Source organism: Ralstonia sp. 22111, from assembly GCF_052045895.1.
Classification (GTDB): domain Bacteria; phylum Pseudomonadota; class Gammaproteobacteria; order Burkholderiales; family Burkholderiaceae; genus Ralstonia; species Ralstonia wenshanensis.
Genome location: NZ_JBQEPR010000012.1, coordinates 115,026 through 155,414 on the forward strand (window position 1 = coordinate 115,026; position 40,389 = coordinate 155,414).

The 40,389-nt window shown below is 62.2% G+C and carries 38 protein-coding genes, 2 tRNA genes and 3 rRNA genes (1 of these 43 cut by a window edge); 32 read left to right on the forward strand and 11 right to left on the reverse strand.

The window, feature by feature from the left end; translation table 11 throughout:
• On the reverse strand, nucleotides 1-1,562 hold the 5' portion of the coding sequence (locus ACTJK4_RS23385; RefSeq protein WP_433868089.1) for an FAD-dependent oxidoreductase. Its footprint begins 118 nt before the window's first position; 1,562 of the gene's 1,680 nt are visible here — the first part of the coding sequence; the start codon lies at nucleotides 1,560-1,562; its stop codon lies off the left edge, out of view.
• A gap of 2 nt (nucleotides 1,563-1,564) precedes the next feature.
• Nucleotides 1,565-2,524 carry an MBL fold metallo-hydrolase gene (locus tag ACTJK4_RS23390; RefSeq protein WP_433868088.1) on the reverse strand — a complete coding sequence of 320 codons (960 nt, stop codon included), beginning with the start codon at nucleotides 2,522-2,524 and terminating at the stop codon, nucleotides 1,565-1,567.
• 275 nt (nucleotides 2,525-2,799) lie between these two features.
• On the opposite strand from ACTJK4_RS23390, the gene ACTJK4_RS23395 reads away from it, so the two are divergent.
• The 4 genes from ACTJK4_RS23395 to ACTJK4_RS23410 all read left to right on the forward strand — a co-directional run bounded on the left by ACTJK4_RS23395 (nucleotide 2,800) and on the right by ACTJK4_RS23410 (nucleotide 7,437).
• Nucleotides 2,800-3,684 carry an IclR family transcriptional regulator gene (locus tag ACTJK4_RS23395; RefSeq protein WP_322018970.1) on the forward strand — a complete coding sequence of 295 codons (885 nt, stop codon included), beginning with the start codon at nucleotides 2,800-2,802 and terminating at the stop codon, nucleotides 3,682-3,684.
• Between the two features lie 114 nt (nucleotides 3,685-3,798).
• A complete protein-coding gene (locus ACTJK4_RS23400; protein ID WP_232039300.1) occupies nucleotides 3,799-4,851 on the forward strand; it encodes a branched-chain amino acid ABC transporter permease in 1,053 nt (350 codons plus the stop codon).
• Nucleotides 4,852-4,855: 4 nt separating this feature from the next.
• The gene (locus tag ACTJK4_RS23405; protein ID WP_433868087.1) at nucleotides 4,856-6,682 is read left to right on the forward strand and encodes a branched-chain amino acid ABC transporter ATP-binding protein/permease; all 1,827 of its coding nucleotides are present in this window, start codon (nucleotides 4,856-4,858) and stop codon (nucleotides 6,680-6,682) included.
• Nucleotides 6,683-6,693: 11 nt separating this feature from the next.
• A complete protein-coding gene (locus ACTJK4_RS23410) occupies nucleotides 6,694-7,437 on the forward strand; it encodes an ABC transporter ATP-binding protein (RefSeq protein WP_316871930.1) in 744 nt (247 codons plus the stop codon).
• 18 nt (nucleotides 7,438-7,455) lie between these two features.
• On the opposite strand, the gene ACTJK4_RS23415 is transcribed toward ACTJK4_RS23410, so the two are convergent.
• Together ACTJK4_RS23415 and ACTJK4_RS23420 are read right to left on the reverse strand one after the other, a co-directional pair.
• Nucleotides 7,456-7,797, reverse strand: coding sequence for a hypothetical protein (locus ACTJK4_RS23415; protein WP_440476329.1), 342 nt, complete (start codon nucleotides 7,795-7,797; stop codon nucleotides 7,456-7,458).
• Between the two features lie 104 nt (nucleotides 7,798-7,901).
• Complete coding sequence (locus ACTJK4_RS23420) at nucleotides 7,902-8,411, reverse strand: GNAT family N-acetyltransferase (RefSeq protein ID WP_260804172.1); 510 nt, start codon at nucleotides 8,409-8,411, stop codon at nucleotides 7,902-7,904.
• Nucleotides 8,412-8,575: 164 nt separating this feature from the next.
• Between ACTJK4_RS23420 and ACTJK4_RS23425 the strand changes: the two genes are divergently transcribed.
• Together ACTJK4_RS23425 and ACTJK4_RS23430 are read left to right on the forward strand one after the other, a co-directional pair.
• The gene (locus ACTJK4_RS23425; protein WP_260804171.1) at nucleotides 8,576-9,448 is read left to right on the forward strand and encodes a D-amino-acid transaminase; all 873 of its coding nucleotides are present in this window, start codon (nucleotides 8,576-8,578) and stop codon (nucleotides 9,446-9,448) included.
• A 65-nt stretch (nucleotides 9,449-9,513) separates the two neighbouring features.
• Nucleotides 9,514-10,068 carry a surface-adhesin E family protein gene (locus tag ACTJK4_RS23430; protein ID WP_260804170.1) on the forward strand — a complete coding sequence of 185 codons (555 nt, stop codon included), beginning with the start codon at nucleotides 9,514-9,516 and terminating at the stop codon, nucleotides 10,066-10,068.
• Between the two features lie 48 nt (nucleotides 10,069-10,116).
• On the opposite strand, the gene ACTJK4_RS23435 is transcribed toward ACTJK4_RS23430, so the two are convergent.
• The 3 genes from ACTJK4_RS23435 to ACTJK4_RS23445 all read right to left on the reverse strand — a co-directional run bounded on the left by ACTJK4_RS23435 (nucleotide 10,117) and on the right by ACTJK4_RS23445 (nucleotide 12,474).
• Complete coding sequence (locus tag ACTJK4_RS23435; RefSeq protein ID WP_232039307.1) at nucleotides 10,117-10,425, reverse strand: hypothetical protein; 309 nt, start codon at nucleotides 10,423-10,425, stop codon at nucleotides 10,117-10,119.
• A gap of 96 nt (nucleotides 10,426-10,521) precedes the next feature.
• Complete coding sequence (locus ACTJK4_RS23440; RefSeq protein ID WP_260804169.1) at nucleotides 10,522-11,472, reverse strand: alpha/beta fold hydrolase; 951 nt, start codon at nucleotides 11,470-11,472, stop codon at nucleotides 10,522-10,524.
• Between the two features lie 81 nt (nucleotides 11,473-11,553).
• A complete protein-coding gene (locus ACTJK4_RS23445; protein ID WP_260804168.1) occupies nucleotides 11,554-12,474 on the reverse strand; it encodes a LysR family transcriptional regulator in 921 nt (306 codons plus the stop codon).
• Between the two features lie 106 nt (nucleotides 12,475-12,580).
• Here ACTJK4_RS23445 and ACTJK4_RS23450 point away from each other — a divergent pair, with 106 nt between their 5' ends.
• The 3 genes from ACTJK4_RS23450 (at nucleotide 12,581) to ACTJK4_RS23460 (ending at nucleotide 14,340) form a co-directional block, all read left to right on the forward strand.
• Entirely contained in the window at nucleotides 12,581-12,832 is a 252-nt protein-coding gene (locus ACTJK4_RS23450; protein ID WP_232039310.1) for a DUF2798 domain-containing protein, read from the forward strand.
• Between the two features lie 420 nt (nucleotides 12,833-13,252).
• Nucleotides 13,253-13,720 (forward strand): GNAT family N-acetyltransferase, encoded by a 468-nt coding sequence (locus ACTJK4_RS23455; protein WP_322018974.1) that lies wholly within the window; start codon nucleotides 13,253-13,255, stop codon nucleotides 13,718-13,720.
• A gap of 143 nt (nucleotides 13,721-13,863) precedes the next feature.
• Nucleotides 13,864-14,340 (forward strand): nuclear transport factor 2 family protein, encoded by a 477-nt coding sequence (locus ACTJK4_RS23460; RefSeq protein ID WP_232039312.1) that lies wholly within the window; start codon nucleotides 13,864-13,866, stop codon nucleotides 14,338-14,340.
• Between the two features lie 48 nt (nucleotides 14,341-14,388).
• Here ACTJK4_RS23460 and ACTJK4_RS23465 read toward each other — a convergent pair whose 3' ends face one another.
• Complete coding sequence (locus tag ACTJK4_RS23465) at nucleotides 14,389-14,727, reverse strand: AraC family transcriptional regulator (RefSeq protein WP_322018975.1); 339 nt, start codon at nucleotides 14,725-14,727, stop codon at nucleotides 14,389-14,391.
• Between the two features lie 152 nt (nucleotides 14,728-14,879).
• Between ACTJK4_RS23465 and ACTJK4_RS23470 the strand changes: the two genes are divergently transcribed.
• From ACTJK4_RS23470 to ACTJK4_RS23540, 15 genes are all read left to right on the forward strand, one after another.
• Complete coding sequence (locus ACTJK4_RS23470; protein WP_260804165.1) at nucleotides 14,880-15,446, forward strand: TetR/AcrR family transcriptional regulator; 567 nt, start codon at nucleotides 14,880-14,882, stop codon at nucleotides 15,444-15,446.
• Nucleotides 15,447-15,628: 182 nt separating this feature from the next.
• Nucleotides 15,629-15,934, forward strand: a complete 306-nt coding sequence (locus tag ACTJK4_RS23475) for a recombinase-like helix-turn-helix domain-containing protein (RefSeq protein ID WP_260804164.1) — start codon at nucleotides 15,629-15,631, stop codon at nucleotides 15,932-15,934.
• Nucleotides 15,935-16,013: 79 nt separating this feature from the next.
• Nucleotides 16,014-17,081, forward strand: coding sequence for an aromatic ring-hydroxylating oxygenase subunit alpha (locus ACTJK4_RS23480; RefSeq protein WP_024979224.1), 1,068 nt, complete (start codon nucleotides 16,014-16,016; stop codon nucleotides 17,079-17,081).
• Nucleotides 17,074-17,847: an SDR family oxidoreductase gene (locus ACTJK4_RS23485; RefSeq protein ID WP_433868086.1), complete on the forward strand. Its 774-nt coding sequence runs from the start codon at nucleotides 17,074-17,076 to the stop codon at nucleotides 17,845-17,847. The genes ACTJK4_RS23480 and ACTJK4_RS23485 overlap by 8 nt, the downstream gene beginning before the upstream one ends.
• 32 nt (nucleotides 17,848-17,879) lie before the next feature.
• Complete coding sequence (locus ACTJK4_RS23490) at nucleotides 17,880-18,416, forward strand: cupin domain-containing protein (RefSeq protein WP_316871923.1); 537 nt, start codon at nucleotides 17,880-17,882, stop codon at nucleotides 18,414-18,416.
• 4 nt (nucleotides 18,417-18,420) lie between these two features.
• Nucleotides 18,421-19,323: an alpha/beta fold hydrolase gene (locus tag ACTJK4_RS23495; protein WP_433868085.1), complete on the forward strand. Its 903-nt coding sequence runs from the start codon at nucleotides 18,421-18,423 to the stop codon at nucleotides 19,321-19,323.
• A gap of 12 nt (nucleotides 19,324-19,335) precedes the next feature.
• On the forward strand, nucleotides 19,336-20,163 hold the full coding sequence (locus ACTJK4_RS23500) for an IclR family transcriptional regulator (protein ID WP_260804160.1): 828 nt from the start codon (nucleotides 19,336-19,338) through the stop codon (nucleotides 20,161-20,163).
• Nucleotides 20,164-20,165: 2 nt separating this feature from the next.
• On the forward strand, nucleotides 20,166-20,969 hold the full coding sequence (locus tag ACTJK4_RS23505) for an SDR family oxidoreductase (protein WP_260804159.1): 804 nt from the start codon (nucleotides 20,166-20,168) through the stop codon (nucleotides 20,967-20,969).
• Entirely contained in the window at nucleotides 20,962-22,689 is a 1,728-nt protein-coding gene (locus ACTJK4_RS23510) for a thiamine pyrophosphate-binding protein (RefSeq protein ID WP_232039320.1), read from the forward strand. Before ACTJK4_RS23505 ends, ACTJK4_RS23510 begins: the two co-directional genes overlap by 8 nt.
• Nucleotides 22,690-22,721: 32 nt before the next feature.
• Nucleotides 22,722-23,525, forward strand: coding sequence for an aspartate dehydrogenase (locus tag ACTJK4_RS23515; RefSeq protein WP_232040251.1), 804 nt, complete (start codon nucleotides 22,722-22,724; stop codon nucleotides 23,523-23,525).
• Nucleotides 23,526-23,541: 16 nt separating this feature from the next.
• Nucleotides 23,542-25,044, forward strand: a complete 1,503-nt coding sequence (locus ACTJK4_RS23520; RefSeq protein WP_433868084.1) for an aldehyde dehydrogenase — start codon at nucleotides 23,542-23,544, stop codon at nucleotides 25,042-25,044.
• Between the two features lie 39 nt (nucleotides 25,045-25,083).
• Nucleotides 25,084-26,046: a VOC family protein gene (locus tag ACTJK4_RS23525; RefSeq protein ID WP_433868083.1), complete on the forward strand. Its 963-nt coding sequence runs from the start codon at nucleotides 25,084-25,086 to the stop codon at nucleotides 26,044-26,046.
• 21 nt (nucleotides 26,047-26,067) lie between these two features.
• Nucleotides 26,068-27,018 (forward strand): PDR/VanB family oxidoreductase, encoded by a 951-nt coding sequence (locus ACTJK4_RS23530; protein WP_433868082.1) that lies wholly within the window; start codon nucleotides 26,068-26,070, stop codon nucleotides 27,016-27,018.
• Between the two features lie 175 nt (nucleotides 27,019-27,193).
• On the forward strand, nucleotides 27,194-28,294 hold the full coding sequence (locus ACTJK4_RS23535; RefSeq protein WP_414562409.1) for a porin: 1,101 nt from the start codon (nucleotides 27,194-27,196) through the stop codon (nucleotides 28,292-28,294).
• Nucleotides 28,295-28,365: 71 nt separating this feature from the next.
• Nucleotides 28,366-29,769, forward strand: a complete 1,404-nt coding sequence (locus tag ACTJK4_RS23540; RefSeq protein WP_433868081.1) for an MFS transporter — start codon at nucleotides 28,366-28,368, stop codon at nucleotides 29,767-29,769.
• 66 nt (nucleotides 29,770-29,835) lie between these two features.
• On the opposite strand, the gene ACTJK4_RS23545 is transcribed toward ACTJK4_RS23540, so the two are convergent.
• Nucleotides 29,836-30,714: a 2-hydroxy-3-oxopropionate reductase gene (locus ACTJK4_RS23545; RefSeq protein ID WP_316871915.1), complete on the reverse strand. Its 879-nt coding sequence runs from the start codon at nucleotides 30,712-30,714 to the stop codon at nucleotides 29,836-29,838.
• Between the two features lie 301 nt (nucleotides 30,715-31,015).
• Here ACTJK4_RS23545 and ACTJK4_RS23550 point away from each other — a divergent pair, with 301 nt between their 5' ends.
• A complete protein-coding gene (locus tag ACTJK4_RS23550; protein ID WP_260804153.1) occupies nucleotides 31,016-31,147 on the forward strand; it encodes a hypothetical protein in 132 nt (43 codons plus the stop codon).
• On the opposite strand, the gene ACTJK4_RS23555 is transcribed toward ACTJK4_RS23550, so the two are convergent.
• Together ACTJK4_RS23555 and ACTJK4_RS23560 are read right to left on the reverse strand one after the other, a co-directional pair.
• A complete protein-coding gene (locus ACTJK4_RS23555; RefSeq protein WP_260804151.1) occupies nucleotides 31,148-31,666 on the reverse strand; it encodes a cupin domain-containing protein in 519 nt (172 codons plus the stop codon).
• Nucleotides 31,667-31,683: 17 nt separating this feature from the next.
• Complete coding sequence (locus ACTJK4_RS23560; RefSeq protein ID WP_316871914.1) at nucleotides 31,684-32,889, reverse strand: sterol desaturase family protein; 1,206 nt, start codon at nucleotides 32,887-32,889, stop codon at nucleotides 31,684-31,686.
• A 298-nt stretch (nucleotides 32,890-33,187) separates the two neighbouring features.
• Here ACTJK4_RS23560 and ACTJK4_RS23565 point away from each other — a divergent pair, with 298 nt between their 5' ends.
• From ACTJK4_RS23565 to rrf, 7 genes are all read left to right on the forward strand, one after another.
• A complete protein-coding gene (locus ACTJK4_RS23565) occupies nucleotides 33,188-33,760 on the forward strand; it encodes a DUF4337 domain-containing protein (RefSeq protein ID WP_316871913.1) in 573 nt (190 codons plus the stop codon).
• A 108-nt stretch (nucleotides 33,761-33,868) separates the two neighbouring features.
• A complete protein-coding gene (locus ACTJK4_RS23570) occupies nucleotides 33,869-34,588 on the forward strand; it encodes a hypothetical protein (RefSeq protein ID WP_316871912.1) in 720 nt (239 codons plus the stop codon).
• Between the two features lie 632 nt (nucleotides 34,589-35,220).
• A 16S ribosomal RNA gene (locus ACTJK4_RS23575) occupies nucleotides 35,221-36,760 on the forward strand.
• A gap of 60 nt (nucleotides 36,761-36,820) precedes the next feature.
• Nucleotides 36,821-36,897: transfer RNA gene (locus ACTJK4_RS23580), tRNA-Ile, on the forward strand.
• A gap of 36 nt (nucleotides 36,898-36,933) precedes the next feature.
• Nucleotides 36,934-37,009, forward strand: a tRNA-Ala gene (locus ACTJK4_RS23585).
• A 265-nt stretch (nucleotides 37,010-37,274) separates the two neighbouring features.
• Nucleotides 37,275-40,153: ribosomal RNA gene (locus ACTJK4_RS23590) — 23S ribosomal RNA — on the forward strand.
• A gap of 117 nt (nucleotides 40,154-40,270) precedes the next feature.
• Nucleotides 40,271-40,383: ribosomal RNA gene (gene rrf / locus ACTJK4_RS23595) — 5S ribosomal RNA — on the forward strand.
• Together the 16S, 23S and 5S rRNA genes with 2 tRNA genes alongside form the textbook arrangement of a ribosomal RNA operon.
• The last annotated feature ends 6 nt before the right edge of the window (nucleotides 40,384-40,389 follow it).

The window sequence follows — 40,389 nt, forward strand, 5'->3', positions numbered from 1 at the left end:
TCGGGGCGGATCAAGTAAATCGTGCCGGGGCGTGCGTCATAGCGTTGCGCGACCAGCCCGTCGATGTCTTCCAGCGCGGCCACGTTGGCAGAGGCCGTGCCCATGCCGCCAACCGGGAAGACGGCCAGCGTAGGCAGCGGCAGCGCATCGACGTGTTCTCCCGCCTCGCAGAAACGTAGCGCCATGAAGCCGCCGTGCAGATGACTGAGCAGCCAATCGGCACCGCCATCGGCATTGCGCACTGGCGCGTCAAGTGCGACCGCACCGGGCACGAGTGCGCAGGCGAAGGGCGCGTCATCCTTTGTCTGCAATGGAGAACCTTCAAGCACCGTCGGCATCGAGAGCCGCCCGCTGTTGACCAGCGTTCGCGCAAACGGATAGTGCTTCGCTAGGCGCAGCGTGGCATCGCGAAAGAGCCGGCTGACCGCGCTCTTGGGCGTGATGAAGTCGGTTGAGCGGGTGGAGTGGCGGATATTGTCGTCGGCGGCGAACTCGCGCTCGCTCGCGTACGTGTCGAGCAGTGTGTCCGGCGCATCGCCGGCCAGCACCATGCGCAATTTCCACGCGAGGTTCTCGGCATCCTGCAAGCCGCTGTTGGCACCGCGCGCGCCGAATGGCGACACACGATGCGCCGCATCGCCGACAAAGAGCACGCGGCCGTGGCGGAACCGATCCATGCGTTCGCACGAAAACGTATAGACGCTGACCCATTCCAGCTCAAAGTCGACGCCTTCCCCCAGCAATGCGCGCACGCGTGGGATGACGCGCTCGGGTTGCTTCTCGGCTACGGGGTCGGCGTCCCAGCCGAGCTGGAAGTCGATGCGCCAGACGTTGTCGGGCTGATGGTGCAGCAGCACCGATTGATTTGGGTGGAACGGCGGATCAAACCAGAACCAGCGCTCGCTGGGGAAGGGCGCATCCATGCGCACGTCGGCGATCAGGAAGCGGTCTTTGAACGTCTGGCCGCGGGCTTCGAGGCCCATCATGTGGCGTACCGGGCTGCGCGAGCCATCGGCGGCGACCACGTATTGCGCCCGATGCTCGTACGTGCCGTCGGGTGTCTCGATGGTGAGCGTTACGCCGTCGGCATCCTGCGTGAGGCCCGTCACCTTGTTCTTCCAGCGCAGCTCGATGTTCGGCAAGGCTTGCGCGCGTTGAACAAGAAAGCCTTCCACGTAGTACTGCTGCAGATTGATGAACGCTGGCCGGCGGTGGCCGGTTTCTGGCAGCAGGTCAAAGCTGTAGAGCAGTTCGTTCTTCAGGTAGACCTTGCCGACGTTCCAGCTCACGCCCTTGTCGACCATGCAGTCGCCGCAGCCGAGCCGATCGAAAATCTCCAATGACCGCTTGGAGAAGCAGATCGCGCGCGAGCCGGTGGACAGCGTGCAATCGTCGTCGACGACGACCACGGCCACACCTTGCTGCGCCAGATCGATGGCCGTGGCCAACCCCACCGGCCCGGCGCCTACGATGACGACGGGGCGGGCCGCCGGTGCCGCGCCGGGCTCCTGCTCGGCGCACGGCGCATACGGGAAGACGCGGTTCTGGAAGTCGGGATTCATGTTCAGCCTTGCAGGGCAGCCCACATTTCCTTGTCGCGCTCGGCTGTCCAGATGCGCGGGTGCTTGATGCCGCAGGCCTCATCAAAGGCACGCGTCACGTCAAACGGCAGGCAGTGCTCATAGATGAAGACGTTGCCGAACTTCGGGTCCATGGCTGCGCGGGTGTGCGCCATGGCGGCCTTCAGGTCCATCTTTTGCGCGACGGCTTCCTTGCCACGTTGCAGCAGCGTGGACACGAAATCCCGCGTATAGGCGAGACCCTTGTCGACTTCGGCTGGATTGAGCAACGCGGGGCCGCGGCCGGGCACGAGCTTGTCGGCGCCGAGCGCGCGCAGTGCATCCAGCGTGGCGGGCCATTCTTCGAGTTGGGCGTCACCGCAGTAGCAGGCAGCGTCGTATTCGACGAGGTCGCCGGAGAACAGCACCTTCTGCGACGGAATCCACACCACCGTGTCGCCCTTCGTGTGGCCGGGCCCGAGGTGCAGGATCTTCACTTCCAACTTGCCCAGGAACAGTGTCAGCTCGCGCTCGAACACCAGCGTCGGCCACGTCAGCCCGGGCACGGTTTCAACGCCCGCGAACAGGCGCGGAAAGCGTTCGATTTCGGATTTCATATCCGCTTCACCGCGCTCGACGATCATTTCGTACGTGCCGCGGCTGGCAATGATGTTCTGCGCGCCTTCGGCAAAGTAGGCTGACGCGCCGAGCACGCGTACGGCGTGATAGTGCGACAGCACCACGTGCTTGATCGGTTTGTCGGTGATGGCGCGGATGCGAGCGATCAGGTCTTGCGCCATCGCGGGCGTGGCGGTGGTGTCGACGATCAACACCGAGTCGTCGCCGATGATGACGCCAGAGTTGGGGTCGCCCTCGGCGGTGTAGGCGTAAGCGTTGGGGGAGAGCTGGGTGAAGGTGACTTGTTTGGCCTCGAGGTCGGCTTGCGAGGCGAAGGCTTTGGCCATTCTGTCACTCCTGGTGTAGTTGATTACGGTTGGGGGAATTGGTTTTCAACGTGCAGGGCCCGGAAAATCTGGGTTGGGGTGACTGATACCAAGCCATGCCGAACGCTGGCAATCATAGACCGCAGGGTCGGGAGACGCGCCTAGGGTATACGTGAATTATGATTAGAAGCATGATTTATACAATGCATAAAAATCAAAACTGGCCGTGAAAGCAAAGCTGCGTGCTACGCTCGCAGCACTTTGTCGGCCCAGCCGCAGCCAACGCGCCCCGAGACATGGAGACCACGGAAGTCGAAGACGACCTGCCACCCGATGGCGATGCAGAAGACGCGCGCGCAAGCCGTGACCGCTCGGGCATCCAATCCATCGAAGTCGGCTCTCAATTACTGGTGGCGTTGACGCGTGCCATGCGGGCGATGGCGCTCGGCGATCTGGCACGCGCGGCGGGGATGCATCCATCCAAGGCGCATCGTTATCTGGTGAGCCTGCAGCGCGTGGGGGCCGTGTCGCAGGATCCGCTGACCGGCCGCTACGAACTCGGGCCCTTTGCACTTCGCCTGGGCCTGGCCAGCCTCAATCGCTCCGATGCCATCGTCCGCACGCGGCCTTTGCTGGCCGGCCTGCGAGACCAGACCGGCCACACCATCGGCATTGCCGTGTGGAGCGATCGTGGCCCGACCGTCGTGCATTGGGAGAAGGCTGGCGGCGCGCCTGGCGTGAACCTGCGCATTGGCGACGTGTTGCCGATGCTCAATTCCGCTACCGGCCGCCTGTTCGGCGCGTATCAGCCGATGGAACAGACGCTGCCGCTCGTAGAACGGGAACTGCACGAGCGTGCTGGCGACGACTTGCCCGGGCTGCCGCGTTCGCTTACCGAGTACTACCGTCTGTGCGAAGACGTCCGGACTGAAGGCGCATCATGGGTCACGGGCAGCCTGCTGCCGGGCGTCAACGCGCTGTCGCTGCCGGTGTTTGGTGCGCGCGGGCAGCTTGTGCTGGTGTTGATTGCGCTGAATCTGCAACCCCTGTTTCACGCGCAGCGCGGTGGTGAGCTGGAGCACACGCTGCGCACGTTCGTGATGCGCCTGTCTGCCATGCTGCAGGCGCCCGCGGTCAGCCCCGCCAAGGCCAGCAACCGGCGGAGCAGGGCGACGCGTTAGGGTTGTCGCCAATTTCATCCTGTCGTAAGAAATTTACTATCTCGTAACTCGTGGCGCCCCCTTGCCCGGTCCACATCCGGCGCGAACTCCACGACTACAAGAACGAGGAGCTTCATGGACTTGTCGATTGCCGCCATCCTGGCGCAAGACGGCGTGACATCGGGCGCGATCTACGCGCTGCTGGCGCTGGCGCTCGTGCTGGTGTTTTCCGTCACGCGCGTGATCTTCATCCCGCAGGGCGAATTCGTGGCGTATGGCGCGCTCACGCTGGCGGCCATCCAGGCCAACAAGGCGCCCCTGTCGGCCAGCATGCTGGTTGCGCTGGGTGTGCTGACGTTCCTCGTCGAGATGGGCCGCACGCTGCTGCAACCCGAACTGCGTCTGCATGCGCTGCGCACAGGCGCCATCTATGCGGTCAAATACCTGGTCTTTCCGATTGCGGTGTACATCGCCGCCAGCATGCTTGCACCGATGACGTTGCCCATGCCTGTGCAGGTTGCGTTGACACTGCTGATCGTCATTCCAATGGGCCCCATGATCTACCGCCTGGCCTACGAGCCATTGGCCGAAGCCAGCACGCTGGTGCTGCTGATCGTTTCGGTGGGCGTGCACTTTGCGATGGTGGGCCTCGGCCTCGTGATGTTCGGCGCGGAAGGTTCGCGCACGGATCCGTTCTCCGATGCGCGCTTTGATCTGGGTGCGCTCACCGTGTCGGGCCAGAGCCTCTGGGTGGTGGCTGTATCGGTGCTGATGATTGTGGCGCTGTACTTCTACTTTGGCCGCACGGTGTCGGGCAAGGCGCTGCGGGCGACGGCGGTAAACCGGCTGGGTGCGCGGCTCGTCGGCATTGGCACCACACAGGCGGGGCGATTGGCTTTCACGCTTGCGGCGGCGCTTGGCGCGCTGTGCGGCATCCTGATTGCACCGCTCACCACGGTCTACTACGAGTCCGGTTTCCTGATCGGCCTGAAGGGGTTTGTGGGCGCGATCGTGGGTGGGCTCGTGAGCTATCCGGTGGCGGCGCTGGGCGCGCTGCTGGTGGGGCTGTTGGAGTCGTATTCGTCGTTCTGGGCGTCGGCGTTCAAGGAGGTGATCGTATTTACGCTCATCATTCCCGTGCTGCTGTGGCGATCGCTCACCACCAAGCATGTCGAGGAAGAGGAATAAGCCGATGAACACGCTGACCAAATCTTCCGAAGGCCCTGCGCAGCGCAACTGGCTTTCGCGCAATCGCGTGCTGACCGCCTTCTTTGTGGTTGTGCTTGCGTTGATTCCGATCGTGCCCACGCCCGAATTCTGGATCACGCTGCTGAATTACATCGGGCTCTACAGCCTTGTAGCGCTGGGGCTGGTGCTGCTGACAGGGGTGGGCGGCCTGACATCGTTCGGGCAGGCGGCGTTCGTTGGTCTGGGTGCGTACAGCACAGCGTATCTGACGACGCAGTATGGTGTGTCGCCGTGGATCGGCTTGCTGGCCGGGATCGTCATCACCGTGGTCAGCGCCTATGTGATCGGCCTGATCACGATGCGCATGTCGGGCCACTACCTGCCTCTGGCGACGATTGCGTGGGGCCTCTCGTTGTTCTTCCTGTTCGGCAACCTGGAATTCCTGGGCAAGTACGACGGGCTGAACGGCATTCCGGTGCTGAACGTGCTCGGCAAATCGTTGCAGACCGGGCGCGAGATGTTCTATCTGATCTGGGCCGTCGTCGTGGTGGCAGTGCTGGCGGTGCAGAACCTGCTGAATTCGCGCCCGGGCCGGGCTATCCGCGCGCTCAAGGGTGGCGGCACGATGGCCGAAGCCATGGGCGTGAACACGGCGTGGATGAAGGTGGTGATCTTCGTGTTTGCGGCGGTGCTGGCGTGCATTTCGGGCTTCCTCTATGCGCATCTGCAGCGCGCGGTGAACCCGACGCCGTTCGGTCTGAACTACGGTATCGAATACCTGTTCATGGCGGTGGTCGGTGGCGTGGGCCACGTGTGGGGCGCGGTGCTTGGCGCGGGCTTGCTGACCATCCTGAAAGACAGCCTGCAAAGCATTCTGCCGAAGCTGCTGGGCTCCAACGGCAACTTCGAGATCATTGTGTTCGGCGTGCTGCTTGTGCTGTTGCTGCAGTACGCGCGTGACGGCGTATGGCCGTTCATCCGCAAGCTGTTTCCATCGGCGCCGACGGCCCGTGCACCCGACGACGCACCGGCGCTGAAGCAGCGCGAGAAGCCGCATGCCGGCGAGCTGATCCTCGACGTACGCTCTGCACGCAAGGAGTTTGGCGGCCTGGTTGCCGTGAACGACGTCAGCTTCCAGGTGAAAGCCGGCGAGATCGTCGGCCTGATCGGCCCCAATGGCGCGGGCAAGTCGACCACCTTCAACCTCGTGACAGGCGTGCTGCCGGTCACGCGTGGTGAGGTGCTCTACCGCGGCGAGCACATCAGCGGCATGCCTTCGCGCGAGATCGTCAAACGCGGCATCGGCCGTACCTTCCAGCATGTGCAATTGCTCTCGGGCATGACCGTGCTGGAAAACGTAGCGCTTGGCGCCCACCTGCGGGGCGACTTCGCGGCGCAGGGCGGCGTGCTCGCCAGCGTGGTGCGCATGAACCAGGCCGAAGAGCAAAAGCTCCTGTTTGAAGCGCGCCGCCAACTGGAACGCGTCGGCTTGGCCGATTGCATGTATCAGGAAGCCGGCAGCCTGGCGCTGGGCCAGCAACGCATTCTGGAAATCGCCCGTGCACTGTGCTGCGATCCGGCGCTGCTGCTGCTGGATGAGCCGGCCGCCGGCCTGCGCTACAAGGAAAAGCAGGCGCTGGCTGCGCTGCTCACCAAGCTGAAAGCCGAAGGCATGAGCGTGCTGCTGGTTGAGCACGACATGGACTTCGTCATGAATCTCACCGATCGGCTGGTCGTTATGGAATTCGGCACCAAGATTGCCGAAGGGCTGCCGCAGGAAGTGCAGCAGAACCCCGCCGTGCTGGATGCCTATCTGGGCGGCGTGGAATAAGGAGAGCGCGCATGTCTGTCATCTTGGAAGTGAAGGACCTGCACGTCCGCTATGGCAAGGTGGAGGCGCTGCATGGCGCCAACCTGAAGGTGGGAGCGGGCCAGATCGTGACGGTTATCGGCCCGAACGGCGCGGGCAAATCGACGATGCTGGGCGCCATCATGGGCGCACTACCGACCTCCGGTTCGGCCAGCGGCGTGGTCTCGTATCTCGGCCACAACCTGACCGGTCTGCCGGTCGAAAAGCGCGTGGCACGCGGTATGTGCCTCGTCCCGGAAAAGCGCGAGCTGTTTGCCACCATGAGCGTGGAAGACAACCTCGTGCTCGGCGCGTACCGCCGCAAGCGTGCGGGCGAGCGCAACTACCTCGATCAGATGGAGATGGTGTACGACCTGTTCCCGCGCCTGAAAGAGCGGCGCGCGCAGGAGGCCGGCACCCTCTCTGGGGGCGAGCGCCAGATGCTGGCCGTGGGTCGCGCATTGATGGCCAAGCCCCAGTTGCTGATGTTGGATGAGCCGAGCCTCGGCCTCGCGCCGCTCATCGTCAAAGAGATCTTCCACATCATCAGCGACCTGCGCAAAACCGGCGTGGCAACGCTGCTGATCGAGCAGAACGCACGCGCTGCGTTGCAGGTGGCCGACTACGGTTATGTGCTGGAAACGGGCGACATGACGCTCGAAGGCCCGGCGCAGGAACTGGCCGTCAACCCGCGCGTGATCGAGACCTACCTGGGCCTGGCGAAGAAGGCCGCCTGAGCGCGGCCGTGCGCAGGATCAATCGTCGTCGTCATGACGATGGTGCTTGCGCCATTCACGCTCGCGCCAGCGTTGTTCGCGCCATTGGCGTTCCTGCCATTCGCGGCCGCGGCCATCGTCGTAGTAGCCAGGCGCAACGATAACCGGCTGCGGCGCGACATAGACCGGTGGCGGCGCGTAGTAGGCCGGCGGCGGGGGCGGTGCGTACACCGGCGCTGGAGCATAGACCGGCGCGGGCTCGACATAGACCGGCGCAACAGGCGCGCCGATTCCGATGTCGACATTGACGCGGGCCAGAGCCGCCTGTGACGACAGCGCGGCAGCGGCTGCCAGCACGTACAGCGCGAAGTTCTTATGCATGTAGGAATTCCTCAAGACGTCGCACTGTAGTGGAACGGGGCGCGCGCAGTCTTACAGAAGATATACGGATGTTGCAAATTGTAACGGAGGGACGCGAGGGGCGCTCATGGCAGTGCGCGTTCCATCAATTCAGCGTCTTCACCGTAGATGGCGCGCAGGGCTGCCCACGCGGCGCTGTCCATGTCAGCAGGCCGATAACCCAGGCGGCGCCAGAAGCCATCCGCGCCTTGCACCGCTACCAGCCGGGATTGGCCCAGACCTTGAGCCCGGGCGCTGGCGCATGCCATCGTGTAAAGCCGCTCGCCCAAACGCTGGCCACGGCCCTCCGGTGCGATAGCCATGTCATGCACGAACCAGAGAACATCCGTTGCATCGGTGTCGGGCAGCGGCACGTGCAATTTGGGCGGTGCCCATGCGTGCCACGCATGCGAGAGCAGGTACCCGACCACTTCAGACCCACGCAGTGCGACGAGGCACAGGGCCGGACTGCGCGCCCAGCGGCTGGCAAGCGCATGGCCCGGTTCCAGAAACGCGTCGCCGTAGCACGCCTGCTGCACGGCCAGGATGCCGGGCAGGTCGTCTGCAACGATCGGGCGGATGGTGAGTTGGGACACTGGCGCGCGACTGCTGAAAAACGGCAGAGTTTAACGGAGGGGTTCCGTGCATCATGCTGTTTTCGCATAACGTGGGCACACATCGGTATTCGCGGCATGGCGCACGTATCCTGTAGATTCGTTGGCAGGGCAGTCCCGCCCGCACCTGAATTCCTTCTCCCAGCATGTCCCGAATCATCTTCCTGAACGGCCAATACGTGCCGGCCGCCGAAGCCACCGTCTCTGTCATGGATCGCGGCTTCACCTTTGCCGATGGCATCTATGAGGTGACCGCCGTGGCGCGCGGCAAGCTCGTCGACAACGACGCGCACCTCGCCCGCCTGACGCGCTCGCTGTCCGAGATCGGCATCGAGAACCCATACACCGCGGCCGAATGGACGCGTGTGTGCGAAGAGCTGGTGGCGCGCAACGGCCTGGAAGAGGGCGTGGTCTACATGCAGGTCACGCGCGGCGTGGCCGAGCGCGATTTCGGCATCCCCGCAGATATCACGCCGACGGCCGTGGCGTTCACGCAGGTCAAATCCATCGTCAACAGCCCGCTGGCGAAGAAGGGCGCAACCGTGGTGACGGTGCCCGACCTGCGCTGGAAGCGTTGCGACATCAAGAGCGTTGGCCTGTTGCCGCAGGTCATGGCCAAGCAGATCGCTGCCCGCGCCGGTGCGCACGAAGCCTGGATGACCGACGGCGACCGCGTGACCGAGGGCGCGTCGTCGACCGCGTTCATCATCACCGCAGATCAGCGGTTAATTACGCGGCCGCTGTCGAACGCCGTGCTGCCGGGCATCACGCGCGTGTCGATCCTGGCGCTGGCGCGCGAACATGGCCTGACGCTGGAGGAACGCACCTTTACCGTGGCAGAAGCCCAGCAAGCCGCCGAAGCGTTCTATACGAGCGCGTCGACGTTCGTGATGCCGGTGGTGTTCATCGATGGCGTGCAGATCGGCAACGGCCAGCCTGGCCCGCTCACGCAGGCACTGCGCACGCTGTATCTGCGCTTTGCCGGCGTGGACGTTGCCGAGCCCGTTGGCCAGATGTGATGTAAGCGGTTGCGCCATCGCGGTAGAATCGCCCGCTGAGTTTTTGTAGCAAGGCGAGATATCCCATGAAAACAGGAGGCTGGCGCTGGCAAAGCGCCATCGCGGCGACCGCTCTGGTGGCCGCGCAGTGGGCAGCGATGCCCGTATCCGCACAAACCGTGTCTGCGTCGGCGGCAGTGCCGACAGCGTCCGCGCAAGCCGTGACGGGCGGTGCCGCACCCGCGCCTGAATCGGCCAGCACCGATTCCCGCTGGCGCCGGTTCGAGAGCATCAATGGCATCGTGTCGTATATCGACCGGCAGTCGGTCAAGCCGCAGCCCAGCGCCGAAGCGGATGCCGATTCGCATACCGTGCACTTCCGACTGCTGCGCAACGTGCTGCCCGACTTCACGATCAAAACGGCAGATGGGCAGCCGATCCGCTCTTCGGTCAAGCAGGTGGTGCTCGATTGCGCGCGACATAGCTACACGGTGATTGCGCAAACGCTCTATCGCGCGCGCAATGCCAGTGGCAAGCCGCTTTACCAGATCCACTACGGCGACGAGGCACAAAGCCGCTCGCTGCGCGAAGGCAGCGTGTTCGAATGGATTGCCGGCCGCTTTTGCGGGGCGGGCCGCTAACGCTGTGGTCCGCAAGGGCGGTGTCAATGCCGCCCGCCACGTTCCCGTTCAGATGGGCGCAGCTTCCCGGCTGTCGCTTCCGTCCTCGCTTTCTTCACGGCCCCGCGCGTAGGGCTGTCGCTCCTGCTCAAGCTCCGGATATCGACGTGACGCGAAGCCCATGGCGGCTTCGTACGAGCCAAACTGGTTGGATTCGGCGGCCACACCGTCGTTGACCAAAATTGCGTACCACTTCCCGTAGAGCGGGCCGTACACCACGACCTTGCTTTTCATTGTCTTGTCCCTGTTTCTTGTATCGATGGCCGGCAACGCGGTTTGCGCGAAGCGGCGGCTCGAGCCGTCCGGGCGCCAGGTCATGGCGCGCCGTCAGCGTGGTGGCGGACGATGATTACAGTGTGTTACACGCGCGTCAACGTTTGCGTTGGGCGCAATCCTCTAGTGGCGCTAGGGGCGTCAGGCCGGTGCCAGCGTGCCGGCCACTCGGGCCTGCTGGAGTTCGGCGGGCTCGTGGCCTGATTCGACATAGTTGGCAAAGCGCGCGATGCAGTCCGCCACCCAGTCGGGGCGACGCAGGGGCAGCCAATGGCCGGCGTCGACCTCGTGACGCCAGTAGTGCGACACCCAGGCTTCCACAGCGCGCGTCACGGCGGGGCTGACGTAGCGATCGCGCGTGGGCACGATCAACTGCACGGGGGCATGCGGTGCACGCGCCTGGGGGCGGGCGAGGCGCTCGCGGAAATTTGCGCGATACATGCGCACGCCGTTGCAGGCATCGCGCACAAGCGTCGGGCGCGGCGCTTCGACGCGTATGCCTTCCGTCTTGTGCAGCCACCACGGCCAGGCGCGCGCCACCCACAGCCGCCACGACCATTCGGGCACCAGCGGCAGGTGGAAATATCCCACGTACCACGATTGCAGCCGCTGCTTCCACACCGCGCGCTTGGCTGTCCATGTGCCGGCATCAAGCTGCGTGCGCATCCAGTGGCCGACGTGGTCCAGGCACGGGCCCGAGATCGATGTGTACGAAGCGATGCGCCCGCGTAGCCGGTCCGTCGTTACCGATTCCCAGCTATGGATGGAGCCCCAGTCGTGCCCGACCAGATGGAAGCGCTCGCCGGGCAGCAGCGCATCGGCGACGGCGGCAAGGTCGTCGACAAATTCGGGGATGCGGTAACCGGTGGTATCTGCCGGAGCGTCCGACAACCCGGCACCGCGCACGTCGAAGGTCAGCACGCGGCGGTCGTGCGCCAGGGTATCGCGCACACCGTGCCAGACGGAACTGTCATCCGGATAGCCATGCACGAGAACGATGGCGGGGCGCTGCCGCGCAAACGCGTCGGCGGGCAGGGTCATGCGGGCATGCAGGCGAATGTTGCCGGAACGCACCACGTGGCTGCTGTGCATCGGGTCTCCAGTGAAATTGGCGCGGGAGTTCTCAGCCTACGGCGCGATCGGCAGATGCGACAACGCGTGTTTTTACCCGTTTCAAGCAGCGTGTGAAGCACTCGGCGCGGCGTCCGTCTGCAGCAATGGAGTGGCTGCGGTGAAGGCCACCAGATGCTCTAGCAGCGTCCTCACCTTGCGTGGCAACTGTTGTTGCGGCCACACCGCGTAGATGGGCCGCTGCGGCGTACGCCATTCCGGCAGTAGGCGCACCAGCCGGCCTGCTTCAAGCGCCTGATGGCAGAGCGTGCGTGGGCAATACAGCAGGCCAAGGCCCGTTTCCGCCAGCGTCACGCCCAGTTCAATGTCATTCAGGTCGCAGCGGCCATGAGGCTGCAGTTCGATGGTTTCCTCGCCATCGGGTGAGGTGAAGCGCCATGTCGACAGCGGCGACGACACCAATAACTGATGCTGTTGTAGTTCATGCGGATGTGTCGGGGCACCATGCTCCGCCACATACGCGGGCGAGGCCACCAACACCATCCCGATGACGCCCAGCCGGCGCTGCCGCAGCTTCGGGTCGTCCTGCTGGCCGACGCGGATGGCAAGATCAGCGCCATGCCGCCATACGTCTTCATTGCGATTGCTGAGCAACAACTCCAGGCGGATCTCCGGCCACGTCGCCATGAAGCTCGCATAGGCGGGTGCGAGCAGCCCGCGCGACAGGTTCAGCGGCGCCAGCACGCGCAGGGTGCCCTTCACCTGGTTGAGATCGTCGTCGAGCGTGGCTGTGGTTTGCGCAAGCGCCGTCAGCAGCGGGCGGCATTGCTCGTAGTACAACTGGCCCTCTTGCGTCGGCTTCAGGCTGCGGGCGCTGCGCAGCAGAAGCTGGCAACCGAGCGCTGTCTCGAGCTTCTGCAGGCGCCGCGTGAGCGTGGCGGGCGGCAGGTTGGCATGACGGGCCGCGGCCTGCAGGCTGCCGAGGTCCACGATGGAAACAAAGAGGGCCAAATCGTCGAGCATGATTCCATTTTTGGAATTTAAGTTTCAATAAACGTCTATAGTTTCTCGAAACGCGGTTATCTAGCATACCGTCAATCACATTTGATGGCTTGCAAGGAGAACCGCCATGTCGATGCCAGTTTCCACTCCCACACGTCTTCGTATCATTTTTGCGTGGCTGATGTCCGGCCTGATGTCGCTGTTGATGACCGGCTGGATCGGCTGGATCAACGCCGGTATCAGCCCTGATTTTCTCGCGCGCTGGGCGCATGCCTTCGTGCTGGCCTGGCCGGCTGCGTTCACCATCGTGCTGATTGCGGCACCGATGGTGCAGCGGCTGACGCAGCGTCTGGTGTTGCCCAATCCAGCACAGCCCTGAAAAGAAAACAGCCCACCGGGAGGACGGTGGGCTGCAAGGTTGACAGCAGGAAAGACCGATTGAAGCGGACGCCGGACTGACATCCCGTGTGGTCCGGCGGTATGGCTGGTACAACACCCGACCCTTATCGTAGTGACGCTGATGTGCGTGGAGATCGCACTGCCCGGTACCGGGTCGTGACCGGGCCATGGAGCGCACTTTAGTGGGTCGAGGCTTTCAGCAAACTTTCTTCCGGCAACGACTTGTCTCCGGACAATCCCTAGGGCGGTGCGCTGCACACGCGCTGCTCATGGCGTCGCCCCACATGGCAGCCGAGGCACGGAAGCACAAGCTAAGCCAAACGGTGGGAAGGCTGGCTGCACGCAGGGCAGCCGGCTGGCAGAATGCGCGAGCGTTGCCACCCGCTCCATTCAGCCCTCCATGCCCACACCCGACGACCTGCAGATCCGCCCCATCCGCCAAGACGACTTCGCTGCCTGGAAACCTCTCTGGGATGGCTACAACGCCTTTTACGGACGCGCGGGCGAAACAGCCTTGCCTGACACCGTCACGCAGACGACCTGGCAGCGTTTCTTCGATGAAGCCGAGCCGGTCTATGCCCTGGTTGCCGAGCGGGAGGGCGCATTGCTCGGCATCGTGCATTTCCTATTCCACCGCAGTACCACGCAGGTGCAGATGAGCTGCTATCTGCAAGACCTTTTCACCGCCGAAGCGGCACGCGGGCAGGGCGTCGGTCGCGCGCTGGTCGAGGCGGTCTATCGCCGCGCCGCAGAGGCAGGCTTGCCCCGCGTCTACTGGCAGACCCACGAAACGAACACCACGGCGATGAAGCTTTACGACACCGTGGCAGAGAAATCCGGCTTCGTTGTTTATCGCAAATTTCTGTAGGCGTGCGGTGCGGGAATCGTGCGTTCGCGAAAGACACCGTGCGTTCCTGGTATCGGTGCGGCAGTCGGTTGGGCAGACTCTGTGCGTGCTGCTGCGTCGTTGGCGCGGCAGCCTCCACGATTGCCGTTGCCAAGGAGTTGCCAATGTCTGCCAATGAAACCCGCCCGCCGGTTCCGCCGTTCACCTTCGAATCTGCCACCGAAAAGGTGCGTCTGGCCGAAGACGGCTGGAACAGCCGCAACCCGGAGCGTGTCGCGCTCGCGTACACGCCGGATAGCCAGTGGCGCAACCGCGCCGAGTTCGTCAACGGGCGCGAACAGATCGTCGAGTTCCTCACGCGCAAGTGGCGCAAGGAACTCGACTACCGCCTGATCAAGGAACTGTGGGCCTTTGGCGGCAACCGCATCGCCGTGCGCTTTGCCTATGAGTGGCATGACGATTCCGGCAACTGGTACCGCTCATATGGCAACGAGAACTGGGAGTTTGACGAGCACGGCGTGATGCAGCGCCGCTATGCCTGCATCAATGACCTGCCGATCCAGGCGGAGGAGCGTAAGTTCTTCTGGCCGCTTGGGCGTCGCCCGGACGATCACCCGGGGTTGTCTGCGCTGGGTTTGTGACGCGGTCGGCCAAAGAGAGGCGCCCGGTCTTGGCCGGGCGTCGTGCATTCAGCCATGCAGTTGATCCAGCGCGCGTCGTCGCCAGGTCGACGGGCTATCGCCCGCGAGCCGCTTGAATACCGTCGAGAAGTGCGCCTGGCTCTGAAAGCCGACTTCCAGCGCGATCTCGACCACCGTAGCGTCCAGTCTCATCAGCAAGGTCTTGGCGCGCTCGATGCGCCGATGCAAAAGATACGCGTGCGGACGCACTCCCGTGGCCGCGCGGAACTGGGCAGCAAAGTGCATGCGCGTGAGGCCCGTCGCCCGTGCAACGTCTTCCAGCCGGACCGACCTGCCAAGGTTCTCTTCGATATAAGCCGTTGCCAGCCGCAGGCGCCACAGCGGCAACGGCGAGAGCGCCGCTCGAGCAGGGCGGCAATCATCATGAGGGGTCGGAAAAGCAGAAGTCACGGTTTTATGAGACAGGTCTGTCTACATCATTGAGTAGACAGGTCTGTCTGTCAAGACCATACTGAAGCATTGCCTTCACGTTCATCGACATGGCCAAGACTGCCGAAATCCTCTCCGCCCGCGATCGCATCATGGAAACCGCCGAGCGGCTGTTCCTGCAGGAAGGGTTTCGTGCCACCGGCATCGACCGAATCATCGCTGAGTCGGGCGTGGCAAAGATGTCGCTGTACCGGCATTTCCCGTCAAAGAGCGATTTGATCGCAGCCTTCCTGGATGCACGACACGAACGGTGGATGGCGTGGTTTCGTGAGGCGACGGAAGCGCGCCTTGCCAGGCGTGCTGACCTCGACGTGCTGGCGGACGTGTTGGCCACGTGGTTCGACACCGAAACGTATCGCGGTTGCGCGTTCATCAACCTCGTTGCCGAATCCGGTACGGAAACCGGTGACGCGCAGTTGGTGGAAAAGGCCGTCCTGCATAAGGCCGAACTGGCGAGTTATCTGGCGGAGTTGGCCAAGCGTCTCGGCTATCCGCGCCCAAAGGCGATCGCCGAAGAAGCGCTGCTATGCGTGGAGGGGATGATCGTGCGGTACCAGATGACCGGCGAGCGCTCGGTCGTCGATGCTGGCCGACGTCTGCTGGCGCGCCTGCGCTAGCTCGATGCCCCAAGCTTTTGTCGGCCGCCTGGCCGACGTGTGACGCAGTCTTCCTTTTTGGAAACCATAGGGTAATCCCGCATCTGCGATTTCGAAGACGCGGTCTATAGTTGCACCTGTGTTCCAGATATTAACAGACGTTTCATAGGTAAAACAAGCGAAACGTGATGGAGTCGACAGACATGCAACCGCTATACAACCCAGACCTCGCTCCGTGGGAGCCGATTTCTCCGAACAACGTCGCCGGCAAGGGCCGTGTCGAGCGCCCTGGTCACGTCGCCAATCTGGTGTGGCAAACGCGCGCTGCCGAGCCGACCGCCTATGAGAACCAATTGGCCGATTCGCTGGAAGCGGCATTCCTGGGTGGCGCGCAAACGCCCGCCGACATCGTCGCCGTGCTGAACGAGCGTGGCCCGCGCAATGCCGCCGGCGGCGAGACCTGGACGGAAGACACATTCCTGGCCGAGATGCGCCGCCTGGGCGCCTGAGCCGGGCTGGGACCAACACGATTCGACGCCACGTCGCCCGCAGAGGCGCCCGGCTCAACCCCATCAGAAGAGGCAAGCAATGGAAGGCAACAAGGAAGCGCAGAAGGAAGCGCGCATCAACACCGGTCTGCGCAACTACTGGTATCCGGTGGCGGCGTCGTGGAATGTGAAGAACGCGCCGGTGGGCATCACCCGCTTGAGCCAGAACATCGTGCTGTGGCGCGATACCGCTGGCCAGGTGCATGCGCTGGAAGACCGCTGCCCGCATCGCGGTGCGCGCCTGTCGATGGGTTGGAACCTGGGCGACCACGTGGCTTGCTGGTACCACGGCGTCGAAGTGAACGGCCAGGGTACGGTGACGAGCGTACCTGCTGTCGACGCTTGCCCCATGGAGGGCAAGACCTGCGTGCGCAGCTACCCGGTGCAGGAACGTGCCGGCGCCATCTTCCTCTGGTTTGGCGACAAGGCCCCGTCGGAGTTCGACGACGCTGTCGGCACGCTGCGGCTGCCTGAAGAGCTGACCAGCGACGAGCACAGCCACTTCCTCTGCTTTGCACACTGGAACGTCAACTACCGCTATGCCATCGACAACGTCATGGACCCGATGCACGGCGCCTACCTGCACGCCGTGTCGCATTCGATGGCCAGCGGCGAGAAGAAGGCCGTGATGGAAGTGGTGGAAACCGACCACGGGATCATGTTCCAGAAGACCGGCCAGCGCGGCGTGAACTTCGATTGGACCGAGTTTGGCGAGACCGGCACGATGTGGCTGCGCCTGTCGATTCCGTATCAACCGAAGGTTGGCCCGGGCGGCCCGTTCACCATCATCGGCATCGTGACGCCGGTGGATGAGGAGCATTGCATCGTCTACTTCTGGCGCACGCGCCACGTACAGGGCTGGCAGCGCGACGTGTGGCGCTTCCTGTATCGCAACCGCCTGGAAGGCCTGCACTGGGATGTGCTGGAGCAGGATCGCGTGGTGCTCGAATCGATGGCACCTGAAGCGCGCGATCACGAGACGCTGTATCAGCACGACATCGGCATCACGCGTATCCGCCGCGTGCTGGCACGCCGCGCCGCCGCTGAACTGGCCGATGCGCCTGTCGCCATGCTCAAGCCTGTTCCCACGGAAGCTCAACATGCCTGAGCGCAATTCAACTGCCGGATTGCTGGCCGGCCGCAAGGTGCTCGTGACGGGCGCTGCGCGCGGACTGGGTCTGGCCTTTGCCAAGTCGATTGCCGAAGCGGGTGGCGCCGTTGCGCTGGCCGACATTCTTGGCGAGCGCGTGCAGGAAGAGGCCGCAGCGCTGCGGGCGGCCGGCTTTGACGCCCATGGCTTTGCGCTCGATCTTGGCGATCCTGCTTCGATTCAGACGTGCGCCGCAGCGGCTGTGCAGGCACTGGGCGGGCTCGACGGGCTCGTCAATAACGCGGCCATCACGAACTCGGGCGGGCGCGACGCATCGTCGATTGACGTCGATACCTGGGACCGCGTGATGAACGTCAACGTGCGCGGCACATGGTTGATGACGACGGCTTGCCTGCCGGCGCTCAAGGCATCGGGCCGCGGTGCGATCGTCAACCTGTCGTCGGACACACCGCTGTGGGGCGCGCCGAACCTGCTGGCTTACGTGGCGAGCAAGAGCGCCGTCATGGGCATGACCAAGTCTCTGGCGCGCGAATGCGGCGCAGACGGCATCACCGTCAACGCCATTGCGCCGGGCCTGACGCTGGTGGAAGCCACCGAATACGTACCGGCGCACCGCCATGCGCTGTACCGCGACCAGCGTGCCATCTCGCGCGATCAGGTGCCCGGCGACGTGTGCGGCGCCGTGCTGTTCGCGCTGTCCGATCTTTCCCGATTCGTGACGGGCCAGACGCTGGCCGTCAACGGCGGTTTCGTCATGCAGTAATGCATCCACACACCATTCAGAAGAGGTATTCAATGAGCGATCTCTCCGAACAACAGCAAGTGCAACGCACGTGGGACCGCCCGGAAGGCGCGTCGTTTGAAGACTGGATGAACAGCCGCGTTGCGCGTTTCGCCACTCGCCGCTACGACTGGGATGCCCTCAAGTTCCAGGCCGACTTCGACCCGAAATACCGCCGTGCGCAAATGCGCTACCTCGGCACGGGCGGCACGGGCGTGGCGGCAGACACCAACACGGTGCCGGCCGAGCACTTCACGTTTTCGACCATGGTCATTCCGGCCGGCCACGAAGGCCCGTCGCACCTGCACACCGATGTGGAAGAGGTGTTCTTCGTCATTCGCGGCAAGCTCAAGCTGGTGCTGGAGAAGGACGGCGAGCGTTTTGAGACCATCCTGACCGATCGCGACCTCGTCTCGGTGCCGCCGGGCGTGTACCGCGAAGAAATCAACATCGGCGATGAAGACGCGCTGATGTGCGTGATGCTCGGCGCCAAGAAGCCGATCACACCGACGTACCCGCCCGAGCACCCGCTCGCCAAGATCAAGCGTTGATGCCATGAGCGTGCAGGCTGTCATGTCTTCCCATCCGTTCCGTGTTGCCGACGCGCTTGCCGTGCTGGGCGGCGACTTCGCCGAACACACCGTCGTGATGAGCGTGCGCGGCGATCGCATCGGCTATCGGCAATGGGGCGAGCGCGGGCCGTTGGTGGTGCTGTTGCACGGCATCAGCTCCAGCGCCGCGTCATGGCTGCCTTGCGCGCAGGTTCTTTCGCAGAGCATGCGCGTGCTGGCATGGGATGCGCCGGGCTACGGAAATTCCACGCCGGTTGCAGAGGCAGCGCCGCGCGCCGCCGACTATGCGGTGCGGCTGCAGGCGTGGCTTGCCGCGCTGGATGTGACGCCCGATGTGATCGTCGGTCACTCGCTGGGCGCGCTGATGGCTTCGGCGTATGTGGCCGCCGCGCCAGCGGCGATGCAGCCGAAGTGCCTCTTGCTTCTGAACCCTGCACAGGGCTACGGCCAGCCGGGGCAGGAAGACAAGTCGCGCGCCGTGCAAGCGCAACGTCTTTCAACGCTGGACCAGTTCGGCATCGCCGGCATGGCGGAGTCGCGCCACGCGCACCTGCTGCGCCCGAATGCGACCGATGAAGAGCGTGCCTGGGTGCGCTGGAATATGAAGCGCCTCAACGATGGCGGTTACCGCCAGGCCGTGGCGATGCTCAGCGGCGACGACATCGGCGCCTATCTGCGCAAACGCCCCGCATCGACGCCGGCACAAGTCGCTTGCGGCGATGTGGATGGCATCACGCCGCCGCAAGGCTGCGAAGCGCTGGCCAAGACGTTCGGTCTGCCTTTTGCGCTAGTACCGGCTGCGGGGCATGCCTCCTATATCGATGCGCCTGACGCTGTCGCAGGCTGGATCGAACACGCCGTTCTCTCCCAATCTCAAAACGCCTAAGCGCCAAGACGTATGAGCAACGACCTCATTTCAGAAGACGTGCAGGAAAAGTACATCGTGCCGGGCCTCGAACGCGGCCTGCGCCTCCTGTGCGAATTCAGCCACAAAGACCGCGTCCTGTCGGCGCCGGAACTGGCGCGCCGCCTGAAGGTGCCGCGCTCCACGGTGTTCCGCCTGCTGACCACACTTGAAGTGATGGGCTTCATCGAGCGCGTAGACGGCGGCCGCGATTTCCGTCTCGGCATGGCGGTGCTGCGCCTGGGCTTTGAATATCTCGCCTCGCTCGAATTGACCGAGCTGGGCCGCCCGTTGCTCGATCGTCTGCGTGACGAGATTCACTATCCGTGCAATCTCGTCGTGCGCGATGGCCGGTCGATCGTCTATGTGGCGAAATCGGTCGCGCCCACGCCGTTCACCAGTTCGGTGAATGTCGGCACGCGCCTGCCGGCTCACGCCACGGTGCTGGGTCGTGTGCTGCTGGCCGATCTGTCGCTGGCTGAGCTGCGCCAGCTTTATCCGGAGCCGCAGCTGGAAGTGTTTTCCGCCAACACGCCGCGCACGGTGGAAGAGCTGTTCGAGATGGTCCAGCGCGACCGCGAACACGGCTACGTGCTGCAGGAAGGCTTCTTCGAAGCCAACATCTCGACGATTGCTGCGCCCGTCCTGGATCGCGCCGGCAAGGTGGTGGCTGCACTCGGCACGACCATTCCGTCGCCGCGCATCGACGCGGCACAGCTCGATCTGATGATCGACAAGGTGCGCGCCGCCGCCGGCGAGCTGTCTTACTTGCTGGACTACCGCCCCGCAGGCGGCAAGGTCGTCAACCTGTTCCGCGAATGACCATGCCGATGATCGACCTCACTGGCAAGACCGCCGTTGTGACCGGAGGCTCCTCCGGCATCGGCCTCGCCACCGTTGAACTGCTGCTGGATGCCGGTGCCGCCGTGGCGCTGTGCGGGCGCAATGCTGAACGTCTCGCGCAAGCCGAACAAGGTCTGCGTAGCCGCTTCCCAAGCGCCCGGCTGTTTGCTGCAACGTGCGACGTGCTCGACGCCGGGCAGACGGCCGCGTTTGCGGATGCCGTGGCGCAAGCGCTGGGCCCCGTCGACATGCTGGTCAACAACGCCGGCCAGGGCCGCGTCTCGACGTTTGCCGATACCGACGATGCCGCGTGGACGCAGGAGCTGCAGCTCAAGTTCTTCTCCGTGATTCATCCCACGCGCGCTTTCCTGCCGCAACTCGAGCGCTCGGAGCACGGCGCGATCGTCTGCATAAATTCGTTGCTGGCGCAGCAGCCCGAGCCGCACATGGTGGCCACCTCGGCCGCACGTGCAGGTGTGCTCAACCTCGTGCGCTCGATGGCGACCGAATTTGCACCGAAGGGCGTGCGCGTCAACGGCATCCTGATCGGGCTGGTGGAGTCCGGCCAATGGCGCCGCCGCTTCGAGGCTCGCCCCGAAGAAGATCGCCATCTCGACTGGGCCGCGTGGACGCGCCGCCTGGCCGCGCAAAAACATATTCCCCTTGGACGCCTGGGCCTGCCGGAAGAAGCAGCCCGCGCCATTCTGTTCCTTGCCTCGCCGTTGTCTTCGTACACCACGGGCAGCCACATCGATATCTCCGGAGGACACTCCCGTCATGCTTAATAGACAACAACAGGAACCGCAACTGGTCACGGTGGGCCACGCGATTGCAGCCTTCCTGGAGGCCTGCGAGGTCAAGGCCGCTTTTGGTGTCATCTCGATCCACAACATGCCCATCCTCGATGCGATGGGCGAGCGCGGCAAGATCCGCTTCATCATGGCGCGCGGTGAAGCCGGCGGCGCCAACATGGCCGACGCCTATGCCCGTACCACGGGCGGCCTCGGTGTCTGCCTGACCAGCACCGGTACCGCGGCTGGCAACGCCGCGGGCGCCATGGTCGAAGCACTGACCGCCGGCACGCCGTTGCTGCACATCACGGGCCAGATCGAAACGCCTTATCTGGACCAGAGCCTCGCGTACATTCACGAAGCGCCGGATCAGCTCACGATGCTCAAGGCCGTTTCCAAGGCGGCCTTCCGCGTGCGCAGCGCCGACACCGCCATCAGCACGATGAAGCTGGCCGTACAGACCGCGCTGACGGCGCCGGCCGGCCCGGTGAGCGTGGAGATCCCCATCGACATCCAGGCCGCGCTGATCCCGATGCCGGACGACCTGCGCCCGCTGCAGGTGCCGCAGCATGTGCCGTCGGCCCACGCGCTGGACGAACTGGCTGAACGCCTGTCGCGCGCGCGCCGCCCGATGCTGTGGCTGGGCGGTGGCGCCCGCCACGCCGCGAAGCAGGTCAAGCGCCTGATGGACCTCGGCTTTGGCGTGGTCACCAGCACGCAGGGCCGCGGCATCGTGCCGGAAGATGACCCGCGCTCGCTGGGCGCATTCAACCTGCATAAGCCGGTCGAAGCGTTCTACCAGACGTGCGATGCAATGGTCGTCGTCGGCTCGCGCCTGCGCGGCAACGAAACGCTCAAGTACGAACTCAAGCTGCCGCGCCCGCTGTACCGCATCGATGCGGATGCGTCGGCGGAGGGCCGTTGCTACGCCAGCGATTACTTCGTGTGCGGCGATTCGGCGCTTGCGCTGGATGGCCTGGCCGATCGGCTGGAACAGAAGATGCAGATCGATGCGACGTTCGCTGCCGACCTGCGCGCCGCACACGAGACTGCGGTGCGCGGGCTGATCGATGGCCTCGGCCCGTACGCCAAGCTGGTGGAGGCGTTGCAAGCCGCAGTGGGCCGCGAGTTCAACTGGGTGCGCGACGTGACGGTGTCGAACAGCACGTGGGGTAATCGCCAACTCCGTATTTTTGATTCGCGTGCTGGCGTGCATGCGCTGGGTGGCGGCATCGGCCAGGGTTTGGCGATGGGCATTGGCGCGGCCATCGGGTCGGCAGCAACCGGATCGGGCAAGACCACGTTCTGTCTGGCCGGTGACGGCGGCTTCATCCTGAACCTGGGTGAGCTGGCGACCGCCGTGCAGGAGCGTGCCAACCTCGTCATCGTGCTGATGAACGACAAGGGCTACGGTGTCATCAAGAACATTCAGGACGCGCAGTACGGCGGCCGCCGCCATTACGTGGATCTGCACACGCCGGACTACGCGGCGCTCGCGCAGTCGCTGCAATTGCGCCATCGCCGCGTGTCGGATCTGGCCGACGTGGGCAGCGCATTGAAGGAAGCCACCAGCAGCGAGGGGCCGTTCCTGATGGAGATCGACATGCTCTCCATCGGCAGCTTCAAGACCATCTTTGCAGGGCCGCCCGTCAATCAACAAGCCAAGGATGGCCAGGGCGAACGCGCCGCCGAGCGCACGACGGTGGTGGCGTGAACGCGCAACTGAGCCAATTGAAGGAGCCGGACATGCTGCATGTATCGATGGTCGGGTGCGGAGCGATCGGGCAAGGCGTACTGGAACTGCTCAAGAGCGATCCGGATGTGTGCTTTGACGCCGTGATCGTGCCCGAGCACGCGATGGACAAGGCGCGCGAGGCCATCGCCCCGTTCGCGCCGAATGCGCGTGTCACGACGCATCTGTCGGCGGACGCCCATCCTGATCTGCTGGTCGAATGTGCTGGCCACGATGCGCTTGAAGAGCATGTGTTGCCGGCGTTGGAGCAGGGCATCGACTGCCTGGTGGTATCGGTGGGTGCGCTGTCCGAACCCGGCGTGGCCGAACGGCTGGAAGCCGCGGCCCGCCGTGGCAACGCGCAAGTGCAGCTGCTGTCGGGTGCCATCGGGGCCATCGATGCACTGGCCGCTGCGCGCGTGGGCGGCCTGGATGCGGTGGTCTACACCGGCCGCAAGCCGCCGCGCGCCTGGAAGGACACGCCGGCCGATCAGCAGTTCGACCTCGATGCGCTGCGCGAGCCGACCGTGATCTTTGAAGGCAACGCCCGTGAAGCCGCGCGTTTGTTCCCAAAAAACGCCAACGTGGCGGCCACGCTGTCCTTGGCGGGCCTCGGGCTTGAGCACACGCACGTCAAGCTGCTGGCCGATCCGACGGTGGACGAGAACATCCATCACGTCGAGGCGCGCGGCGCCTTTGGCGGCTTCGAGCTGACGATGCGCGGCAAGCCGCTGGCGGCCAATCCCAAGACTTCTGCGCTGACGGTGTTCAGCGTGGTGCGTGCGCTGGGCAACCGCGCGCACGCCGTTTCGATTTAAGCGAGGCCATTGCGCCATGACTGTTTCCAACCCGAACGCAACCGCAACGTCCGTGTTGCCCATCTGCATCGCCGGCGAATGGCGCCTTGGCACTGGCGAGCGCTATGTCACCCGTTACCCCGCCACGGGCGAAGTGGTGGCTGAACTCAACGCTGCCAGCGTCGCCGATGTGGAAGAGGCTGTGGCCGGTGCCTACCGCGCCTTTCTGTCCAGCGGCTGGGCGCAGCGCAAGCCGCACGAGCGCGCCGCCGTCCTGTATCGCGTGGCGGAGCTGATCCGCTCGCGCAGCGAAGCACTGGCCCAACGCCAGCGGCTGGATAACGGCAAACCGATCAACGAGACGCGCGCCCTGGTGGCAAGCGCTGCCGCCACGTTCCAGTTCTTCGGTGCTGCATGCGAGACGCTGGAAGAGGCGCTCACGCCCGCGCGTGGCGATTGCCTGACGATGAGCGTGCATGAGCCCATGGGCGTGGTGGCGGCCATCACGCCGTGGAACTCGCCCATCGCCAGCGAGGCGCAAAAGATGGCACCTGCGCTAGCTGCGGGCAACGCCGTCGTCGTCAAGCCGGCAGAAGTCACGCCGCTGATGGCGCTGGAGCTTGCCGCCATCTGTGAGGAAGCGGGCGTGCCCAAGGGCATGATCAGCGTGCTGCCGGGCAAGGGTTCCGTCATTGGCGATGCGATTACGAAGCATCCGCTGGTGCGTCGCGTGTCGTTCACGGGTGGTACGAACACGGGCCGCCATATCGCGCACATTGCCGCCGACAAGATGATGCCGGTGTCGCTGGAACTCGGCGGCAAGTCGCCGACGATGGTGTTTGACGACGCCGATCTCGACCATGCGGTCAATGGCGTGCTGTACGGCATCTTCAGCTCGTCGGGCGAGTCGTGCATCGCAGGGTCACGTCTGTTTGTGGCGCGTTCACTGTATGAACCGTTCATGGATCGCCTGGCCGCTGGCGCAGCACGCCTGCGTGTCGGCAATCCGGCCGATGAATCCACGCAGATGGGCCCGCTGATTACCGACCGTCACCGTGAGTCGATCGAATCTTACGTGGCAATGGGCGTGGAAGACGGCGGCCACCTGCGCACGGGCGGCTTGCGTCCGCACGTCGCCGGGTGCGAGTCGGGCTACTTCTACACGCCGACCATCATCGAAGGCCTCACCAACAGCGCGCGCATTTGCCAGGAAGAAATCTTCGGTCCGGTGCTCGTCGCCATGCCGTTCGACGATGAAGACGAATTGATCGAGCAGGCCAACGACAGCGTCTACGCATTGGCCGCCGGCATCTGGACGCGTGACTACAAGCGCGCATGGCGCATCGGCCGCGCGGTGCAGGCCGGCAACGTGTGGATCAACACCTACAAGCAGTTCTCGATCTCGACGCCGTTTGGCGGTTGGCGCGACAGCGGCCTGGGCCGCGAGAAGGGCCGCCTCGGCATCCTGCAGTACATGGAGCAGAAGAGCCTCTATTGGGGGCTGAATGAACAACCGCTGGCCTGGGCCAACGCCAACTGAAGCGGAAGCAATCAAACGCCCGGACCACAGGAGATGAAGATGAACACGATTCGAGGCATCGACGAAATCGTCTACGGTGCCGACGACCTCGCCGCCTGCAAGCAGTTCTTCCTGGATTGGGGCCTTGCCCTGCAATCGGAAGACGCCAGCGGCCTGCTTTTCGAAACGCTCAACGGCTGCCGCGTGCGCGTCAAGCGCAGCGACGATGCCACGCTGCCGCCCGCCATGGAGGCCGGCCCGACGCTGCGCGAAGTGATCTGGGGCGCCGATTCGCAAGCTGTACTCGACCGCCTGGTCGACAAGCTGGCCGATCAGCCAGGCTACGTTCATGTCGACGGCCGGGTCGGTTGCACTGATCCGAACGGCTTGGCAGTGCGCGTGCAGTTGACTACCAAGCGCGATATCGACGTGCAATGCGCTGCAATGAACACGTGGACGGACAAACCGCGCCGCAACCAGCCCAGCCCGATCTATGAACGTGCCACGCCCATTGAAGTGGGTCACGTGGTCTTCTTCGTGAAGGACGTGGCGGCCACCGAGCGCTTCTATATCGACAAGCTCGGTTTTGTGCCGTCTGACCACTACCCGGGGCGGGGTGCGTTCCTGCGCTGCGAGCCCGAAGGCGGCCATCACGACCTGTTCCTGCTGCAGACGCCGCAGGCTAAGAGCGGGCTCAACCACGTGGCCTTTACCGTGCGCGATATCCATGAAGTGTTCGGCGGTGGCATGCATGTGTCGCGCTGTGGGTGGGATACGCAACTGGGCCCGGGCCGTCACCCGATCTCGTCGGCGTACTTCTGGTACTTCAAGAACCCGGCCGGCGGCCTGATCGAGTACTACGCGGATGAAGACCAGCTCGACGCCGACTGGCAGCCGCGCGATTTCGAGCCCGGCCCGACTGTGTTTGCCGAATGGGCCATCGACGGTGGCATTGACGGCAACACACGCCGGCAGAAAAACGTCGTCGGCCCGGAAGGCAAGTTCCTGACGGAAAAGCGCTGAAACGTTGCAGAGAGACGTGCTATGAATTCCCCCCTCAACCTGCGCGTGCATGCCATGCGCTACGAAGCCCAAGGCATCGTGAGCGTGGAGCTGCGCGATGTCGACGGCAAGACCTTGCCCGAGTACGCACCCGGCGCGCATATTGAACTGCATCTCGGCAACGGGCTGGTGCGCAGCTATTCGCTGTGCGGCGCGCCGGAGATGCGTGACCGCTATGTGGTCGGCGTGCTGCTCGACCGCAACAGCCGCGGCGGCTCGCGCTATGTGCACGAGCAGTTGCGCGTGGGCTCAATGCTCAAGATCGGCGGCCCGCGCAATCACTTCGAGCTGGACGAAACCGCGCCGCGCACAGTGTTGGTCGCGGGTGGCATTGGGGTGACGCCCATCGTATGCATGGCGCGTCGTCTGGCCGAGCAAGGCAAGACATTCTCGATGCTGTACTGCGCGCGCTCGCGTGCCGAAGCGGCCTTTGCCGATGAGCTGGCCGCCCATGGCGAGGCGGTGCGTTTTCACCTGGACTCTGAAGCCGGTGGGCCGCCCGATCTGAAAGCGTTGCTCGCGGGGCATCCGGCCGATACGCATTTCTATTGCTGCGGCCCCGGCCCGATGCTGCGGGCATTCGAGGCCGCCTGCGAAGCGCTGGGCTACACCAACGTCCATATCGAACGCTTTGCGGCGGATCCCGGTGTGGAGTCGGTGCAGGACGGGGAGTACCAGGTCAAGCTCGCGCGCAATGGCGCTGAGCTGTGCGTACCGGCAGGCAAGTCGCTGCTCGACGCGCTGCTGGAGATTGGCGTCGAGGTTGAACACAGCTGCAAGGAAGGTGTGTGCGGATCGTGTGAAACGCGCGTGCTCGAAGGCGAGCCCGACCACCGTGACAGCGTGCTTTCCAAGAGCGAGCGTGCATCGAACCAAACGATGATGGTTTGCGTATCCGGCTGCAAGGGCAAGCGCCTGGTGATTGATTTGTAAGCGCAGGATGGCTTAGGCGCGGGCCTGACCAGCCGCGCCCTCTTTTTTGCGCCGTGTTTTTCTTTTAAACGACGTTTCGTATACGAAACAAAGCAAGCACCACAACCAGCTCGTCCACCAAGACGGCGATAACAACTGGCGGGGCGGACACCTTGTCCAGTGGAGGAAACAGCAAATGAAGACAACTTTGTTCGCCCTTGCGGCGATGAGCCTGGCTGGCACGGCGGCGGCCCAGAGCAACGTGACCCTGTACGGCAGCATTGATGAAGGCGTGGCCTACATCAACAGCCTCAAGAGCGGCGCCGCCAGCGGCTCGGCCCTGCGCATGGACCCCGGCACCATGCAGCCGGATCGTTTCGGCCTGCGCGGCTCGGAAGATCTGGGCGGTGGTACGCAGGCCATCTTCCAGCTGGAGTCGGGTTTTCTGGGTGACACCGGCAACAGCGTGGTGGCCGGGAAGCTGTTCAACCGAGCGGCGTGGGTGGGCCTCACCAACGACCGCCTGGGTAACATCCAGCTCGGCCACCAGGCGGACTTCATGTTCGATTACCTCGGGCGCCTGAGCAACGGCTTCCAGCTCACCAACTTCTACCTGTTCCACCCCGGCAACTTCGACAACCTGGCCAACCAGTTCCAGATCGACAATGCCGTGCGCTACGTGTCGCCGATTTTCGGTGGGCTGCAACTGGGCGGCATGTACGGCTTTGGCGAGGTGCCGGGTTCGCCGTCCAAGAGTCGCAGCTACAGCCTGGGCGCGTACTACACCAATGGCGGCTTCCGTGCGGCTGCGGCTTATACCGCTTCCAATGACCGCGCGCTGGACATCGCTGGTCGCCTGGGTATCACGAACACGCTCGGCACGACGCTCGTGCCGGGCGTGATGACGCCGATGAGCTCGGTCAAGTCATTCGGTACCGGCGCGCTGTATCAGTTCAGCAGCCTGCCGGTGCAGATCAACGCGGTCTATACGCAAACGCGTATCACGCTGGGCGGCGCCAATGCCCGCGCTCAGAACGTCGACCTGGGCACGGCTTGGCATTACAGTGCCGCCAACACGCTCAACGTGGGCTATACCTTCAGCAAGTACGAAGGTGCCCGTTGGAACCAGTTCAGCCTGGGCAACGTGTATGCATTCTCCAAGCGCACGCAGGTGTACGTTCAGGGTACCTACCAGCGTGCCGCTGGCGACGCGAAGTCCGCTGCCATCAATGGCGTCGGTGTGGCGGCGCAGCGCAACCAACTGGTTGTCAGCACCGGCGTGCATCACTCGTTCTGACGTCCTGACCCAACGCGCGCCGCTGGGCAGCGACCCGGTGGCGCATCAACTTCCTCCGGAAGGAGCTTCACATGAAGCCAGGTGTTTTGATTGATAACGGAATTGATCACGATGGGCCGCTGGGTGGGATGAGCCTGGGCAAGATCGTTGCCCGCATCGAGCGGCTCAAGAGCAACGGCATGCACGTGCGCGCGCGCCTGCTGATCGGGCTCGCGACGTTCTTCGATGGTTTTGACGTGATCGTCATCGCGGCTACGCTGCCGCTGCTGATTGCGCAATGGCACCTGACGCCGGCACAGATTGCGTTTGTGATTGGCGCGCCCGGCATCGGTCAGTTGATCGGCGCATTGGTGTTCCCCATGCTTGCCGAGCGACTTGGCCGCGTGCGCATGATCGGCTATAGCGCGGGCATCATCGGCTTGATGAGCCTGCTGTGCGGCGTGGCGCCCAGTTTTGCCGTGTTTGCAGCGCTGCGTATCGTGCAAGGCATCGGCCTGGGCGGCGAGCTGCCCGTGGCCGCTACGTACATCAACGAGGTCACGCGCGCACATGGTCGCGGGCGCTTCGTGCTGCTCTACGAGGTGGTATTCCCGATCGGCCTGCTGGTGTCCAACGCGCTGGGCGCATGGCTGGTACCGCATTTCGGCTGGGAGGTGATGTACTTCCTCGGCGGCATACCGCTGGTGCTGTTCTTCACGCTGCCCAAGGCCGTGCCGGAGTCCCCGCGCTGGCTGGCGACCAATGGCCGCATGGCCGAAGCTGACGCCGCGCAGGCGCGCTTTGAAGCCAAATCGAAGGAGCCGCTGCCGCCGCTGGGTGATACCTCGGCCTTCGAGCAGATGTCGCATCGCCACCCGAAACGCGGCATGCGCGATCTGTTCGGCCCCGTGTACATCAGGCGCACGGTGGTCGTGGCCATGCTGTGGGCGACGTGCGGTTTCATCCAGTACGGTCTGTCGACATGGCTGCCGACGGTCTACAAGACGATCTATCACGCGCCACTGCAACTGGCGCTCAACCTGGCGGCGCTGGCTTCGGTGCTGGGTGTGGTCGGCTCGTTGGTCTGCGCGATGATCGTCGACAAGGTGGGCCGCAAGCCGGTGATGGTGGTCTCGTTCGTACTGTGCGGCGTCTCGCTGGCGCTGGCCGGGCTGCTGCACGAGCAGTCGCTCTATGTGGTGGCGGGGTTGTGCTCGTTGGCGCTGGGGTTGATGGCGTGCGGCTTCATCACCGCCTATGTCTATACGCCGGAGCTGTATCCGACCAACATCCGCGCGGTCGGTTGCGGCATGGGCGGCGCGTGGCTGAAGATTGCCGCCATCTTTTCACCGATGCTGATCGGTTCGACGATCGGCTCGGGCAACGTCAGCAATGCGTTCCTGCTGCTGGCATTGGTCCCCATACTGGCCGCGGTCACCATCTACTTCCTCGGCATCGAAACCAAAGGGAAAGTGCTCGAGCAACTTGAGTTGTAAGCCGACGCCGTCGACGGTCGCAAAACGGAGCGGGTGGTGCTCGCCTGGGCACGCCCCCGTTTTGGCTCAGGCAATGCTGTGATCCGCCATCAGTTCCAGTGCGCGCACCATGGCTGAGTGGTCCCATGCCTTGCCACCGTGAGCGGCGCACACGTTGAAGAGCTGTTGTGCGGCCGCGGTGTTCGGCAGGGCGATGCCGAGCTTGCGAGCGCCTTCCAACGCCAGGTTCAGATCCTTCTGGTGCAGCTCGATGCGAAAGCCCGGGTCAAACGTCCGCTTGATCATGCGTTCGCCATGCACTTCGAGAATGCGCGAGGAGGCAAAGCCACCCATCAACGCCTCGCGCACACGTGCCGGGTCGGCACCAGCCTTGGACGCAAACAGCAGCGCTTCGCCCACTGCTTCGATGGTCAATGCCACGATGATCTGGTTGGCGACCTTGCAGGTCTGACCAGCACCGGAGTCGCCCACGTGCGTGATGTTCTTGCCCATCAAGGCGAACAGCGGTTTGGCACGCTCGAACGCGGCTGCTTTGCCGCCAACCATGATCGTGAGTGTTGCGTCACGTGCACCGACTTCACCGCCTGAAACGGGCGCATCAAGGTAATCCGCGCCCAGCGCTTCGACGCGCTTGGCAAAAGCCTGCGTTTCAATCGGCGAGATCGAGCTCATGTCGATGAAGAGCTTGCCTCCAGCCAAGCCCTGCGCGACACCGGCCTCGCCAAACAGCACATCAGCCACGTCCGCCGTGTCCGGCACCATCGCGATGACGATGTCCGCGGCTTGCGCCACTGCCGCTGAGTTGGCGACCACCTTCGCGCGCGAACGCAGATCTTCCGGCACGGAATGCTTGCCGCTGACGATCAGCGTGTGGTCGCCCCTGAGCAGGTTGCGGGCCATGTGAGCGCCCATGATGCCAAGACCGATGAATCCGATGGTAGCCATGATGTTCTTCCGAAGGCGTCTGGGTGAAGTGGGTGGGTAGCGTGAGTCACGCCGCAGCGCGTCTCACAAGCGTAGATCGACGCACCGATGAAGACCAGCCATGGCTATCATGCTGTGCGCTCCAGGATGCATTGGCGCCGCGCCCGGCAGGCCTTTGCGACGCGCGATGCCCATACGGAGATGAGACCCGGAAATAAGGGCCGAGAAGCGTCATTGCTCGTGCAATGGTTTGGAAGCCCCCTCTCATAGACTGAAAACGTGCCGATAAGACAGCTATCGGACACGCCGAGAGGGAGGGGATATGTCCACCACAGCCACCGCAGCAGCCAACTGGATCGTCGTCCTGACATGCGCGTACATGGAGTACAGCACGTGGCGGGGTATCAGCGTCTACCGCCGCACGGTCGGCTATGAAAGCGTGGTGTGGTGCTGACTAACGGACCGCAGGCTTGGGCAGCAACCTTCGGATGAGATCGCCATGTGCCGAATACTTTGCCAGCAGCGCGCCATCGTCGGCCAGTTCGAACTCGCTGAACTCGAACCCCGGCGCAACGGTGCAGCCGACGAGCGCATAGCCATGTTCACCGGGCACGCGCTCGGCCGCAAACCAGCGGCCTGCCGGAACCACCGCCTGGTACACCGCCATCGCGTCGTCGGCCGCATTGCCCAGACGATGCGTGCTCACCGTACCGTCGTCCTCCAACACATGCACATTGAGTGAGTCCCCCGCATGGAAGTGCCACAACTCGTCCGACTGGATCCGATGCCAGGCGGAATATGCATCATCCGCCAAGAGGTAATAGATGGCGGTGGCAGCCGCACGTTCGACGGGCGGGATGCCTCGCTGGATGCGTTCCTCACTGCGATAGGTTTCGCGATAGAAGCCGCCTTCCGGGTGCGGTTCGAGACCAAGGCGGGCGATGAGGTGCTGAGCAGCGGCGGCGAGGGGCATGACGTGAAACCTTCGACTCAGTTCTGCTGACGTCGGAACGGAAAGCGCTGCTGGTTGACGAAGCCGTCGGGCATGTAGTCACCTACTACGCCGTACTTCTCAGGGAAGGCCTTCTTCGATTTGACTGCGGTACCGAATAGATAGTCAATGAAGGCGAAATGCGCGGCGTAGTTCTTGTCGATCGCTTCGTCTTCCGACGAGTGGTGCCAATGATGGAAATCCGGCGTCACGAAGATGTACTTCAACGGCCCCCACGGCAAGTGCACGTTGGCGTGATTGAACACCGCCTGAAAGCCCACGATGATGATATAGACATCGACCACGGCCTTGTCGAAGCCCAGCACGAACAATGGCCCAAGCACAGCCACCCGCGTGGCGATCAGTTCAAGAATGTGCTGCCGGGACCCGGCCAGCCAGTCCATCGTCTTCACGCTGTGATGCACGGCATGAAAGCGCCAGAGGAACGGCACTTCGTGATACGCGCGGTGCGTGACGTACTCCATCAGGTCGGCCACCAGCATGCACAGCAGCAACTGCGGAATGAACCAGATGTGCTGCACCATTTGCTGGAAGTCCGCATGCACCATCCACCCGAACACGCGGTGGATCAGGAAGTTCACCACCAGCAGCACCAGCCCCACGATGAAGTGGTTCACTGCGAAGTGCACCATGTCCGTCTGCCATTCCGCCCGGAACACCGGCTGTTTCTTGTAGAGCGGGAACAGCTTCTCAAGCAGCACGAAAATCGCCGTCGAACCGAGCAGGTCGAGAATGAACCAATCCATGCCGATATACGGCGTGTGATCCGGAAAATCGCCTACCGGCACGCGCGAGCCGCCCAGCGCAACGGCAATCACCACAAACAGGAACGCCAGACCGTTCAGGCGGCGGCGGTTATCCAGCACGATATTCGCCAGCGATAACCCCCCCGAAATCAGCAGAGAGACAAACAGAATCTGCCGAATCACATCCACCGAATACGCGCGTCGCAATTCGGGCGTCGTCAGATACTGGGGAAAGTGAAACGCCAGTACGCCCAGCAAACACAGAAAGCTCAGCACCAACGCCAGGATGGTGCCGATCATGCCTCGGCCGAACTTCAGGCCGCCGTTGGCATGCAGCAATGCATTGGCATCGCGGATCGTCGCGTCGGCCACGCGGACGATGACGGGTTGGTGTTCCTCTTCGGGCAATGGCGCCAAAGGCTTTTGGGACGCATCCATGGATCTGACTCGCAGTATTGTTTTGTTTTATTAACAATGCGATTACCAAAGGAATATTGGCTCTGATTCGCATTGCTGCGCGATTATACGGACCGGTTTCGTGTATTCAACGGCGCAATTGCTCAGCGTATAAATGATTTGCGATTGCCGCGCCTCCTCCCTGCGCGGCAGGGTCAGGAAGCTGCATCTGCGACGTTGAATGCGCGTCGCATGGCGTTGCCTTTCCGTGCAAGGCCATGCATTGTGAGGTCCGCGCTTGATGGGCGACCGACGATACAAGACTAGAAGGGGAGCAACCATGTCAGAAGGATTTCACGTGCACGGCGCGCATGACCACGCGCTCGAGCACGCGGCAGAAAGCGGCCACGCCGATAGCTTTGCCGGGCGTATTGCCGTCATGACGGCGATTCTCTCGACGGCCGGCGCCATCTTCGGTTACCAGGGCGGCGCCACGCAAAACGCCGCACTACTCGCCAAAAATGAAGCTGCCATCCACAAGACCGAAGCCGCCAACCGCTGGGCCTACTACCAGGCCAAAGGCCAGAAGCAGGCGATTGCCGAGCTGACCGCCCAGTTGCCCGGCACCGATCAGGCCGCCGCCAAGCGCGAAGCCCAGCGCTACGCCGCCGAGAAGGAAGACATTCGCCGACAGGCTGAAGACCAGGAGCGCCTGGCCAAACAGGCCGACGACGCCAGCGAGCTTGCCGTGCACCATCATCACCGGTGGGCGCAAGCGGTGGTCGCCATTCAGGTGTCGATCGCGCTGGCGGCTATCACGTTGCTTTCCCGGCGGCGCTGGATGCAGGTTCTGTCATACGGTGTGGCCGCTGTTGGTGGTGTCGTGGCCGTGCTGGCGCTGCTTCATATCTGATGGCCGACGGCACGCTGCTCGCCCAGATGTTTGCGTGCCGGCATAGTCAGTCGCCAGAATGGCGCTTTTGCAGCAGACATCCTCCCACATGAATCTGGAGCGAACACCATGGCCCTTGTAATTTGGGCGCAGCGCGCGTTGATGATTGCAAGCTGGTTGGCTAGCGCGTGCGCCATGGCGGCCGGGCCAGCCGTCGAGCCGGGCGAGTACGTCTACATCCTGGGCGACAGCGCGAGCGGCACGATGACGGTCAAGGGCGACAGCTTCAACATCTCGACGATTGGCGGCAACTGCCACACGTGCGCGATCGAAGGCACATTCCGGGGCCGCGTTGGCATCGACAAGGATGAGGGCAAGTGCCACATCGCCGTGTCGGGCAACAAGGACGCGCTCAAGCTGGATTCATCCGCCACCGCCGAGGCCTGCCGAGATTTCTGCGGCATGCGCGCCATGTTTGATGGCGACTACCGCCGTGCGCCGGTCGCCTGCACAGACCGCCAGCGTCAAGCCCGCATCGGCCAGGCCCACAAGCAATACGCCGCCAAGGATTTCGATGCAGCCCGCACAACACTGCGTTCTCTGCTCTCCGACTGCGATCCCTTCATGGACTGGATCGAGCGCGACAAGGCTCGCAGTGATCTTGCCGTGACTGAATACCATCGTGGAGACAACGCCCAATGCCTCGCTGTGCTGTCCGAGACGACAGCGATCAAGGCACAGAAGGACTCAACACTGATCCTGCCGCCGTGCGACGCCGACAATTACGCGTCGATGAGCAAGGCGATTCTCTACAACCAGAAGCTGTGCCAAGCGTCGGGCAAGCATTGATGCCAACTGCATCTCTATAAGAAACGGGGCGGCGGGCGATGGCCCGGCCCAATCCGCGTCTCAGGTTGGCCGGACGCGGCGTTCGTCGGCCCCTCAACCTGCGCCATAACCCTGCGGCGCATGGCGACGCAGGCCAGTCATCAGCAAGATTTTTGCGAGTGACTCACGAAAGTGCTTGCCAGCTGCGCTTCCGCACATTAGTATTCGCCCCTCGCTGCAAAACACAGCGCCGAAACGCAAGTGGAGGTGGTGGTGTTGAGTGGTGGAGAAGCAGGAGTGGAGCGGGTTTGCGGTCGATTGTGTGGTTGGCGATTGGCGGTAGATCGGGTGGTGGTTGGCAGCGAGTTGACGGATAAAAATTCTTCGACGAGTTGTTGACAGCGACGAAAAAGCTCTGCATAATCTCGTTTCTCTGCTGCAGACAACGCAGCGACGCGATAAACAAAGTTGATCGCGAAGTTCTTTAACAAGCAAACAGCCGATAAGTGTGGGCGCTTAATACTGGATGCGACGAACGCAAGTTCGTTAGCTTACAAGTAATGAAGTGCTCGCACAGAAGTAAGGTTTGAACGAAAGTTCAAGTCAGATTCTGAGAGTGAGCGACCGCTCGTAAAGAGCGAAAACAGCAGATTGAACTGAAGAGTTTGATCCTGGCTCAGATTGAACGCTGGCGGCATGCCTTACACATGCAAGTCGAACGGCAGCGGGGGAGAAGCTTGCTTCTCCTGCCGGCGAGTGGCGAACGGGTGAGTAATACATCGGAACGTGCCCTGTAGTGGGGGATAACTAGTCGAAAGATTAGCTAATACCGCATACGACCTGAGGGTGAAAGTGGGGGACCGCAAGGCCTCATGCTATAGGAGCGGCCGATGTCTGATTAGCTAGTTGGTGGGGTAAAGGCCCACCAAGGCGACGATCAGTAGCTGGTCTGAGAGGACGATCAGCCACACTGGGACTGAGACACGGCCCAGACTCCTACGGGAGGCAGCAGTGGGGAATTTTGGACAATGGGCGAAAGCCTGATCCAGCAATGCCGCGTGTGTGAAGAAGGCCTTCGGGTTGTAAAGCACTTTTGTCCGGAAAGAAATGGCTCTGGTTAATACCTGGGGTCGATGACGGTACCGGAAGAATAAGGACCGGCTAACTACGTGCCAGCAGCCGCGGTAATACGTAGGGTCCAAGCGTTAATCGGAATTACTGGGCGTAAAGCGTGCGCAGGCGGTTGTGCAAGACCGATGTGAAATCCCCGAGCTTAACTTGGGAATTGCATTGGTGACTGCACGGCTAGAGTGTGTCAGAGGGGGGTAGAATTCCACGTGTAGCAGTGAAATGCGTAGAGATGTGGAGGAATACCGATGGCGAAGGCAGCCCCCTGGGATAACACTGACGCTCATGCACGAAAGCGTGGGGAGCAAACAGGATTAGATACCCTGGTAGTCCACGCCCTAAACGATGTCAACTAGTTGTTGGGGATTCATTTCCTTAGTAACGTAGCTAACGCGTGAAGTTGACCGCCTGGGGAGTACGGTCGCAAGATTAAAACTCAAAGGAATTGACGGGGACCCGCACAAGCGGTGGATGATGTGGATTAATTCGATGCAACGCGAAAAACCTTACCTACCCTTGACATGCCACTAACGAAGCAGAGATGCATTAGGTGCTCGAAAGAGAAAGTGGACACAGGTGCTGCATGGCTGTCGTCAGCTCGTGTCGTGAGATGTTGGGTTAAGTCCCGCAACGAGCGCAACCCTTGTCTCTAGTTGCTACGAAAGGGCACTCTAGAGAGACTGCCGGTGACAAACCGGAGGAAGGTGGGGATGACGTCAAGTCCTCATGGCCCTTATGGGTAGGGCTTCACACGTCATACAATGGTGCATACAGAGGGTTGCCAAGCCGCGAGGTGGAGCTAATCCCAGAAAATGCATCGTAGTCCGGATCGTAGTCTGCAACTCGACTACGTGAAGCTGGAATCGCTAGTAATCGCGGATCAGCATGCCGCGGTGAATACGTTCCCGGGTCTTGTACACACCGCCCGTCACACCATGGGAGTGGGCTTTACCAGAAGTAGTTAGCCTAACCGCAAGGAGGGCGATTACCACGGTAGGGTTCATGACTGGGGTGAAGTCGTAACAAGGTAGCCGTATCGGAAGGTGCGGCTGGATCACCTCCTTTAAGAGCGTGCATCCGACGTTAGGCGTCCACACTTATCGGTTTGTTTGATGTTACAGCCAAGGGTCTGTAGCTCAGGTGGTTAGAGCACCGTCTTGATAAGGCGGGGGTCGTAGGTTCAAGTCCTACCAGACCCACCAAGTTACGGACGGTGGAAGTTGTTCTCTGCCGTGACTGGGGGATTAGCTCAGCTGGGAGAGCACCTGCTTTGCAAGCAGGGGGTCGTCGGTTCGATCCCGTCATCCTCCACCATTACCTTTTGGTTGCCAAACGCAAGCATCGACGCTGTGTCGATGGTGTTTGCGTTTGGCCTAGCCAAGACGAGCGTAAAAGTTCGGCTGTTCTTTAACAATATGGAATGTAGTAAAGGTGTCGCGGTGCGTTGATGAGACGCACAATCAAAACGCGACACTGGGTTGTGATTGTATCAACCAGTATTACCAGAGCAATCGAAAGATTGTCTTGGAATACGGCACAACGCGAGAACTCAGCCTATAGCGAGACATACTCGTTATAGGGTCAAGCGAATAAGTGCATGTGGTGGATGCCTTGGCGATTACAGGCGATGAAGGACGTAGTAGCCTGCGAAAAGCTGCGGGGAGCTGGCAAACGAGCTTTGATCCGCAGATATCCGAATGGGGAAACCCGGCCCGCATGGGTCATCTGTTACTGAATACATAGGTAACAGAAGCGAACGCAGTGAACTGAAACATCTAAGTAGCTGCAGGAACAGAAATCAACCGAGATTCCCAAAGTAGTGGCGAGCGAAATGGGATCAGCCTTGTACTCTTTAGCAGTATTGTTAGCAAAGCGGAATGGAAAGTCCGGCCATAGTGGGTGATAGCCCCGTATGCGAAAACAGTATTGTGGAACTAGGTGTACGACAAGTAGGGCGGGACACGTGAAATCCTGTCTGAAGATGGGGGGACCATCCTCCAAGGCTAAATACTCGTAATCGACCGATAGTGAACCAGTACCGTGAGGGAAAGGCGAAAAGAACCCCGGGAGGGGAGTGAAATAGATCCTGAAACCGCATGCATACAAACAGTCGGAGCCTGGAAACGGGTGACGGCGTACCTTTTGTATAATGGGTCAGCGACTTACATTCAGTGGCAAGCTTAACCGATTAGGGAAGGCGTAGCGAAAGCGAGTCCGAATAGGGCGTTCAGTCGCTGGGTGTAGACCCGAAACCAAGTGATCTATCCATGGCCAGGTTGAAGGTGCGGTAACACGTACTGGAGGACCGAACCCACTAACGTTGAAAAGTTAGGGGATGAGCTGTGGATAGGGGTGAAAGGCTAAACAAACTTGGAAATAGCTGGTTCTCTCCGAAAACTATTTAGGTAGTGCCTCGTGTCTCACCTTCGGGGGTAGAGCACTGTCATGGTTGGGGGGTCTATTGCTGATTACCCCGCCATAGCAAACTCCGAATACCGAAGAGTGCAATCACGGGAGACAGACATCGGGTGCTAACGTCCGGTGTCAAGAGGGAAACAACCCAGACCGCCAGCTAAGGTCCCTAAATATTGCTAAGTGGGAAACGAAGTGGGAAGGCTAAAACAGTCAGGAGGTTGGCTTAGAAGCAGCCACCCTTTAAAGAAAGCGTAATAGCTCACTGATCGAGTCGTCCTGCGCGGAAGATGTAACGGGGCTAAGCAATATACCGAAGCTGCGGATGCACGTAAGTGCATGGTAGGAGAGCGTTCTGTAAGCCTGTGAAGGTGTCTTGTAAAGGATGCTGGAGGTATCAGAAGTGCGAATGCTGACATGAGTAGCGATAAAGGGGGTGAAAGGCCCCCTCGCCGTAAGCCCAAGGTTTCCTACGCAACGTTCATCGGCGTAGGGTGAGTCGGCCCCTAAGGCGAGGCAGAGATGCGTAGCTGATGGGAAGCAGGTTAATATTCCTGCACCGTCGTATGATGCGATGGGGGGACGGATCGCGGAAGGTTGTCCGGGTGTTGGATGTCCCGGTCCCTGCATTGGAGATGGCACTTAGGCAAATCCGGGTGCGTGATTCAAGGGTGTGGGGCGAGCGACTTTAGGTCGCGAAGCAATTGGAAGTGGTTCCAAGAAAAGCCTCTAAGCTTCAGTCATACGAGACCGTACCGCAAACCGACACAGGTGGGCGAGATGAGTATTCTAAGGCGCTTGAGAGAACTCGGGAGAAGGAACTCGGCAAATTGGTACCGTAACTTCGGGATAAGGTACGCCCTTGTAGTTTGACTAGCTCGCGCTAGAAGGACGAAGGGGTTGCAATAAAATGGTGGCTGCGACTGTTTAATAAAAACACAGCACTCTGCAAACACGAAAGTGGACGTATAGGGTGTGACGCCTGCCCGGTGCCGGAAGATTAAATGATGGGGTGCAAGCTCTTGATTGAAGTCCCGGTAAACGGCGGCCGTAACTATAACGGTCCTAAGGTAGCGAAATTCCTTGTCGGGTAAGTTCCGACCTGCACGAATGGCGTAACGATGGCCACACTGTCTCCTCCCGAGACTCAGCGAAGTTGAAGTGTTTGTGATGATGCAATCTCCCCGCGGCTAGACGGAAAGACCCCATGAACCTTTACTGTAGCTTTGCATTGGACTTTGAACCGATCTGTGTAGGATAGGTGGGAGGCTTTGAAACCGGGACGCTAGTTTCGGTGGAGCCGTCCTTGAAATACCACCCTGGTTTGTTTGAGGTTCTAACCTTGGCCCGTGAATCCGGGTCGGGGACAGTGCATGGTAGGCAGTTTGACTGGGGCGGTCTCCTCCCAAAGTGTAACGGAGGAGTTCGAAGGTACGCTTGGTACGGTCGGACATCGTACCTAAAGTGCAATGGCAAAAGCGTGCTTAACTGCGAGACCGACAAGTCGAGCAGGTGCGAAAGCAGGACATAGTGATCCGGTGGTTCTGTATGGAAGGGCCATCGCTCAACGGATAAAAGGTACTCTGGGGATAACAGGCTGATACCGCCCAAGAGTTCATATCGACGGCGGTGTTTGGCACCTCGATGTCGGCTCATCTCATCCTGGGGCTGTAGCCGGTCCCAAGGGTATGGCTGTTCGCCATTTAAAGAGGTACGTGAGCTGGGTTTAAAACGTCGTGAGACAGTTTGGTCCCTATCTGCCGTGGGCGTTGGAATCTTGACGGGGGCTGCTCCTAGTACGAGAGGACCGGAGTGGACGTACCGCTGGTGTACCTGTTGTCTCGCCAGAGGCATCGCAGGGTAGCTATGTACGGAAGAGATAACCGCTGAAAGCATCTAAGCGGGAAACTTGCCTGAAGATGAGGATTCCCTGGAGACTTGATCTCCCTGAAGGGTCGTTCGAGACCAGGACGTTGATAGGCTGGGTGTGGAAGCGCAGTAATGCGTTCAGCTAACCAGTACTAATTGCCCGTGCGGCTTGATCCTATAACCGGTATGTTTCCGGCTGGGTCTGCCTTGTGCCTGATACTCACACATCACAACCCCAAATCTACATTCCCATATTGGTCGCGTTGACCTCGTCAACGTGGCAACAAGTCATAGCCTGGTGACCATAGCGAGTCGGTACCACCCCTTCCCATCCCGAACAGGACCGTGAAACGACTCCGCGCCGATGATAGTGCGGATTCCCGTGTGAAAGTAGGTCATCGCCAGGCTCTCCC

Coding starts and splice junctions, on each gene's coding strand:
- ACTJK4_RS23460 (WP_232039312.1), top strand. CDS start 13,864: ATGTCTGCCAATGAAACCCGCCCGCCGGTTCCGCCGTTCACCTTCGAA.
- ACTJK4_RS23450 (WP_232039310.1), top strand. CDS start 12,581: ATGTCGATGCCAGTTTCCACTCCCACACGTCTTCGTATCATTTTTGCG.
- ACTJK4_RS23520 (WP_433868084.1), top strand. CDS start 23,542: ATGACTGTTTCCAACCCGAACGCAACCGCAACGTCCGTGTTGCCCATC.
- ACTJK4_RS23535 (WP_414562409.1), top strand. CDS start 27,194: ATGAAGACAACTTTGTTCGCCCTTGCGGCGATGAGCCTGGCTGGCACG.
- ACTJK4_RS23395 (WP_322018970.1), top strand. CDS start 2,800: ATGGAGACCACGGAAGTCGAAGACGACCTGCCACCCGATGGCGATGCA.
- ACTJK4_RS23480 (WP_024979224.1), top strand. CDS start 16,014: ATGGAAGGCAACAAGGAAGCGCAGAAGGAAGCGCGCATCAACACCGGT.
- ACTJK4_RS23435 (WP_232039307.1), bottom strand. CDS start 10,425: ATGACCTGGCGCCCGGACGGCTCGAGCCGCCGCTTCGCGCAAACCGCG.
- ACTJK4_RS23550 (WP_260804153.1), top strand. CDS start 31,016: ATGTCCACCACAGCCACCGCAGCAGCCAACTGGATCGTCGTCCTGACA.
- ACTJK4_RS23560 (WP_316871914.1), bottom strand. CDS start 32,889: ATGGATGCGTCCCAAAAGCCTTTGGCGCCATTGCCCGAAGAGGAACAC.
- ACTJK4_RS23530 (WP_433868082.1), top strand. CDS start 26,068: ATGAATTCCCCCCTCAACCTGCGCGTGCATGCCATGCGCTACGAAGCC.
- ACTJK4_RS23505 (WP_260804159.1), top strand. CDS start 20,166: ATGCCGATGATCGACCTCACTGGCAAGACCGCCGTTGTGACCGGAGGC.
- ACTJK4_RS23455 (WP_322018974.1), top strand. CDS start 13,253: ATGCCCACACCCGACGACCTGCAGATCCGCCCCATCCGCCAAGACGAC.
- ACTJK4_RS23515 (WP_232040251.1), top strand. CDS start 22,722: ATGCTGCATGTATCGATGGTCGGGTGCGGAGCGATCGGGCAAGGCGTA.
- ACTJK4_RS23470 (WP_260804165.1), top strand. CDS start 14,880: ATGGCCAAGACTGCCGAAATCCTCTCCGCCCGCGATCGCATCATGGAA.
- ACTJK4_RS23490 (WP_316871923.1), top strand. CDS start 17,880: ATGAGCGATCTCTCCGAACAACAGCAAGTGCAACGCACGTGGGACCGC.
- ACTJK4_RS23495 (WP_433868085.1), top strand. CDS start 18,421: ATGAGCGTGCAGGCTGTCATGTCTTCCCATCCGTTCCGTGTTGCCGAC.
- ACTJK4_RS23400 (WP_232039300.1), top strand. CDS start 3,799: ATGGACTTGTCGATTGCCGCCATCCTGGCGCAAGACGGCGTGACATCG.
- ACTJK4_RS23390 (WP_433868088.1), bottom strand. CDS start 2,524: ATGGCCAAAGCCTTCGCCTCGCAAGCCGACCTCGAGGCCAAACAAGTC.
- ACTJK4_RS23510 (WP_232039320.1), top strand. CDS start 20,962: ATGCTTAATAGACAACAACAGGAACCGCAACTGGTCACGGTGGGCCAC.
- ACTJK4_RS23425 (WP_260804171.1), top strand. CDS start 8,576: ATGTCCCGAATCATCTTCCTGAACGGCCAATACGTGCCGGCCGCCGAA.
- ACTJK4_RS23485 (WP_433868086.1), top strand. CDS start 17,074: ATGCCTGAGCGCAATTCAACTGCCGGATTGCTGGCCGGCCGCAAGGTG.
- ACTJK4_RS23410 (WP_316871930.1), top strand. CDS start 6,694: ATGTCTGTCATCTTGGAAGTGAAGGACCTGCACGTCCGCTATGGCAAG.
- ACTJK4_RS23540 (WP_433868081.1), top strand. CDS start 28,366: ATGAAGCCAGGTGTTTTGATTGATAACGGAATTGATCACGATGGGCCG.
- ACTJK4_RS23555 (WP_260804151.1), bottom strand. CDS start 31,666: ATGCCCCTCGCCGCCGCTGCTCAGCACCTCATCGCCCGCCTTGGTCTC.
- ACTJK4_RS23430 (WP_260804170.1), top strand. CDS start 9,514: ATGAAAACAGGAGGCTGGCGCTGGCAAAGCGCCATCGCGGCGACCGCT.
- ACTJK4_RS23475 (WP_260804164.1), top strand. CDS start 15,629: ATGCAACCGCTATACAACCCAGACCTCGCTCCGTGGGAGCCGATTTCT.
- ACTJK4_RS23405 (WP_433868087.1), top strand. CDS start 4,856: ATGAACACGCTGACCAAATCTTCCGAAGGCCCTGCGCAGCGCAACTGG.
- ACTJK4_RS23525 (WP_433868083.1), top strand. CDS start 25,084: ATGAACACGATTCGAGGCATCGACGAAATCGTCTACGGTGCCGACGAC.
- ACTJK4_RS23565 (WP_316871913.1), top strand. CDS start 33,188: ATGTCAGAAGGATTTCACGTGCACGGCGCGCATGACCACGCGCTCGAG.
- ACTJK4_RS23445 (WP_260804168.1), bottom strand. CDS start 12,474: ATGCTCGACGATTTGGCCCTCTTTGTTTCCATCGTGGACCTCGGCAGC.
- ACTJK4_RS23570 (WP_316871912.1), top strand. CDS start 33,869: ATGGCCCTTGTAATTTGGGCGCAGCGCGCGTTGATGATTGCAAGCTGG.
- ACTJK4_RS23500 (WP_260804160.1), top strand. CDS start 19,336: ATGAGCAACGACCTCATTTCAGAAGACGTGCAGGAAAAGTACATCGTG.
- ACTJK4_RS23415 (WP_440476329.1), bottom strand. CDS start 7,797: ATGCATAAGAACTTCGCGCTGTACGTGCTGGCAGCCGCTGCCGCGCTG.
- ACTJK4_RS23440 (WP_260804169.1), bottom strand. CDS start 11,472: ATGCACAGCAGCCACGTGGTGCGTTCCGGCAACATTCGCCTGCATGCC.
- ACTJK4_RS23545 (WP_316871915.1), bottom strand. CDS start 30,714: ATGGCTACCATCGGATTCATCGGTCTTGGCATCATGGGCGCTCACATG.